The organism is Acinetobacter sp. 2JN-4 (assembly GCF_003687745.1).
In the GTDB taxonomy this organism is placed as follows: Bacteria; Pseudomonadota; Gammaproteobacteria; order Pseudomonadales; family Moraxellaceae; genus Acinetobacter; species Acinetobacter halotolerans.
Genome location: NZ_RDNY01000004.1, coordinates 57,672 through 115,342, shown reverse-complemented (window position 1 = coordinate 115,342; position 57,671 = coordinate 57,672). Strand labels below are relative to the sequence as shown.

At 40.1% G+C, this 57,671-nt stretch carries 48 protein-coding genes and 1 pseudogene (2 of these 49 cut by a window edge); 25 read left to right on the top strand and 24 right to left on the bottom strand.

What is annotated here, in order from left to right; translation table 11 throughout:
• Nucleotides 1-423, bottom strand: partial view of a hotdog fold domain-containing protein gene (locus EAH57_RS07530; RefSeq protein WP_004670418.1) — the 5' portion only. The gene continues 87 nt to the left of window position 1, outside the view; 423 of the gene's 510 nt are visible here — the first part of the coding sequence; it begins with the start codon at nucleotides 421-423; its stop codon lies off the left edge, out of view.
• A gap of 161 nt (nucleotides 424-584) precedes the next feature.
• Nucleotides 585-1,841 (bottom strand): NADP-dependent isocitrate dehydrogenase, encoded by a 1,257-nt coding sequence (gene icd, locus EAH57_RS07525; protein ID WP_004670417.1) that lies wholly within the window; start codon nucleotides 1,839-1,841, stop codon nucleotides 585-587.
• A gap of 192 nt (nucleotides 1,842-2,033) precedes the next feature.
• Here icd and EAH57_RS07520 point away from each other — a divergent pair, with 192 nt between their 5' ends.
• A complete protein-coding gene (locus tag EAH57_RS07520) occupies nucleotides 2,034-2,846 on the top strand; it encodes an rRNA large subunit pseudouridine synthase E (protein WP_121929522.1) in 813 nt (270 codons plus the stop codon).
• Between the two features lie 90 nt (nucleotides 2,847-2,936).
• On the opposite strand, the gene EAH57_RS07515 is transcribed toward EAH57_RS07520, so the two are convergent.
• Nucleotides 2,937-5,168: an NADP-dependent isocitrate dehydrogenase gene (locus EAH57_RS07515; RefSeq protein ID WP_121929521.1), complete on the bottom strand. Its 2,232-nt coding sequence runs from the start codon at nucleotides 5,166-5,168 to the stop codon at nucleotides 2,937-2,939.
• Between the two features lie 436 nt (nucleotides 5,169-5,604).
• On the opposite strand from EAH57_RS07515, the gene uraH reads away from it, so the two are divergent.
• The gene (uraH, locus tag EAH57_RS07510; protein ID WP_004670413.1) at nucleotides 5,605-6,003 is read left to right on the top strand and encodes a hydroxyisourate hydrolase; all 399 of its coding nucleotides are present in this window, start codon (nucleotides 5,605-5,607) and stop codon (nucleotides 6,001-6,003) included.
• 95 nt (nucleotides 6,004-6,098) lie between these two features.
• On the opposite strand, the gene EAH57_RS07505 is transcribed toward uraH, so the two are convergent.
• Nucleotides 6,099-7,802, bottom strand: coding sequence for a M61 family metallopeptidase (locus EAH57_RS07505; protein WP_121929520.1), 1,704 nt, complete (start codon nucleotides 7,800-7,802; stop codon nucleotides 6,099-6,101).
• Nucleotides 7,803-7,969: 167 nt separating this feature from the next.
• Here EAH57_RS07505 and EAH57_RS07500 point away from each other — a divergent pair, with 167 nt between their 5' ends.
• The 9 genes from EAH57_RS07500 (at nucleotide 7,970) to EAH57_RS07460 (ending at nucleotide 18,570) form a co-directional block, all read left to right on the top strand.
• Nucleotides 7,970-9,289 carry a D-alanyl-D-alanine carboxypeptidase PBP6B gene (locus EAH57_RS07500; RefSeq protein WP_147440121.1) on the top strand — a complete coding sequence of 440 codons (1,320 nt, stop codon included), beginning with the start codon at nucleotides 7,970-7,972 and terminating at the stop codon, nucleotides 9,287-9,289.
• A 93-nt stretch (nucleotides 9,290-9,382) separates the two neighbouring features.
• Nucleotides 9,383-10,669: an NAD(P)/FAD-dependent oxidoreductase gene (locus tag EAH57_RS07495; protein WP_121929518.1), complete on the top strand. Its 1,287-nt coding sequence runs from the start codon at nucleotides 9,383-9,385 to the stop codon at nucleotides 10,667-10,669.
• 121 nt (nucleotides 10,670-10,790) lie between these two features.
• The gene (locus tag EAH57_RS07490; protein ID WP_004670404.1) at nucleotides 10,791-11,273 is read left to right on the top strand and encodes an FKBP-type peptidyl-prolyl cis-trans isomerase; all 483 of its coding nucleotides are present in this window, start codon (nucleotides 10,791-10,793) and stop codon (nucleotides 11,271-11,273) included.
• Between the two features lie 120 nt (nucleotides 11,274-11,393).
• Nucleotides 11,394-12,839: a cryptochrome/photolyase family protein gene (locus EAH57_RS07485; RefSeq protein WP_121929517.1), complete on the top strand. Its 1,446-nt coding sequence runs from the start codon at nucleotides 11,394-11,396 to the stop codon at nucleotides 12,837-12,839.
• 104 nt (nucleotides 12,840-12,943) lie between these two features.
• Nucleotides 12,944-13,696, top strand: a complete 753-nt coding sequence (locus tag EAH57_RS07480) for a hypothetical protein (protein WP_034595601.1) — start codon at nucleotides 12,944-12,946, stop codon at nucleotides 13,694-13,696.
• Nucleotides 13,696-14,601: a hypothetical protein gene (locus EAH57_RS07475; RefSeq protein WP_121929516.1), complete on the top strand. Its 906-nt coding sequence runs from the start codon at nucleotides 13,696-13,698 to the stop codon at nucleotides 14,599-14,601. Before EAH57_RS07480 ends, EAH57_RS07475 begins: the two co-directional genes overlap by 1 nt.
• Entirely contained in the window at nucleotides 14,588-15,838 is a 1,251-nt protein-coding gene (locus EAH57_RS07470; protein WP_121929515.1) for a glycosyltransferase family 2 protein, read from the top strand. The genes EAH57_RS07475 and EAH57_RS07470 overlap by 14 nt, the downstream gene beginning before the upstream one ends.
• 1 nt (nucleotide 15,839) lies before the next feature.
• The gene (locus EAH57_RS07465; RefSeq protein WP_121929514.1) at nucleotides 15,840-17,687 is read left to right on the top strand and encodes a hypothetical protein; all 1,848 of its coding nucleotides are present in this window, start codon (nucleotides 15,840-15,842) and stop codon (nucleotides 17,685-17,687) included.
• Nucleotides 17,665-18,570, top strand: a complete 906-nt coding sequence (locus tag EAH57_RS07460) for a hypothetical protein (protein WP_121929513.1) — start codon at nucleotides 17,665-17,667, stop codon at nucleotides 18,568-18,570. The genes EAH57_RS07465 and EAH57_RS07460 overlap by 23 nt, the downstream gene beginning before the upstream one ends.
• On the opposite strand, the gene wecB is transcribed toward EAH57_RS07460, so the two are convergent.
• Together wecB and EAH57_RS07450 are read right to left on the bottom strand one after the other, a co-directional pair.
• Nucleotides 18,567-19,694 (bottom strand): non-hydrolyzing UDP-N-acetylglucosamine 2-epimerase, encoded by a 1,128-nt coding sequence (gene wecB / locus EAH57_RS07455; RefSeq protein ID WP_121929512.1) that lies wholly within the window; start codon nucleotides 19,692-19,694, stop codon nucleotides 18,567-18,569. The genes EAH57_RS07460 and wecB overlap by 4 nt on opposite strands.
• A 2-nt stretch (nucleotides 19,695-19,696) precedes the next feature.
• Nucleotides 19,697-20,911: a tetratricopeptide repeat protein gene (locus EAH57_RS07450; RefSeq protein WP_121929511.1), complete on the bottom strand. Its 1,215-nt coding sequence runs from the start codon at nucleotides 20,909-20,911 to the stop codon at nucleotides 19,697-19,699.
• A 243-nt stretch (nucleotides 20,912-21,154) separates the two neighbouring features.
• Between EAH57_RS07450 and EAH57_RS07445 the strand changes: the two genes are divergently transcribed.
• The 5 genes from EAH57_RS07445 (at nucleotide 21,155) to EAH57_RS07425 (ending at nucleotide 26,387) form a co-directional block, all read left to right on the top strand.
• Entirely contained in the window at nucleotides 21,155-21,856 is a 702-nt protein-coding gene (locus EAH57_RS07445) for a VIT1/CCC1 transporter family protein (protein ID WP_121929510.1), read from the top strand.
• A gap of 175 nt (nucleotides 21,857-22,031) precedes the next feature.
• Nucleotides 22,032-22,481 (top strand): DUF2946 family protein, encoded by a 450-nt coding sequence (locus EAH57_RS07440; protein ID WP_171407410.1) that lies wholly within the window; start codon nucleotides 22,032-22,034, stop codon nucleotides 22,479-22,481.
• Between the two features lie 153 nt (nucleotides 22,482-22,634).
• Nucleotides 22,635-24,068: a cytochrome ubiquinol oxidase subunit I gene (locus EAH57_RS07435; protein WP_005197855.1), complete on the top strand. Its 1,434-nt coding sequence runs from the start codon at nucleotides 22,635-22,637 to the stop codon at nucleotides 24,066-24,068.
• A gap of 1 nt (nucleotide 24,069) precedes the next feature.
• Nucleotides 24,070-25,074: a cytochrome d ubiquinol oxidase subunit II gene (cydB, locus tag EAH57_RS07430; protein WP_121929508.1), complete on the top strand. Its 1,005-nt coding sequence runs from the start codon at nucleotides 24,070-24,072 to the stop codon at nucleotides 25,072-25,074.
• A 269-nt stretch (nucleotides 25,075-25,343) separates the two neighbouring features.
• Nucleotides 25,344-26,387, top strand: a complete 1,044-nt coding sequence (locus tag EAH57_RS07425) for an NAD(P)H-dependent flavin oxidoreductase (protein ID WP_121929507.1) — start codon at nucleotides 25,344-25,346, stop codon at nucleotides 26,385-26,387.
• Between the two features lie 48 nt (nucleotides 26,388-26,435).
• Here EAH57_RS07425 and ppk1 read toward each other — a convergent pair whose 3' ends face one another.
• Both ppk1 and mtgA read right to left on the bottom strand, forming a co-directional pair.
• A complete protein-coding gene (gene ppk1 / locus EAH57_RS07420; RefSeq protein WP_121929506.1) occupies nucleotides 26,436-28,514 on the bottom strand; it encodes a polyphosphate kinase 1 in 2,079 nt (692 codons plus the stop codon).
• A gap of 111 nt (nucleotides 28,515-28,625) precedes the next feature.
• Entirely contained in the window at nucleotides 28,626-29,300 is a 675-nt protein-coding gene (gene mtgA, locus EAH57_RS07415; RefSeq protein ID WP_121929505.1) for a monofunctional biosynthetic peptidoglycan transglycosylase, read from the bottom strand.
• 94 nt (nucleotides 29,301-29,394) lie between these two features.
• Between mtgA and EAH57_RS07410 the strand changes: the two genes are divergently transcribed.
• Nucleotides 29,395-30,198 (top strand): rhomboid family intramembrane serine protease, encoded by an 804-nt coding sequence (locus EAH57_RS07410; RefSeq protein WP_121929504.1) that lies wholly within the window; start codon nucleotides 29,395-29,397, stop codon nucleotides 30,196-30,198.
• A gap of 74 nt (nucleotides 30,199-30,272) precedes the next feature.
• Here the strand turns inward: EAH57_RS07410 and EAH57_RS07405 are convergent, their stop codons facing one another.
• Together EAH57_RS07405 and EAH57_RS07400 are read right to left on the bottom strand one after the other, a co-directional pair.
• On the bottom strand, nucleotides 30,273-32,759 hold the full coding sequence (locus EAH57_RS07405) for an ABC transporter permease (RefSeq protein ID WP_121929503.1): 2,487 nt from the start codon (nucleotides 32,757-32,759) through the stop codon (nucleotides 30,273-30,275).
• Nucleotides 32,756-33,475 carry an ABC transporter ATP-binding protein gene (locus tag EAH57_RS07400; protein WP_121929502.1) on the bottom strand — a complete coding sequence of 240 codons (720 nt, stop codon included), beginning with the start codon at nucleotides 33,473-33,475 and terminating at the stop codon, nucleotides 32,756-32,758. Before EAH57_RS07400 ends, EAH57_RS07405 begins: the two co-directional genes overlap by 4 nt.
• 37 nt (nucleotides 33,476-33,512) lie before the next feature.
• On the opposite strand from EAH57_RS07400, the gene EAH57_RS07395 reads away from it, so the two are divergent.
• Complete coding sequence (locus EAH57_RS07395) at nucleotides 33,513-34,142, top strand: arylesterase (RefSeq protein ID WP_004670363.1); 630 nt, start codon at nucleotides 33,513-33,515, stop codon at nucleotides 34,140-34,142.
• A gap of 21 nt (nucleotides 34,143-34,163) precedes the next feature.
• Here the strand turns inward: EAH57_RS07395 and aac(6')-I are convergent, their stop codons facing one another.
• The gene (gene aac(6')-I, locus EAH57_RS07390) at nucleotides 34,164-34,601 is read right to left on the bottom strand and encodes an AAC(6')-Ighjkrstuvwx family aminoglycoside N-acetyltransferase (protein WP_121929501.1); all 438 of its coding nucleotides are present in this window, start codon (nucleotides 34,599-34,601) and stop codon (nucleotides 34,164-34,166) included.
• A gap of 88 nt (nucleotides 34,602-34,689) precedes the next feature.
• Nucleotides 34,690-35,304, bottom strand: coding sequence for a carbonic anhydrase (locus EAH57_RS07385; protein WP_121929500.1), 615 nt, complete (start codon nucleotides 35,302-35,304; stop codon nucleotides 34,690-34,692).
• Nucleotides 35,305-35,541: 237 nt separating this feature from the next.
• On the opposite strand from EAH57_RS07385, the gene EAH57_RS07380 reads away from it, so the two are divergent.
• On the top strand, nucleotides 35,542-36,552 hold the full coding sequence (locus EAH57_RS07380; protein WP_004670358.1) for an alpha/beta fold hydrolase: 1,011 nt from the start codon (nucleotides 35,542-35,544) through the stop codon (nucleotides 36,550-36,552).
• A gap of 25 nt (nucleotides 36,553-36,577) precedes the next feature.
• Entirely contained in the window at nucleotides 36,578-37,588 is a 1,011-nt protein-coding gene (locus tag EAH57_RS07375) for a hypothetical protein (protein ID WP_121929499.1), read from the top strand.
• A gap of 26 nt (nucleotides 37,589-37,614) precedes the next feature.
• Here the strand turns inward: EAH57_RS07375 and EAH57_RS07370 are convergent, their stop codons facing one another.
• Both EAH57_RS07370 and nfuA read right to left on the bottom strand, forming a co-directional pair.
• Entirely contained in the window at nucleotides 37,615-39,627 is a 2,013-nt protein-coding gene (locus tag EAH57_RS07370) for a ligand-gated channel protein (protein WP_121929498.1), read from the bottom strand.
• 226 nt (nucleotides 39,628-39,853) lie between these two features.
• Nucleotides 39,854-40,492, bottom strand: coding sequence for a Fe-S biogenesis protein NfuA (nfuA, locus tag EAH57_RS07365; RefSeq protein ID WP_004670351.1), 639 nt, complete (start codon nucleotides 40,490-40,492; stop codon nucleotides 39,854-39,856).
• A gap of 154 nt (nucleotides 40,493-40,646) precedes the next feature.
• Here nfuA and EAH57_RS07360 point away from each other — a divergent pair, with 154 nt between their 5' ends.
• Complete coding sequence (locus EAH57_RS07360; protein ID WP_121929497.1) at nucleotides 40,647-41,264, top strand: rhomboid family intramembrane serine protease; 618 nt, start codon at nucleotides 40,647-40,649, stop codon at nucleotides 41,262-41,264.
• Nucleotides 41,265-41,480: 216 nt separating this feature from the next.
• A complete protein-coding gene (locus EAH57_RS16125; protein ID WP_121929496.1) occupies nucleotides 41,481-41,660 on the top strand; it encodes a hypothetical protein in 180 nt (59 codons plus the stop codon).
• 20 nt (nucleotides 41,661-41,680) lie between these two features.
• Here the strand turns inward: EAH57_RS16125 and epmA are convergent, their stop codons facing one another.
• Nucleotides 41,681-42,664 (bottom strand): EF-P lysine aminoacylase EpmA, encoded by a 984-nt coding sequence (epmA, locus tag EAH57_RS07350; protein ID WP_121929495.1) that lies wholly within the window; start codon nucleotides 42,662-42,664, stop codon nucleotides 41,681-41,683.
• Nucleotides 42,661-43,728 carry a 4-phosphoerythronate dehydrogenase gene (locus EAH57_RS07345; RefSeq protein ID WP_121929494.1) on the bottom strand — a complete coding sequence of 356 codons (1,068 nt, stop codon included), beginning with the start codon at nucleotides 43,726-43,728 and terminating at the stop codon, nucleotides 42,661-42,663. The genes epmA and EAH57_RS07345 overlap by 4 nt, the downstream gene beginning before the upstream one ends.
• A gap of 166 nt (nucleotides 43,729-43,894) precedes the next feature.
• Between EAH57_RS07345 and EAH57_RS07340 the strand changes: the two are divergent.
• A pseudogene (locus EAH57_RS07340) lies at nucleotides 43,895-44,065 on the top strand (diacylglycerol kinase); the annotation flags it as partial.
• Nucleotides 44,066-44,327: 262 nt separating this feature from the next.
• On the opposite strand, the gene EAH57_RS07335 reads toward EAH57_RS07340, so the two are convergent.
• A complete protein-coding gene (locus EAH57_RS07335; RefSeq protein ID WP_121929493.1) occupies nucleotides 44,328-46,373 on the bottom strand; it encodes a hypothetical protein in 2,046 nt (681 codons plus the stop codon).
• Nucleotides 46,374-46,581: 208 nt separating this feature from the next.
• Nucleotides 46,582-48,393 carry a YadA-like family protein gene (locus tag EAH57_RS16235; RefSeq protein WP_121929492.1) on the bottom strand — a complete coding sequence of 604 codons (1,812 nt, stop codon included), beginning with the start codon at nucleotides 48,391-48,393 and terminating at the stop codon, nucleotides 46,582-46,584.
• 410 nt (nucleotides 48,394-48,803) lie between these two features.
• On the opposite strand from EAH57_RS16235, the gene EAH57_RS07325 reads away from it, so the two are divergent.
• Complete coding sequence (locus tag EAH57_RS07325; protein ID WP_228200041.1) at nucleotides 48,804-49,994, top strand: helix-turn-helix transcriptional regulator; 1,191 nt, start codon at nucleotides 48,804-48,806, stop codon at nucleotides 49,992-49,994.
• 90 nt (nucleotides 49,995-50,084) lie between these two features.
• Here EAH57_RS07325 and groL read toward each other — a convergent pair whose 3' ends face one another.
• The 4 genes from groL to EAH57_RS07305 form a co-directional block, all read right to left on the bottom strand.
• Nucleotides 50,085-51,719: a chaperonin GroEL gene (gene groL, locus EAH57_RS07320; protein ID WP_121929491.1), complete on the bottom strand. Its 1,635-nt coding sequence runs from the start codon at nucleotides 51,717-51,719 to the stop codon at nucleotides 50,085-50,087.
• A 58-nt stretch (nucleotides 51,720-51,777) separates the two neighbouring features.
• Nucleotides 51,778-52,068 carry a co-chaperone GroES gene (locus tag EAH57_RS07315; RefSeq protein ID WP_121929490.1) on the bottom strand — a complete coding sequence of 97 codons (291 nt, stop codon included), beginning with the start codon at nucleotides 52,066-52,068 and terminating at the stop codon, nucleotides 51,778-51,780.
• A 148-nt stretch (nucleotides 52,069-52,216) separates the two neighbouring features.
• On the bottom strand, nucleotides 52,217-53,011 hold the full coding sequence (locus EAH57_RS07310; protein ID WP_121929489.1) for a metallophosphoesterase family protein: 795 nt from the start codon (nucleotides 53,009-53,011) through the stop codon (nucleotides 52,217-52,219).
• Nucleotides 52,992-53,930, bottom strand: coding sequence for a diacylglycerol/lipid kinase family protein (locus EAH57_RS07305; protein WP_121929488.1), 939 nt, complete (start codon nucleotides 53,928-53,930; stop codon nucleotides 52,992-52,994). The genes EAH57_RS07310 and EAH57_RS07305 overlap by 20 nt, the downstream gene beginning before the upstream one ends.
• 396 nt (nucleotides 53,931-54,326) lie before the next feature.
• Here EAH57_RS07305 and EAH57_RS07300 point away from each other — a divergent pair, with 396 nt between their 5' ends.
• The gene (locus tag EAH57_RS07300) at nucleotides 54,327-56,156 is read left to right on the top strand and encodes a phosphoenolpyruvate carboxykinase (GTP) (protein WP_121929487.1); all 1,830 of its coding nucleotides are present in this window, start codon (nucleotides 54,327-54,329) and stop codon (nucleotides 56,154-56,156) included.
• Between the two features lie 292 nt (nucleotides 56,157-56,448).
• Here the strand turns inward: EAH57_RS07300 and EAH57_RS07295 are convergent, their stop codons facing one another.
• A complete protein-coding gene (locus EAH57_RS07295; RefSeq protein ID WP_121929486.1) occupies nucleotides 56,449-56,931 on the bottom strand; it encodes a hypothetical protein in 483 nt (160 codons plus the stop codon).
• 11 nt (nucleotides 56,932-56,942) lie between these two features.
• On the bottom strand, nucleotides 56,943-57,671 hold the final stretch of the coding sequence (locus tag EAH57_RS07290; protein ID WP_121929485.1) for a DUF637 domain-containing protein. Its footprint extends 6,402 nt past the window's final position; 729 of the gene's 7,131 nt are visible here — the last part of the coding sequence; its start codon lies off the right edge, out of view; the stop codon is at nucleotides 56,943-56,945.

The window sequence follows — 57,671 nt, the reverse complement described above, 5'->3', positions numbered from 1 at the left end:
ATCTCCCGTTTTCCAATCTTGTTCAACGATGGCTGTAAGTCGAATATCAGAATCAGCTTTCGCCAAATAATCAACCTGCATTCCTTTTGGCAACCATCTTAGATGAGCTGGCACAGAAGCTTCTGCCAGAACACCCATGACATATTCTAATCCGTTGCAAATCGCAATCACGTGAACTGTACCAATATGATTTTCGACAGTTTTGTTTTTTGACATACTTGCTTCACAATAATTGCGCTCAAGTTTGCTAATAACTGGGTCAACCGTTTGAAAATAAGGTGCTTTTCGACTCACAATTTTTGAAAGTAAAGTTAATCCACCGGGAATATTCTTCAATCCATTATAAGCGTTGAGTACATAATTGCCTTGAGGGCGTATATTTTTTTTGAGTTTTTGAATTGCGGTATTAAATAGATTAGCCATTTTTAAATTGATTTAAATGAATTTCAAATAAGTTAACACATTGAAATCTATATCTCGAACCTTCCCATAGCATTTGTCTGAACCTCTAGGTCACACATTTTCCATGTAGGTAATATAAAAAAGAGCGGTCATCGCCGCTCTTTGAAGATCATTAAATAGCTTTAATCGCCCATATGCGAAATTATTGCTTGACCAAATTCCGAACAACGCAACAAGGTTGCATTTGGCATTAAACGCTCAAAGTCATAGGTGACAGTTTTTGCTTCAATCGCACCAGAAACGCCTTTGATAATCAGATCCGCAGCTTCCGTCCAGCCCATATCACGTAGCATCATTTCCGCAGAAAGAATGATCGAACCGGGATTGACTTTATCTTGACCAGCATACTTCGGCGCTGTTCCATGTGTCGCTTCATACACTGCGATCGCACCGCCAATGTTGGCACCCGGTGCAATCCCAATACCACCGACTTCGGCAGCAAGTGCATCAGAGATATAGTCACCATTTAAGTTCAGCGTCGCAATCACTGAATAGTCGGCTGGGCGCATTAAAATTTGTTGCAAGAACGCATCTGCAATCACATCTTTAATGATGATGTCTTTGCCTGTTTTAGGATTTTTGATCTTGACCCAAGGACCACCATCAAGCAGTTCGCCACCAAAGCGTTCCATCGCAAGCTCATAGCCCCACTCTTTGAACGCGCCTTCGGTGTACTTCATAATGTTACCTTTGTGAACCAATGTCACTGAAGGTTTATCATTATCAATGGCAAATTGAATGGCTTTACGTACTAAACGCTGCGTGCCTTCTTTTGATACTGGTTTAATCCCGATACCACAGCCTTCTGAGAAACGGATTTTGGTCACACCCATTTCTTCTTTTAAGAATTTAATGACTTTCTTGGCTTCTTCAGAATCAGCTTTCCATTCAATCCCTGCATAGATATCTTCCGAGTTTTCACGGAAAATCACCATGTCGGTTAATTCAGGATGTTGCACTGGCGATGGTACGCCTTCGAACCAGCGTACTGGTCGTACGCACACGTATAAATCTAATTCTTGGCGTAAAGCCACGTTCAATGAACGAATACCACCACCTACAGGGGTGGTTAAAGGCCCTTTAATTGATATAATGAATTCACGTAAAGCGTCAAAAGTTTCTTCTGGCATATATGTGCCGTAAATTTTGTCTGCTTTTTCACCGCAGTAGACTTCCATCCATTCAATCGAACGCTTACCGCAATAAGCTTTTTGAATCGCAGCATCTACTACTGCTTGCATTGCTGGTGTAATATCCACACCAATACCATCGCCTTCAATAAAAGGAATGATTGGATGATTTGGAACATTCAGTGACAGATCTGCATTCACTGTGATTTTGTCACCATCTGCAGGAACCACGATCTTCTGATAACCCATTGTATAGGCTCTCCCTCATGTTGCTGGCGAGTAAATATATGCCTTCTTTGGCATACTTTAATTTTTTATTTGCGTAAAATAGTCTAATCCAATCTAGTTTGTTTTGAGATTTATATGAGAAATAACAACATTTCTCATATAAATAAAAGCATAAGTTTACCAACCCCCATAATCTAGAAGTAGTATTTATTTATGAGAATAGTGGTCTTCAATAAACCCTATGATGTGCTTTCACAGTTCCGAGAAGATACGGCACACTTAACGGTTTCAAATTTTATCAGCGATCCTGAGCTTCGTATTGCAGGTCGTTTAGATTTAGACTCTGAAGGTCTGATGTTTCTGACCGATCATGGGGGTTTAAATCAGTTCATTACCCACCCAAGCAATAAGAAGTATAAAACCTACCTTGCTCAAGTCGATGGTGATGTCACCGAAGAAGCCTTAGAGCAACTACGTCAAGGTATCGAACTTGCGGATGGTCTAACCTTACCTGCGAAAGCAAGTAAAGTTGATGAGCCAGATTGGTTATGGGAACGTACCCCACCAGTACGCTATCGTGCCAATATTCCAACAACTTGGATTGAGCTACAAATCTGTGAAGGGCGTAACCGCCAAGTACGCCGCATGACTGCTGCGGTTGGTTTTCCAACTTTACGTTTGATTCGTACTCAAATTGGCTCAATCAATTTGGTTAAACTTGGTTTAAAACCGGGTGAAAAAGTCGAAATCGAACCGTTGCTTTATTCTGACTTTAAGGATGTGCCAGCGGATAAACCGTATGAAGGCCGTTCTTTTGCGAAAAAATCGACCAATAAACCACATTTTTCTCGCTCAAAAGATAAAGCGCGTGAAGAAAAAGGCGAAGCACCGTTTAAGGGTAAGAAAAAAGCCAGTGGTGGTACCACACGCATTTGGCAAATGGATGAAAGTGAAAAACCACGTCGCAAGACCAATGGTACGACACGTCCAAACACTAAAGCGCCACGTGGTCGTCGTCCACGTTAATGTTGCCACAAAAAAAAACCAGCGCATACGCGCTGGTTTTTTTGTTTGAGAGCAAGACGAGCGATCTCATCTTAGCTCACATCAATAACATTAAACGGCTGCAAGAACTGCATTGAAAGTTGCACTTGGACGCATCACTTTACTGATTTTATCCAAATCAACTAAGTAGTAACCACCAATATCAGCAGGCTTACCTTGAACTTCAGCAAGTTCAGCACCAATTTTCTGCTCATTTTCAGCCAAGCTCTTCGCTAGTGGAGCGAATGTGGCTTTCAACTCAGCATCTTCGTCTTGTGCAGCAAGCGCTTCTGCCCAATATAACGATAGATAGAAATGGCTACCACGGTTGTCAAGCTCACCAGTACGACGTGACGGAGACTTACCACTATCCAGTAATCTATCGGTTGCTTGATCAAGTGTTTTAGCTAATAACTTGGCACGGGAATTGTCTTCTTTAATCCCCATCTCTTCCAATGACGCTGCTAAAGCAAGGAATTCACCAAGTGAGTCCCAGCGTAAGTGGTTCTCTTCGACCAATTGCTGCACGTGTTTCGGTGCCGAACCGCCTGCGCCAGTTTCATACATACCACCACCCGCCATTAACGGAACGATCGACAGCATTTTCGCAGAAGTACCCAATTCCATGATCGGGAACAAGTCAGTGAGGTAATCACGTAAGATGTTACCTGTCACGGAAATCGTATCTAAACCACGTGCTACACGCTCAAGTGTATAACGCATCGCACGGACTTGAGACATGATTTGAATATCAAGTCCTTCTGTATCGTGCTCTTTTAGATACTCTTCGACTTTCTTGATCAATTCATTTTCATGCGGACGGTACGGGTCAAGCCAGAAGATTGCTGGCATGCCTGAATTACGTGCGCGCGTAACCGCAAGTTTCACCCAATCACGAATCGGCGCATCTTTCACCTGACACATACGCCAGATGTCGCCTTCCTCAACATTTTGTGACATCAACACTTCGCCAGTTTCAAGATCAGTGATGTTGGCAACACCAGCTTCAGTAATCTCGAAAGTTTTGTCGTGCGAGCCGTATTCTTCAGCCTTTTGCGCCATTAAACCAACGTTTGGCACAGTCCCCATCGTTCTTGGATCAAAGTTACCGTTCCATTTACAGAAATTGATCATTTCTTGGTAGATACGAGCAAATGTAGACTCTGGCATAACTGCTTTACAGTCATACTGTTTGCCATCGGCACCCCACATTTTACCGCCACCACGAATCATCGCAGGCATAGACGCATCGACAATGATGTCGTTTGGCGAATGGAAGTTGGTGATCCCTTTTGCTGAATCAACCATTGCCAGCGCAGGACGATGTTCCTGACAAGCATGTAAATCTTCAATGATTTCTTCACGTAGTGATGTTGGTAGTGTCTCGATCTTCTCGTAAAGTCCAGCCATACCATTATTGACGTTGATACCTAACTCATCGAATAATTTGCCATGTTTCTCAAAGGCATCTTTATAGTAAATTTTGACGCAGTGACCGAATACGATTGGGTGAGAAACTTTCATCATGGTCGCTTTAACGTGCAATGAGAATAAGATCCCTGCTTCACGACAATCTTCGAGTTCTTGCTCATAGAATTCGCATAGCGCTTTCTTGCTCATGAACATCGAATCAATGATCTCACCATCCTGCAATGCCACTTTTGGCTTGAGGACAATACTATTACCGCTCTTAGTAATCAGTTCCATTTTCACGTTACGAGCACGATCAAGTGTCATCGATTTTTCGCCGTGATAGAAATCACCATGTTCCATATGCGAAACGTGGGTTTGTGACCACTGTTTCCACTCGCTCATTGAATGCGGATGCTTCTTAGCATAATTCTTCACCGCAGTAGGCGCACGACGGTCAGAGTTACCTTCACGCAATACTGGGTTCACAGCAGAGCCGAGACACTTACCATAACGCGCTTTGATCGCATTTTCTTCCTCAGTTGTCGGATTTCCTGGATAGTCAGGAATTGCATAGCCCTTCGATTGTAGCTCTTTAATGCATGACACCAACTGAGAAACTGAAGCACTGATATTCGGAAGTTTGATAATATTAGTATCTGGATTCTGCGTGAGACGACCAAGCTCAGCAAGGTTGTTCGTCACCTTTTGCTCGTCGCTTAAATAGTCTGAGAATTCTGAGAGCACGCGTGAGGCTACTGAGATATCACTTTTGACTATCTCGATGCCCGCTGGCTTAGTAAAGGTCTCAATGATCGGCAGCAGCGAGTAGGTCGCCAATAGCGGCGCCTCGTCAGTCAGTGTGTAAATGATTGTTGACTTTCCACTAGCCATATATAGCCCCTTGTGTTGGATTGAGTTTTTTAGAGCCGAGCTTTTGGCCTAGCCCCTGCGAACCGGTTTACTTAAGTAAACTAGAGAATATCTGTTCTGCTCATATCTCAGTCAACGCAATATCCTGTAATAACGACATTTCGCTGAGAAATAACAGGCGCAAGTTTAAGACTCGCCCCATGCGAACCGGTTAGCTTAATTAAAACATGAGAGTATCAGTCCTCTGGGCATCCTAGTCAACGCAATATCTAGTGATAACGACATTTCGCTACGAAATACCTACTAAGGTCTATGATTGAACCCCTTTTCCTTGGTCATTTACTGTACATCAACCTGTGACATCACAGTTTTTCCGACCTTGTATTTACACTTTTTAAACTACTTTTTTTAACAAATGATTAAAATTGGAAACTTTTATAATTTTTGGATCAATCAAATGATTAAAACTTTTATCGTACTTATCGGTATTGTTTTTACTTCTATGTGTTATGCACAAAATCCTTTAAGTGTACATGTACTCAATTTAGAAAACGGTCTTCCCTCCGCCAACGTAAAAGTCACTCTGGAAACTCAAGAAAAAAACAAGTGGAAGGAAATAAGTTCTGGCGTAACCAATCAACAAGGTCGGATTAGTGAACTTTATCCCAAAAATACAGCATTAAAAAAAGGAGTTTATAAAGTAACTTTTAAGACAGGCGAATGGTTTAAAGACAATAATCAGAATTCATTTTTTCCAGAAGTACCCGTCATTTTTATGATCGATGGAAAACTTGAACACTATCATATTCCCCTTTTAATCAGTCCTTATGGTTATTCGACCTATCGTGGAAACTAATCGTTTACAACCAATAAAACTAGATTGATCATCTTATTCGATCATCAATCTCCGCATTTGAATAAAAGAGAGGGTTGCCCCTCTCTCTTTATATCTTATACCTTCAACCAAGCATCTACTTTGCTTTGATCTTCAACTTTCAATTCAACCGTGGTGAGTGGATTTTCTCCGCCCTGAAGCTCAAATTGCAAGAACTCATCTCGACGGAAAGCAAACACGGTAAATGAAGCTTGCTGCTTCGAATATTGGGCGAGCAGTTTCTCTGATGCTTTTAAACCATCAATGGCAATAATCACATCATTGGCAGATAATCCCGCCTGAGCCGCAGTACTGTCACGGCGAACCTGCTGTATGACTACGCCCTCAGCTTTATCTACCGTTTTCAAACCAAACGGAAGTGCTTTTTCATTTTTGATCGTATAATTTAAACCAAATTCTGGCAATAATTGGTCCAGTGGCAGTTCGTCAGTGGTATTGATCAAATGATTAATTTGCTCAACCCAATCATCCCCCGTCAGTTCATGACACAACTCAAAAATTGTTCGATCATTGACCTGAATTCCCTGTTGCGTATTTTCATATAAACGACGCATCAAAGCATCTAGACTTGAACCTCTTAAACGCAAACCCATGTCTAGGCAAAGCGCCACTAAGCTGCCTTTGTTATAGTAACTTGTGCCTGCGTTAATAGAGTTCTCATCCTGACGATAGAACTTAATCCAAGCATCAAAACTCGACTCAGAAACAGACTGAATAAAACGTCCAGGGTTTTGTAAATAACGATCAATTTGCGCTTTTAATAAATCTAAATACGATGCTTGTGAAATGACACCACTACGTAACAAAATCAGATCGTCATAATAAGAGGTAAAGCCTTCAAATATCCAAAGTAAGCTGGTATAGCCCTCTTTGTGCAAATCATAATTGGCAAAGTTTTCTGGGCGAATAAATTTCACTAACCATGAATGGAAATATTCATGACTACATAAACCTAAGAAACGTTGATAATCCTTAGATGGCTCTTCTGCTTCATCTACTTTCGGTAGATCATCACGCGGGGTAATCAAACTGGTGCTATTGCAATGTTCCAAACCACCATAGCTATTGCCTGTCGCCATGGTCATAAAGCTATAGTTTTGAAATGGTGCTGAGCCAAACATATCGATTTCAGTACGACATATTTTTTCGATATCAGCTTGTAAACGTTGCAGATTGGTACTGTGTTTACCTGAAATCACAAACTCGTGTGGAATACCATTTGCTTCAAAACTAAACCGACTTTGATCAGCGAGTTCAAATGGACTATCAATCAGCTGATCATAATTTTCAGCTTTTAAAGTAAAACGTCCTTTGACTAAACTTTTCGCAGGCAAACCTGTAGCAATCTGAAAATGCTTCAATTCATTCGGTAGGAACAGTTCCACTTCACATGGTGATTGTTCTTGATCCTGAAGCCCTAAACAAACACAAGCTGGATTCACATACACACGAGTTTGATCTACGTAAGCACCACGCACCGATAAATCGTATGCATAGACATCATATTCAACCGTAATCAGTTCATGGTCGGTATTGAATAACCGCCAGCGATTTTTCTCGGTTTTCTTAATACTGAGTAAACGTCCTGCTTCATCCGATGCTTTAACCGACTCGATATGCTTTGAAAACTCACGAATCAGATAACTCCCCGGAATCCAAGTTGGCAACCAAAGTTCTTGATTTGGGTTGGCAAGAAAACGAAGCGTGACGTGAATGAGGTGTTGGCGATAATCATCGAACTCAATTTGATAGTGCAGCATAGTTCAAAATAGCAAATAGAAAGATTTCTCACAGCTTATCATTTTTTTTACAAAGTCTTGCGCAGTTGTCGAAATTGTCTGCAAAAGTTGCTGGATTCTATGGCAGAAAAGTCATAGCATGCTTTTCTTGCGTTCATGCCACTGGATCGGCTGTAAAAGGTATTTAAGTGAAATTTTATCTCTCCCTCTGTTTATTTCTTAGCATGCTTTTGGCTCAGCTAACACATGCAAATTTACTCAATATTATGCCCGAAACAGTCGAAGCTCAGGCGTGGTCGATCATCGATATACAATCAGGACAAATTATTGCTGAACACAATAGTCATGTGCAGCGTGCGCCAGCATCGTTGACCAAAATGATGGTGGCTTATATTGCTTTAAAAGAAATCGAAGCAGGCAAATTACGTAAAGAAGATGTGCTTACCGCCACACCTGTTGTCAATTCAGTGATGTGGGATGAGTCGCAAATGTATTTGAAAGCAGGCGAACAAATTTCAGTGGATCAATTGTTGGCAGGTCTGATCATCATGTCTGCCAATGATGCCGCCTTAACTCTGGCTGAAAAAATTTCAGGGAGCGTGCCGCAATTTTTGGCTCGAATGAATCAAGAAGCGCAAGCTTTAGGGATGAAAGATACTCGTTTTAGTAATCCCTCAGGCATCACCATGACCGATCATTATTCGACTGCTGCCGATCTCAGTTTGCTTGCGCAAGCCATTGTCACCAAAACACCGAACTATTTGATTTATTCAAAAATGCCAAGTTTTAGCTACAATCAACGTTTCCATCGTGCAACTAACCTTGCCCTCAAAATGGATCCGACCTCTGACGGCTTAAAAACGGGTTATACCAAAGCAGCAGGCTACAATTTAGCTTTAACCGCAGAGCGTCCTACGTTCAATTCACATGTAGATAGCCGACGTTTAATTGTGGTTGTACTGGGCACGCCAAACGCCATAAAACGCGCTGAGGTAGCACACAAGTTAATGAACTTGGCTTATACTTATACGCGTGATGAGGAAGTCATTCCAAAGCATAGACTGATTGCTGAACTTCCAGTGATTAAATCAACTTTGAAAATGTTTAAAGTTGAAACACAACAGCCAACCATTGTGACTACGTCTTTATATGCTCAACTCGCACCGATTGATTTAAATACTTTTGATTTAGCCACTCAACGGATTCAGGTGCTTGATACAAATCAACAAATCACTCCAGTCGAGCCGCTACAAACGACCAATACGCATATCAATATTGAACTTAATCAACAACATTTAACTGCACCATTGACCCAAGCCATGAACCTCGCCACGGTTTCAATTTATCAAAATAATCAGTTACTTCGCAGCTTACAAATTGAAAATGATGTGCAAATTGAAGAAGCCAATCTTTTTCAAAGAATCATGACTTGGTTTTCCAACTTGTTCTCGTTTTTCTCAACAAATGATAATCAAGCTGCCAAACTTCATCCTTTAAATCAAGGATAGAAACTCGACTAATTTTATCAAGATTAACCATACACAAATAAAAAAAGGATGGCATAATCCCCCCATCCTTTCACAAAAATAATCAGGTTAATCATGAGCAAAACCTTACATCATATCGTGATTGTGGGCGGTGGCGCAGGTGGTTTAGAGCTTGCAACACAACTCGGTGAACGTTTTGGTCGACGTAACAAAGCTAAAATTACTTTAGTCGATCAGAACCTGACCCATATCTGGAAACCGCTCCTTCACGAAATCGCCGCTGGCTCAATCAACCCTCACGAAGAACAAACCAATTATTTTGCTCACGCAGAAAAGCATCACTTTGAATTTGTGCTTGGTACTTTAATTGAGGTTAATAAAGATCAAAAACAAATTACCCTCGCTCCCCCTCAGCTTTCCAAAGAACATACCCCACAAATTCAAAGCTTAAGTTATGACACTTTGGTACTGGCTGTAGGTTCGGTCTCCAATGATTTTGGTACTGAAGGCGTTCGTGAATATTGTCATTTCCTAGACAGTCGTCAACAAGCAGACATTTTCCAACAAGATTTATTCCACCTTTATATCGAAGCGCAAAATCAACCCAATGACCGCGCCTTGAATATTGGAATCGTTGGTGCAGGCGCGACTGGTGTTGAATTGGCAGCAGAGCTGATTGAAACCACCAAGAACTTTTATCGCTATGGATTAAAGAAAATTAATCCGAAGCAAGTCAAAATCACCTTAATCGAAGCATCTGATCGCATCTTACCTGCACTCAATGAGAAAACAGCAGCGCATAGCGCCAAGCAACTCAAGAAAATGGGCATCGAGGTTCTGACGGAGCACAAAGTACAAAAAGTAGATCAGTCTAATGTCTACTTTAGTAATGGGCATGTTTTGCATTCGGATATTACGGTATGGGCGGCTGGCGTGAAAGCACCTAAAATTCTAGAGTCATTTACTGATTTTAAACGTGACAAAATTAACCGTTTAATGGTCTATGCGACCTTACAGACGTATTCTGATCCAAACGTGTTCGCATTTGGTGATTGTGCACATTGTCAGTTAGATGCGCGTCAACCACCTTTGGGACCACGTGCGCAAGTGGCAAGCCAACAAGCGACTTTCTTGGTCGATGCATTAGCAGCACGGTTATCAGGCTCGCCTCAACCAATGTTTATCTTTAACGACAAAGGATCGCTGGTTTCTTTAAGCCGCAATCAAGCTGTTGGAGAATTGTTGGGTGATGTCAGTGTGCAAGGTTTTATTGCCAAAACCATGTATGTTTCTTTGTATCGACTACACCAAGCCAATATTCATGGTTATACCCAAGCAGGGATGCTCACCATGAAAGATTTGCTCACGAGACGTGTCCGTCCAAAAATTAAACTATATTGAGTTGAAATTTTTAATTTCGTGCATATTTATAACGAAATCGTTTCAAAAAGTGGAAAATGGTCTACAAAAACGATTTTTCACTTTATGATATATACCTAAATTAATGACATGGATTAAAAACATGACTGCTATTGCAAATAACCACGTGGTTTTATTCCACTACACTTTAACAAACGCTGAGGGTGAAACACTTGATAAATCTCAAGGTGAACCACTTGCATATTTGCACGGCGCAGGCAATATCATTCCTGGTTTAGAAAATGCACTTACAGGTAAAACTGTTGGCGAAAAATTCACAGTAAACGTTCCAGCTGCGGAAGGTTACGGTGAATACAACCCTGACCTCGTGCAAGAAGTTCCAGCTCAAATGTTCCAAGGTGTAGACAACATCCAACCGGGTATGCAATTCCAAGCTCAAACTGATGACGGCGTACAGATCGTAACAGTTAAAGCGATTGAAGGTGACAACATTTTAGTTGATGCAAACTTCCCGCTTGCAGGTCAAGACCTTACTTTTGAAGTTGAAATCGTAGAAATTCGTGATGCTTCTCAAGAAGAATTAGATCACGGTCACGTACACGGTGCAGGTGGTCATCACCACTAATTCATTTATGAATTAGCACTACAAAAAGCAAAGCCTCGGCTTTGCTTTTTTTTCACATTCACTTTTATAAAATAAGAAAAACACCTTACCTCTTCTAATAAATTGAGTGGTTCTTACTTTATGCAAAGCGATTATCAACTGATTTGGTTTCGCCAAGATCTCAGAATTCATGATCATGCTGCCCTTTGGCATGCTACACAAACAGGACCTACGATTGCTCTGGTGATCTTGTCACCTGAACAATGGCAACTGCATGATGATGCCCCGATTAAAATTGAGTTTTACTTACGCCAACTCAAACAGCTAAAACAAGCGCTTACTGCGTTAAATATTCCACTGATCACAGTTACAGTGCCACACTGGCAAGATATCCCTAAATTCTTCGAAAATTTATCTCAGCATCTTCATTTTCAACATATATATACCAATATTGAACTCGGCGTAAATGAGTTAAAACGTGATCATGACACTCAAGCCTTGTTAAATCGGCATAAAAAAGATCTTATTCTACTCAATGACCGCACGCTTTTCCCTGTCGCTTCGATACGTAATCAATCAAATTTACCTTATCAAGTCTTTGGTGCATTCAAAAAAACCTGCTATCAGCGTTTACAACATGGGTTACCCCAATGTTATCCGTTGCCTGAGACTCAACCCCAAATTAGCTGTGATCTTTCGTCACTGCAAGAAACAGATATTGAAGCATTACAACAACACTACGCGGCAAAAATTCCTCAGCCATGCATAGAAAATTGGAAAATCGGTGAAGCATACGCACTGCATTTACTCGATCAATTTATGGATGAAAAATTGATCAACTATAAAAATGAACGTGACTTACCTGCCCAAGCAGGAACCAGTCAACTCTCGGCGTATATGAATATCGGCATCATCTCAATCCGCCAATGTATTCAGGCCTTATTTCGCCAACAACAAGGTGATTTTATTATCCAATCAGAAGGTCAACAAACATGGCTGGATGAGTTGTTATGGCGCGAGTTTTATCAACATATTCTGTTTGATTTCCCCAAAGTTTCGAAACATTTGCCGTTTAAATCCTCCACCCAAAATATTGGCTGGCGTGATGATCCAATTGGACTGGAAAAATGGCAACAAGGACAAACAGGCATTCCAATTGTTGATGCAGGTATGCGTCAATTACTCGCCACAGGTTGGATGCACAATCGAGTCCGCATGATTTGTGCCATGTTCTTAAGCAAGAATTTACTGATTGATTGGCGTAAGGGCGAACAATGGTTTATGCAACATCTGATTGATGGCGATTTGGCTGCCAATAATGGTGGATGGCAATGGTGTGCATCCACAGGTACAGATGCGGTGCCCTATTTCCGTATCTTCAATCCAGTCAGCCAATCGCAAAAATTTGATCCACAAGGAGATTATATTCGCAAATGGCTGCCTGAGCTTGCTGATTTAGATGACAAATCCATCCATGAACCTTATGCTAAAAATGCAGTTAAAAGCTTAAATTATCCAGCGCCAATCGTCGATTTAAAAACCAGTCGTGTCCGTGCAATCGAAACATTCAAAGCATATCTGCATTAGGCGAAGGAAATGACAACAAGCCCTAATAACAGAAAAACTATCGTAATAACCAAAAATTAATGATAATTTGATCACAAAACATGCTGAATAAAACTAAAATTACTATGCAGAAGAATCCCGCCCCAGCACTGCTCTTATGGATTATCTCCGCTCAAGTTTTTATGGGTATAGTCGCTTACGAGTGGTTGCCAGCAAGTTATCGTGGCAGTTGGATCTTCCTGTTGATCCTTGTTATCGCGGGTGCATACTTAACTGTTGGAAAAGCGCTGATACTGGGCTTGGTCATGTTTGTTTCGATTGCGGTCTATTTCTTTTTAGATCTGGCCAATCAAACCTATATTGAACGTCAACTTTTACTCTTATTTGTAGCACCGATCGCCCCCATTTTTTTAAGTGCCATACGTCATAATATTAAAAATGCATTGGCTAGCTATCGTGCAATCCAAAGTTATGACCGAAATTATCAACATGACATTTTACCACTCACTGCACTGAAGCACTTTCAAGATCAGCTTAAAAAGTTATTGCAACTGACTCATAAAAACCATTATGAAGTGATCAGTATCAAAATTACCAATACCATACTGATTCGAGAAATGTTGGGTGAAGATATCTGGAAAGAAACTCAAAATAAGATCATGGCGATATTATCGACTGAACGAGACAGTGTGATTTATCATTTTATTAATGAAGAACTCAGCGAAATTAAAAGTATTGTTATCCATGAAGAAAACAATATGGATAATTCTCATCCCCTTTTTATTCAACAACTACAAGAACTCACCGTCTTAAAACTGAAAATTGAACAACACACTGAGTACCTTTCTCAATTCAAACCAGCCAGAGAGGTACCCTGATGTCCGTACTTCTTAATATTTGTGGTTTGCTTATTGCAACCGAACATGTTCCAGACACAACCTTACAACAGTTTTATCAGCAGTATTACCATTGCGCCATCCAATCGGCAAAAACTGAATTAAATTCACAAGTTCAAGCTCCTGAAGCGGTTACACAACTATTTCCCCACCCAGAAACGTGGTGGCCAATTTTTACCGCTGATCAATTACAGTCTGAGAGTTTCAAACAATTAATTGATAAAGGCGTCAAACCCGGTGTCATTCTGCCAGATGATTATTTTAGTATCATTGAATATTATAAAATTAAAAAAGCAGTCAATGAAGGTGCTATTCCGATTGCACTCTTTCAAATGCGGCATGCAAAATATTTTGCCTCAAAAGCAACATTTTCAACTGCACTCGGACTCAGACCTTTAGCAGCACTGATCGAAACAGGTTGGGATGAAAACCTGATTGCTCAACCCGCAGGTAATTATATTATTCAATCAGACGATCCGAATAAATTGTCTATTCCTGCACGTAAAGTTCAGCACCATCAACATTTTTTTTATCAAGCCACGACCAACACATCACAAACCACTGGCTATCAAATTCTTATTAACCCGCCGGCAGACATACCTATAACCAATATCGAATATCCTCAATTAGGCATATCATGGAACTTTAATAAGATTAAATATACCAGTACACCCACAGGTGTCGAAACTAACATCTTCGGCTATTTCATGATTGCGGTAAGTACCGTCGTAATTCCACTGGACTATTTATTGTCACTCCACTTTCCTAGCCTACTCAGTAGCTTTGGAAGTTCGATCTCATGGGCTTCGGTGTTGCTAGGTGGCACACTACTGCTCATTTTGAGCATTGCCATGATTCGAAGGAGGAGAATACATGCTCGCAATTGATATTCTGTTCTTATTCGGCTTTCTTGGGATCTGGATTCCACAGGCGTTTTGGGCATGGTTGAGTTACCAAGCGTGGAAATACTCAAAAAATGCAGCCAAAGAGCTAGAAAACTTACCCATTCCAGCCGAATGGCCGATGTTGAGTGTGCTTATTCCAGCTTATAACGAAGGTGTGGTGATTGAAGACACCCTACATGCTATTGCGCAGCAAGACTATCCCGCACATGCTTATGAAGTTTTATTGATCAATGATGGCTCTAAAGACGATACGCTTGAAATTGCTGAACGCATGGCAGCCATTTATCCGTGTATTAAGATTGTCAATGTACCAAAAGGTATGGGTGGAAAAGGCAAATCTCGAACACTGAACAATGGTTTACCACATGCCAAAGGTGAACTTATCATTGTTTATGATGCAGACAGTACGCCTGAACCAGACTGTGTACGCCTACTCGCCCAAACCTTACTTGCTGATAAAAAACTAGTTGCGGTAAATGGCAAAGTACGTACCCGTAATTGGCGCGATAGTATTTTAACTCGCTTTATTGCGATTGAATTTATTTTCTTTCAATGGATCTTCCAAGGAGGTCGTTGGCAACGCTTTGAACTTTCAACCCTCATGGGAACCAACTATGTAATTTGGCGTGATGCCTTAGAAACCCTTGGTGGTTTTGATGAAAAATCATTGGTTGATGATACCGAGATGAGTTTCCGAATCTTTCTCGGTCAAAGACGAATTAAATGGGTACCCTATGCTGTAGGTTGGCAACAAGATCCACCTTCTTTGAGCGTTTTCATCAAACAACGATCACGCTGGACTCAAGGCAACTTCTATGTCACCAGTAAATATTTACCAATCGCTTTAAGAAAGCCTTTTCCGATTGGCATCGAAATTTTTAACAACATCATGTGCTATGTGTTATTCGTTCCCGCACTGATTTGGAGTCACATCACCCTGACCTTAGGCTTACTCGGTATTGCAGGTATTACTTTACCTGGACCCTTTACCTTGTTATGGGCGTTATCGTTTTGCTTGTATGTGGCACAGATGTGGTTCACCTTATCTTTAGAACGAGCAAAACCTCAACTATATTTCTTCGCAGTTTTATCTTACGTGACCTATTCACAAATATTCTTATTTATCGTATTTAAAGCGGCTTATGACATGCTGAAAAATAAGATACAAGGCAATTCACTACAGTGGTATAAAACTGAACGTAGCAAGGAGAGAAAATAAAATGAAAAAAAACCGATTAAATCATCCCATTTTCAAAACATTATTAGCAAGTGCAGCCCTCTCTTTGCCTGTATTTACTTTTGCAGATACATTGAATACGTGGACATTTGACAATATTAACACGTCCAACAAATACACCATTGAGCCACATTTCTTTTATGTCGGTAAGGGTTCTGAATGGCAAAGTATTCGTTTTAGCAGTGACTATTCAACAGAACATTACACCACTTTATTAGTGAAATATGATGATAAGCTCATATATAACACTCAACTCAACGGATCGGGCGAAATCAGCTTTGATATCCCCGCAGCACCAAGTGGCTTTCATCGTTTAGATTTTATTATACAACAGTATTCTCCCCGAACATCCCCAGCAGCAGATCGAACCACCTTTTGTAGTGAGGATGTTGACCAAGTCACCTATTTGAGCAATTCAAGAATTGATTACACCCGACATCGCCCACTTTATCATTTAAAAGAATTACCTGATGCCTTATTTAACCCACAAGTGGTGCGTCCAATGCCGTTTATCGGTGTGCTCAAATACAATCCAGCCAATTTAAACGAAGCTTCAATGCTCGGGCGTTTAATGAGTGCATGGGGTTCTGTTACACCAGTCAAATGGTATGAGCAAAACCCACCCGATGGTGAAAATGCAGATTTTTTGATTGAGATTTCTAAATCAGCAACGCCATTGCCAAATGGCAGCTTAGTACAACTCAGCGCTCAAAATGACGTTCCTATTTTAAGTATCCAATATGATCAAGCTAAAAAGTTAGAGTCCGCAATTAATGGATTATTAAATCCTCACTATTTGCAACAACTGAATACTTCATCCACCTTTCTAACTGATAAACTTGCTGCTCCAACTTGGGCCAAAATTAAACAAATTAAAACGCTGGCTGATCTTGGTATTAGTGATTTTCGTTTAAATCAAGCTGAAAAAAATCTTTTCCTTACATTCCCTGCTGTTTGGCAACCCACTGATATTTTACAAGGTCAGATTGCGCTTCGGGTTCAAAGTGGTTTATTAGAAGGTTCAAATATTACCACGTGGATCGATGGCGGACTGGCTGGAAGTCTAAAAACGGCTGACTTAGATTCAGACCCAGTCAATCGACAATTTAACTATTTTGCAAAGACAATTTCCAATAACACAACCTTTAGTATGAAGTTGGAAAACTCTGTGATCGTCAATTCACAATGTTTACCGACAGCAAAAGGTTCTTTATGGATTGATACAAAGAAATCGACGGTTAAATTACCGCATAAACTGAAAAATGGGGTTGCATCACTATCCATGACCTTCGCAACACACCCAACAATTGCGATTGATGGTCAGCCCGGAAGTTTGGAAATCGCAATGATCGTAAGCCAAGTCGCCAAAAAAATGCTGATGACCAATGATCCAGTTCCATTAAATTTTGTTAAATTCGACCCTGCGAAACCAGAACTGATTAATGTCCACGTCAACCCGAATATCTATCGCCAACAAATCTTAATGCATAAAGATATGGTTTATCTTCCTGCCGCAACGCATGGATTTTTAGTCAGTGTCAATGATCAACGTTTTGATATCCTGACTGATTCAATTAATGGCGCTCAGAATTTCACTCAACATTGGGAAAAGATTCAACGAGATATTCCAAACAATGCCAGTAAAATATTGGTGACTGAAAATGGTCAAGTGTTTACCTTACAGAAAATTATTGTAGGAAATCAGAAAGTACCTTTGGTTCAACAATCCTCTTTCTTTATTTTGGTTTCTATTATCTCTGCTATTATGATTCTCATCATCTTGCTCTGGTACTGGCGAAAAAAACCAAATGCTAAAAATAAGAGTGAATAATTTAAAACGTATCATTGCTTTAACCATATCAGTACTCATACTTTTGGGAGGTTGCATGCATCTGATTCAATCAGAAACGCAGCCTCCACACATTGAAGGAATGTTTTGGCAGCCTGATTTAAAAACAACGCCCCCTACAGGAAATTGGGATTTATTGGGTGTATCAACCTTTGTTCCCCAATGGTCTGTTGTACAAACCAAATCTTGGTTCGATCATGATATCGGTTTCACCAAATGGGAAAAAAACATCAACCTTAAACAGCTCAATCAAAATCCATGGGCAGAAAATATTATATTGGGCTTGGCTGGCGAATATGAAGAAAAACTAGCGCGCTCTAAAGTGGTTCAACTTGCAGCAAACTCTCAACAAATTATTGATAAAACCCAAACAATTCCTTTGAAAGGATATTACTTTCCAGTCGAAGCTGATCCAACTTGGCTCGGTGTAGGGATTTTAGGACAAGCTTTGAGCACCCTCCCCAAACCACTTTGGGTCAGCATCTATAGTGCTGAAGCTATGCCAGAACACTTGGATGTATGGCTGAAAAGTTGGTTACCTGAGCAAACTCACGTATTCTTTCAAGACGGTGTTGGTGTGGGCACGCGCTCACCCCAACAAGCTAGAATAATACTAGATGGCTTACAACAAGAATTCGGACAAGAAAAAGTAATTATTGTTTTAGAAGCCTTTCGCGCCACCAAAAACGGAAAGTTTCGTTCAGCCTATCCTTGGGAAATCATTGAGCAGTTGAAAGCCTACGAAGGACAAAAAGTTTATATCTTTGACGGCCCACATTATATGAACCGTATGACCGTCTATGTCGTGGCATGGTGGTATAAACTCAAATACGGTTCAAGTGCAAAAGCGAAATCACCGCATTAACCCTGAGCAATTTGATCCAAAATTCGCTGTGATGCTTTCCCATCACCAAACGGATTCGGCACATTCGCCATACTTGCATAATGTGCTTGATCTGAAAGTAATTTTTCAGCTTCTGCGATGATTTTCGCTTGATCTGTGCCGACTAAAATGCCTGCCCCCACTTGAACCACTTCAGGACGCTCGGTAGTTTCTCGCAAAATAAGCACTGGCTTGTTAAACGAAGGGCTTTCTTCTTGTAAGCCACCTGAATCTGTCAAAATAAACGCGGCACGATCAATCACCGCAAGTAGACTTGGATAGTCTAATGGTTTGACGAGATGAACCTGTGCATGGTGAGAAAATTTACCATGGACTACATCATGTACTGCCGGATTTAAATGCACTGGCCAAACAAAATGAACATCAGGATAGTGTTGTGCTAAATATTCAACCGCATGACAAATATTTTCAATGCCTTCGCCAAAATTTTCACGACGATGCGCTGTGATCAATACAATCCGCGCATTTTCTGGAAAGACCAAACCGTGCTGCTGTAAGTGATCTTGTTGCGTGACTTGTTGATGAATCAACGCACGCCCCAGATAAACTGCATCAACAACGGTATTGCCTGTTACGGTTATGCTCTCTGCTGAAATATGTTCCTGTAACAGGTTTTGTTTGGACTGTTCCGTTGGCGCGAAATGCCATTTGGTGATTCTTGAGACCAATTGGCGATTTCCTTCCTCAGGAAATGGATGATCTAAATCATAAGAACGTAACCCAGCTTCCACATGTGCCACAGGTATTTTCATAGAAAATGCGACCAATCCAGCCGATAAAACTGTAGTGGTATCGCCTTGAATCACAATTGCATCACGATGTTGCCCGTCATTAAAAATCCCTTCTAATTGACTCAAACCTTGAATCAATAATTGGTTTAGACTTTGTCCAGCATTCATCATTTTTAATCGGTGATCTATTTTAATTTGAAAGAACTCAATCGCATCACGTACCAATTCATCATGCTGTCCCGTAAAAATCACTTCGACTTGAAAACGCTCATCTTGTTGAGCCAGCAAAATGACGGGGGCAAGTTTGATCAGTTCAGGACGAGTACCAAATACAATCGAAATCAGTTTTTTCATGATTAGAAATCCTTATAAAATACAAGTTCGGTACGTGTGTTGTTATAGCGATCTTGACCATTGGCTAAGGCATCTTTGAGATAATGCCCATATAGCCGTTCTACTCGTAATTTTACTGGCACATAATTAAAGGGTTGCCAAGCCACTCCCGCACCATACTCAAATAAATTATTATAATTTTCACCCTTGGAGTCGGCTAATGCATGCAGTTTGGCATAAGTCTGTACTGTACCTGTGTCACCACGATAAACATTAAAGCCCGAACGCAATCTCAAATCAGCGATCACGTTATAATCCTCACGCGAGTAACTTGCGACATTGCCATACAGATCGGTAAAATAATCATTCCAAATACTGCGTTGCGCTAGGCTTTGATCGGAATACCATTCCTGATAACCAGTTACACCACCAACCACACTTTCGCGAAACCTATCCCGATTGCGGTCAATCAAATCATAACTACCGCCAACTTCTAAATAAGCTCGAATCGGTACTGATACCCAAGGCTGATAATTGGCACCGATACCAACAGTCGCTGCATTTTCATCAATGATTTCTGGGCGGACACCACCTTTAGATTTTGTGTCACGGTTAAGATTCACAAAACCATAGACTTGTGCACGACCATTATCCAAGTTACGCCCATAACGCATTTTTAGAGGAAAAATGAAGTCGTCATAGCGGGACTCATAAGATGGTGCAAAATAAATATCTTTGAATACAGGTTTGACTGCCCCACCACTTAAGTTTTGTACCGCTTGCTGTGCTTTAGTCGCGATATCGGCATCACTGGATGTGGTTAAACTTTTGAAAATTGACAACGCTTCCTTATTATTTTTTTGTTGATTGAGTAAATAAGCCTGTTGTAATTTGAGTTGGTCATCTTGCGGTGCAAGCTGTGATGCTTGACGTACACTTTGTAAAGCTTCATCTTGCTTATTCAAACGAATTTGTAAATAGGTCAGACTTTTCCACACTTTGATATCTTGTGACGTCAGTTGTGCAAGCTCCAGTAAGATTTTTTCTGCCTGCTCAGGCTGACTTTGTTCAATTTTATAAAAACTGTCCCAACGGTCATAGATTGGATTGCCTGGCTTATAAGCAGCATCCCCCTCTTTGACAAAATCAGACTCGGCACTCATCACCTGCTGTATCGGGAATAAAAGACCCAACATAAACAAGGTATGACTCAGCAGCTTAATTTTTGATTTTTTCATCGCAGATCTCAACTCAGAATACCGATATAGAATGTTAGGAAAGGTCAATTCAACTCAATTTATAATGTTATGTTATTCACATATTATAACTAAATCATCGTTATCGAATGGTTAAAATAAGTTATTTTATAAGCAAGTTAAGTGGATGAATCATTGATAAAAATCAATATCTATAACTCAAAAATGAGCCGATGCTCTATTTTTTTGTATTCAAAATTAAATGAAATGTAAATAGAGAACATTATGACTTTTTCACACCATGCTGAACCTCATGCGATACAACGTTCTGGCTGGCTTCGTGCGGCAGTACTTGGTGCAAATGACGGGATTATTTCTGTTACCAGTTTAGTCATGGGCATGGCAGCCAGTGGCGCGCATTCTCAGACGCTCTTAGTTACATGTATCGCTGGACTGATTGCGGGTGCAACCTCAATGGCAGCAGGTGAATATGTGTCGGTTAAATCTCAAGAAGATATTGAAAAAGCGGACTTAAAATTTGAAGCAAAAGAATTAAAAAAGAACCCTGAAGCCGAATTAAATGAGTTAACACAAATATATATAATGCGAGGATTAGAGCCTGAACTGGCGCACCAAGTCGCAACACAACTGACTGCACATGACGCCTTAGGCGCACATGCCAGAGATGAAATCGGCATCCATGAAAATACAGCAGCCAATCCGATTCAAGCAGCGCTCTCATCTGCTGCCGCTTTTTCTTGTGGCGCAGCACTTCCAATGTTCGCGATATTGCTCAGTGCTGAAGCTTATATTTCACAGACAGTCATGCTCACGGGGATTTTATCTCTCGCGTTATTGGGTGCAATGTCAGGATATATAGCCAACACCTCAATACTCAAGAGTAGCCTACGCATTACACTGTGGGGAATTCTCGCTATGTTATTTTCTAGTTGGGTCGGTTCTCTATTCAATGTGCAGACCCTTTAGAGATGCTTGCTTTTTGAAATCCGAGTGGATGTATAAGAATTAATTTACGGCGGAATAAAGCTTTTTCTATCGTTTGGTAGTATGATCAGAGATTACTGAATGATCCATAATTAGTGTGAACATTCCACTAAATTCGATCCTTGCAGTTCTGAACTGACCAATGTAGAGAAGTGTTTTGATACATCGACTTGGGATATTGTTTGCATTTGCAACAATTGCATTACAGATTGCTGTTTTTCTACAGCCACTATTGCCAGAGAAATATCAAATTTCTCCTGCATGTGAGACTGTGTTGCATTTGTCATCCCAATTTAGACCTCAGCAAGATCTGCATGCGCACCACTCACACACTGAGCATAATCATCATAGCGTTGCCTCTGATCAGGTCGTTTCAAACTCAGCTAATCACGTACATCAACATGATTTCAATCATCAATGTCCATTTTGTTTTTTCTACGGACAATTGGTTGTTCCTCCAACATTAGGTATTCAAGAAGTCTTCGTTCGCTTACTGGTGCGTTATTTGCACCTACAACAAGTGTTCATCAGCTTCTTCTTTTCTTTACAACGCCTATTTCTTATTCCCCAAGGCCGTGCCCCACCGCTTGCTTTTTCAGCTATTTAGTTTGTCAAAAATTACTTATTGAGAAAGTGAGTTATATATGCTTTATCGAATTTCTTTTGCTATCTTTCAGCAAGAGCCAGCGATATACATCGCTAAAAAAATACAGTGTTTAGATGATATTCAACAGACTCCCTCTGTACTGGAGAATTCGCTATGGACTTAGGTTTAACTGCATTAGAACTGGCACGTATCCAGTTCGCTTTTACTGTTTCATTTCATATTATTTTTCCTGCCACCTCTATTGGACTGGCTTGTTTTCTAGCGGTTTTAGAATGGAAATGGCTAAAAAGCCACGATCCAATTTACAAAGATTTATATAAGTACTGGCTTAAAATCTTCGCCGTCACTTTTGGTATGGGCGTGGTTTCAGGTGTGGTGATGAGCTATCAGTTCGGCACCAACTGGAGTGAGTTCTCCCGTATTTCAGGAAGTATCACAGGGCCATTACTGACCTATGAAGTGCTTTCGGCTTTTTTCCTCGAAGCTGGATTCCTCGGCATCATGTTATTTGGCTGGGGGCGAGTCAGTGAAAAAGCGCATTTCTTTGCGACGCTAATGGTAGCCATCGGTACATGTATCTCAATGTTCTGGATATTATCCTCCAATAGCTGGATGCAAACACCACAAGGCTTTGCGATTGAAAATGGCATCATCGTTCCTACAGATTGGTTTGCGATTGTCTTTAATCCGTCATTCCCATACCGTTTTGCACACATGGCAGTGGCTGCATTTCTTGTTTCTGCATTAGTTGTGGCTGCTACGGCTGCTTGGCACTTACTTCGTGGTCGCCGTGATGCATTGGTCAAAAAATCGTTTTCAATGGCGATGTGGATGATCTTATTTGCTGCACCAGCACAAGTGGTGATTGGTGATCATCACGGTTTAAATACTTTGAAATATCAACCTGCAAAACTCGCTGCGATGGAAGGACACTGGGAAACCAATGTCAATGAACCTATGCCGCTTTACCTTTTTGGTATCCCTGATATGCAAGCAGAGACCACCAAATATGCGGTGGGTATCCCCTATTTGGGTAGCTTGATTCTTACACATAGTCTCGATGGCGAAGTCAAAGGTTTAAAAGAATTTGCTCCTGAAGATCGACCAAACTCAACGTTGGTGTTTTGGAGTTTCCGTATCATGGTGGGTCTAGGCACACTGATGGTTTTATTGGCGCTTGTGGGGTTAATCCTACGTAGAAAAGATCAAATTTATGAGAAAAAATGGTTTCATAAATTTGCTCTGATCATGGGACCAACGGGCTATATCGCTTTATTGGCAGGCTGGTTTACCACTGAATTAGGTCGTCAACCATGGGTGGTTTATGGTGTTTTACGGACTAAAGATGCCTTATCCAGTGTTTCTGCTGAACAAGTTGGACTCACGCTGATTATCTTTGTAGTGGTCTATACCATCGTCTTTGGTACAGGTATTTACTACATCCTCAAGCTAATGCACAAAGGTCCTCAGTTTATCGATACACCAATACCAGAGACAGGAGGCGTTGGACATTTTAAAACTCCAATGCGCCCTTTAAGCGCTGTTGATGACAGTCTTGAAAACAAAGATCAAGGCAAAGGAGAATAACATGTTGGATATTTCTCTCATTTGGGCAATGATCATTGCCTTTGGTGTATTGATCTATGTGGTGCTCGATGGTTTTGATCTCGGTATCGGCATTTTGTTCCCTTTTATAAAAGGAAAACAAGAACGAGACGTAATGATGAATACCGTTGCACCTGTTTGGGATGGCAATGAAACATGGATGGTGTTAGGCGGTGCAGGTTTGTTCGCTGCGTTTCCAATCGTTTACGCCACTGTTTTATCCGCACTATATATGCCAATTACCTTAATGGTGATTGCCTTAATCTTTAGAGGTGTTGCATTTGAGTTTCGTTTCAAAGCCAATCGTTCTAAAGCACTTTGGGATATGGCCTTTATCTGGGGTTCAACCTTGGCAAGTTTCTTCCAAGGTGTCATTTTAGGTGCTTATATTCAGGGCTTAAAAACTGAGAATGGTATATACGTCGGTGGCGGTTTAGACTGGCTGACTCCTTTTGCACTGTTTACGGGTTTCGGTGTGGTAGTGATGTATGCAGCTTTAGGTTGTGGCTGGCTCATCCTGAAAACAGATCAGGAATTGCAAAACAAAATGTACAACCTGATGCCAAAACTGATCTTCACCCTATTGGCTATTTTCGTTGCCGTCAGCTTGTACACGCCTTATAGTCAGCCAGCAATCGCTGAAAAATGGTTTGCTTTACCGCAATTGCTTTATTTTAGTCCTGTTCCAATTTTAGTAATCGCCTTTACGTTCCTAGCATGGCGTGCCTGTGTAAAACGAAGTGAATATAAACCTTTTGTTTATACCCTCATGCTGATGTTTCTTGCTTACTCAGGTTTTGTCATCAGTCTTTGGCCATACATCATCCCGCCGTCGGTCACGATATGGGAAGCTGCTGCGCCAAGAAATAGTCAGCTATTTTCCTTAGTTGGTGCAGGCATTATGATTCCAATCATCTTGGTCTACACCTTTTGGGGTTACTGGATTTTTAGAGACAAAGTTCGTATTGGTGACGACGGCTATCATTGAGGTGAAGTCAAATGAAAAAATCACAAATCAAATGGTTCATTGGCTTGTGGCTGGTTGGCTTTTTAGGGTTAGCGATCATCGCTGGACTCTTTAAAGGCTTATTGATGCTTGCTTACCAATAATCTCTTTTCTGGGTGTTTGACCGATCATTGGTCAAACACCTGTGTATTTTCCTATAAGCTTTGCATTCCTCAACTAAATAACCATTATTATTTGCTATTTTTTTAAAATCTAAGCTATGTTGATTTAAAAGCAATTAGGAAAATGACATGTCAATTTTAGAATTATTAGAAATAAAACATCCTATTTTTCTAGCTCCTATGGCTGGTGTTTCTACACCAACACTCGCGGCAGAAGTTTCCAATCAGGGTGCTCTCGGTTCATTAGGCCTCGGTGCAAATACCCCTGAATCAGCCAAAGCGCAAATTTTAAAAACGCAAGAACTGACGGACCTCCCATTTCAAGTCAACTTTTTTTGCCATCAACCAGAACCACTCAATGCTGAAATTGCGAAGCAATGGATTGAATATTTACAGCCTGAATTTGCTAAATTTGATGCAACGCCTCCCACACAATTGAATTGCATCTATCCGAGTTTTTTAGAAAATGATGATTTCCTCAATGTCGTTTTAGAAACCAAACCCAAAGCCGTCAGTTTTCATTTCGGAATTCCTCATCCGCATCAAATTCAAGCACTCAAACAGGCTGGAATTATCACTATGGTTTCAGCCACTAACCTGATTGAGGCACAGGAAATCGAAGCCGCAGGCATTGATATTATTATTGCACAAGGCATTGAGGCAGGTGGACATCGCGGTATTTTCAATCAATATGTTGATGCTGCAATCAAAACCAGTGATCTTGTTCAACTGCTCACCCAACATTGTACCTGCCCTGTGGTCGCAGCAGGTGGCATCATGAATGGAGATCAAGCAAAAACCATGTTTAAACTGGGTGCCTCGGCTGTACAACTCGGTACCGCATTTGTGCAATGTAAAAGCTCCAGTGCCAACGCAGCTTATCGCAAAGCATTATTTAGTCAAAAAATCACCCAAATCAGTGCCAGTTTATCAGGACGACCTGCGCGTGGTTTGCTCGGAACATGGCATACCCAAATTGATAGCCCGCATCGTCCCACTGTACCGGCATACCCATATAGCTATGATTTAGCCAAACAACTGATGGGGATTGCTAACCAACACGATGATTTTAGCTATGGTGCATTTTGGGCGGGAAGCAATGTGGCTCAAATTCGAGAATTAGAAGCTGCCGATTTAGTCAATCAACTGATTGTAGAAATCACAACACGGTAAAAAATTAATAAAAAAATCGACCTATACAGGTCGATTTTTTATTGCTGTCTACTTAAACAGTTCTAATAACGTTCTTTGCGCGTTATAAGGTGCTTCGCCCTCTGCTGGAGTCGCACGTTGCCACGTCCCATCCGCTTGCAATAACCACGCTTGTTGATTGTCTTTGAGATAATTCAATAAGCCTTGCTGATAAATCCGTTTTTTCAAAGCAGGCTCCTCAATAGGGAAACAAGCTTCTACACGATTAAATAAGTTGCGATCCATCCAGTCGGCACTCGAACAATAAATTCGTGGATTACCATTATTGCTAAAATAATAGACACGAGTATGTTCCAAAAAGCGTCCTACGATCGAGCGCACACGAATATTTTCGGATAAATTTGGCAAACCTGGGCGCAAACAGCAAATTGAACGGATGATTAAATCAATTTGTACGCCAGCCTGCGAGGCTTCATACAATTTATTAATGAGATGCACTTCAGTTAAGGCGTTCACTTTAATAATAATTTGTGCAGGTTTACCCGCTTTCACATTGGCAATTTCATCATCGATAAAGTTAATCAAATGTGCATGTAAGGTAAATGGCGCGTGCAATAACTTTTTCAGTTTTGCCATCTTGCCCATACCGGTCAACTCTTGGAACACGCGATGTACGTCTTCGCAGAGTTCTTTGTCGGTAGTCATGAGCCCATAATCGGTATAGATTCGAGCATTACCTGCATGATAGTTACCTGTGCCCAAATGCACATAACGAACCAATTTGTTATTTTCTCGGCGTACCACCAAGATCATCTTGGCATGGGTTTTATAACCCACGATACCATACACCACCACAGCGCCCGCTTCTTGCAGCACATTGGCGACTTCGATATTGGATTCTTCATCAAAGCGCGCACGTAATTCAATGACCGCAGTCACTTCTTTGCCATTACGGGCAGCTTCGGCAAGTACCTGTACAATTTCCGAGTCTGCACCACTGCGATACAAGGTTTGCTTAATCGCTAACACCTGTGGATCACGCGCCGCTTCACGTAATAACTGAATCACAGGCGCAAACGACTCAAACGGATGGTGTAATAAAATCTCTTGTTTTTGCATCGCCGCAAAGATGCTTTCTGACTTCTTAAATACTCTTGGTAAAACTGGCGTATGCGAGTCATAGCGCAAATGCGGACGTTTAAAGTTTGACAATAAACGCGCCAAATTGACTGGGCCATCAACTTTATACAGTTGCTCCTCTCCCAACTCAAACTCAGCCAACAAATAGTCATAAATATGCTTTGGACAATTCTGTGTAACTTCCAAACGTACCGCACGCCCAAAACGACGCGAACTCAACTCACCTTTCAAGGCTTTGGCCAAATCTTCAACATCTTCATTCAAAGCCAAGTCGGCGTTACGCGTGACTCGAAATTGATAACATCCTGTTGCCGTCATGCCTGGGAACAAGTCGGATACATGCTCATGGATAATGGCAGACAGCATCACATGATGCTCTTTCCCATCGGTGAGATCATCAGGTAAACGTACGACACGCGGTAAAGAGCGTGGTGCTGGAACAACAGCCAAATCAATTTGACGACCAAAGGCATCTTTACCTTCTAATGTCACAACAAAGTTGAGGCTTTTGTTCACCAAACGTGGAAATGGATGTGCTGGATCAAGACTAATCGGTGTTAAAACAGGTGCAACTTGTTCTTGGAAATATTTTTTAATCCAAGCAGATTGCGCAGGTGTTAATTCACCACGACGTAAGAAGCAAATATCTTCTTCACGTAACTTCGGCAAAATTTCCTCATTGAGAATACGATATTGATGTTCAATCGCGGCATGTGCTGTGATGGAGATTTGCTCCAAAACCTGCTTAGGGGTAAAACCATCAGGCGTACGGCTTTCATTGCCTAGAGTCAATTGCTCCATCACGCCTGCTACGCGAATTTCAAAAAACTCATCTAAGTTACGTGAAAAAATCAGCAGGAAATTCATCCGTTCCAATAAAGGATGAAGTGGATCAACCGCCTGTTCAAGCACACGTAAATGGAAATCAAGAATGGAAAGTTCTCGATTAATATAACGATCGTTGTAGCTGTATTCTATTGGCGCTGTTGTCGTCACTGCAGTATTCATACTGAACCTTGTGCATTATCATTCATCAAGTGATAATTTAAGTATGCTGCAAAATTATGTCAATTTGGTAAAAAAGCCCAAAAATATTGGGCTTTTTCGCATTTAAATTATTTACTGTGGTTTTTGTGTGCCATTCATATATTTCAAAATCACACGTTTACGGTATTGCAGCTTTCGATCATTGCGATTGTCTTGGTAATATTTAGGATTAGGTAGCAATGCAGCGAGAAAGGCCGCTTGCTCACGGGTTAAGCTTTTTGAACTTTTACCATAATAAAATTGCGCTGCAGCCTCTACGCCATAAATGTTCTGTCCGAATTCAACTGAGTTCATATACACTTCTAAAATTCGACGTTTTGACCATACCCGTTCCATCATCCATGTCGCGACTGCTTCTTGCCCCTTACGAATAAATGAGCGTTTGTTATACAGAAATAAGTTTTTCGCTAATTGTTGTGAAATAGTCGAACCACCAGCCACCACCTCACCCTTTTTATTATTTCGTTCTAAGGCATGTTGAATACCTGCCCAGTCAAAACCATGATGATGAATAAATTTTGCATCTTCCCCAGCTAAAACAGCATGTTTGAAGTTATCACTAATCTGATCATAATCACGCCAGTCGTGCTGAATCGGTTTCAAGTCAGACCAATAGTCTAAACGCATGAACATGGTTGTGTTGACAGGCTGGGTTCGCCACCACACCAAACTACTAAAAATCCAAAGCTGAATGAGTAAAATCACGCCGATGATCAGCATCACAATACGGGCTAAAAAAGCTTTCATTAAAGTGCATCACTCCTTCTGCATTTGTCTGTGAAATATCAACAGACATTGATTCATGCTAAGCTATTTTTTATTTCAATGACTCGCCAAGCATATGACTGAAACAACTCCACCACAAATCAATCAAAAATTACAGATGCAAACATGGTGGTTTACCGCGCTATTGATCGCCGTCAATGTCGGATTATTTAGTTGGCAAATTCTCACAGGTGTGAATATTACCGACCCTTCACCTGTTGATGCAATTGCTTGGGGTGCGGATTTCACACCTCTTACGTTTTTGGGTCAGCCCGAACGACTACTCAGCAGCATGTTTTTTCATTTCGGTATGATTCACTTGATGCTGAATATGTGGGCATTATACATTTTTGGTAGTATTGCCGAACAACTGTTTGGTCGGACTTATTATATTGCTCTGTATTTTCTAGCAGGGTTAATGGGCAGTGTGCTTTCCAGCTATCTGAGTATTTTAGATGCCTATCAATTATTACAACACTTTGATGTAAAGCTATTACCGAAAATCAGTGCAGGTGCATCAGGCGCAGTCATGGGCTTAGGTGCTGCACTGACGGTTATCTCGCTATTTCCAACTTTGCCACGACAACGTTTTTTGTTAGATAAAAAATCCCTACTCTTGATTATGGGCATCAACCTCGTATTTGGTTTTACCGTTTCAGGCATCAATAATGCTGCACATATTGGCGGTATGATCATGGGGGCTTTACTCGCAGGCGCTTGGTATTTCAGTCAAAAAGTTGTGAAAACCAATTTCATCCAAATCACAGCGATCTTCATTGCGACGTTATTACTCGCAGCATTCTATTTTTACTGTACCCAGTTAAGCACTGAACTTCATCCATTGTGGTATGAGATTTTGATGCAGAATCAATTGAAGTAATTAACCTTTTAGTTTCGGGCGGCATCCATGTCGCCCCACGTTAACAAATGATGATTAGACTCATATTTAAAAGATCAAGACTGATTCATTTCCCTCAAGCTCTGCAATGGTGGAATATCACATAAATAGCTGAGACGATAACGACCAATCAAAGTACAAATCAACATCATCGTTAACGGTAAAATCAACCAGATTTCTGGATGCCATTGCACGGCCATTTGCATCTTGTGACTGGCAATCGCACTGATCACCTCAGCAAACAGACATGCCACTATCCCTGCCAATAATCCAATAAAACCGATTTCCAAACTTAGCATCCGTTTTAATTTATTTTTGGCGATACCAAAAGAACGTAATAATGCCACCTCTTTACGGCGCTCATCCATCAACACATTCAAACAGGCGATCAACACCAAAATGCCTGATAACCCGACCAGCATTGCCAGTACAGTCACGATCTGAACTAACACATTCATTAAACGCTTCACTTCATCCAAAATCCGCCCTACATCAATAAATACCGTATTGGAGAATTGTTGAATCAGTTGCACCATTTTTGCTTGTTCAGCAGGCGGCACATAAAAGCTTCCCAAGTAACTGCCTGCATTTTCATCCATCGTTTCTGGAGAAAAAATAAAGAAGAAGTTTGGACTAAAGCTTTCCCATTCCACTGCACGTAAATTAATCACCGTCGCTTGTAAAGCTCCCTCCGGCAGACTAAAACTGAGTTGATCACCGATATGAATATCAAGCTCATTGGCTAACTTTTCTTCCACCGAAACTTGAGCAACTTGACTAAATTCTTTCGCCCCTTTTGTAATGACATTGTCAGTCGGAAAATGTGTTGATTGAGTCAAGTTTAGTTCACGGCGCAACGAATTATTTTGCTGAATCAATTCAGGTGCAAATGCTTCACCATTCTTCGCAATCAAGCGACCTCGAATATTCGGATAGAGCGGCGTTGATTGCCACTGATTTTGTTCAAGTTGTTGCTTGAGCTCTGGCATATCAAAAGGAGGCAACCCATAGACAAATTGGTTAGGTGTTCCCTCTGGTAGCTGTTGCTGCCAACGTTCAAGTAGATCGGTTCTTAAAACACTCAGTACCGTAATCAAACTCAAACCTAAAGCCAAGGCCGTAATCTGTAATGCAGTTTGATGCGGGATGCGAACATAAGCTGATAATGGGTGTTTCAGTTGTTTAATCGCTTTTAGTAACAGCCAAATCACGGCATAGAGTACAGCACAAAGTACTAAAATCGCGCTCAACACCAACAAACTTAACTGGATGTTGTCACTCAATACCAAACTAAAAACGACTAGACTGGCAACCCCAACAGCAAACATCGCAATATGAGATTTTCGCGAGCGCACTTGTTGGCGTATGACTCGAATGGGTGGTGTATTTAGTAACTCCCAAATACTCGGCAAGATAAAACCAATCAACACCATGACACTGGTAAAAATCGCAATCGGCAATGCCATGAGTAAATCACTCATTGCAAAGCTCAGTTGTAATTGGGGAATCAGCTGTAACATCAATTGCAATAGACCATAGCCCAAAGCGATCCCCATCAAACTTCCAATCACGATCGACAACGCACTGACGATACCAAGCAATAGCATATACCCAACTAGAATTTGGCTTTTACTTGCGCCCAAACAGCGCATCAAAGCAATGTGATCTTGGTTTTGTTGTACATAACGTTGACTGGTCAGAGCAATTGCAATACCACAAAGTAGAATCGTCAATAAATTGGCGAGCTGTAGAAAAGTATCCAGATTTTCAATTGGTTTCATCAGTCGAGTATTGGATTGGCTGGCATCGCGTAGTTTTAACGTTGTTTGTTCAGTATTTTCAATCTGTTGATCAACTGCCTGATCTAGAGGCTGTTCATGACTGGTGTCTTGTTTAAATATCTGTTGAAAGGCATTCACTTGTTCAGGCAAACCTGCCATTAACAACCGATATTCAATACGGCTGCCAATTTGAACGGCATTGGTTTTTGCAATATCTGCACGATGAATAATCACCGTGGGCGAAAAACCAGAAAAACCAAGTTCTTGATTTGAATCATGCTCAATCACGCCTGTAACCGTAAATTCACCATCCGCAATGGCAACCTGATCACCCAACTCGACATGCAATAAATCCATTGCTCTTGGACTTAACCAGACTTGCCCAGGTTGAATGGATTTAGCTTGAGGTGAAATCTCTAGTTTCCCACGTAAGGGAAAGCTGTCATCTACGGCTTTGACATTGACCATCACAAACTGATCTTGGGTATGTGCCATTGATCCAAATATGGTCACAAAGGCCTGTTGCAAGTTGAGTTTTTCGGCGTGTTGCAGCCAGTTAGACTGAATCGGTTCTTGATCTGATAGAACTAGATCTGCACCGAGCATTTCCGCTGCTTGCAAGGTCACGGCATTTTGGACTTGAGTATTGCTAAATTTTAAAGCTGTGGTTGCGCTAATCGCGAGGGAGAGTGCAATAATCAATAAATACAATCCACCTGTACGAAAACTTTGTAGCAGTAAGGGTTTTACAATCGAATTCATACCCTTTCCTCGGCGCTCTCATCTTCAACTTTGATGATTTCTTGAATTTGACCATCCACAAGTCTGACATGACGTTGACATAATGCAGCTAAATTTTGATCATGTGTCACCAGCACTAGAGTCGTGCCTAGCTCTTTATTTAAATCAAATAAAAGTTGCTCAATCTCTTCTGCCGTTTGCCCATCCAAATTTCCTGTCGGTTCATCTGCGAAAATAATTTTGGGTTCAGCAATCAATGCACGGGCGATGGCCACGCGTTGTTGTTCACCACCAGACAAAACTTTGGGCGTTTGCTGTGCCTGACGAATCAAGCCCACACGCTCTAACCAAGCCAATGCTTTTTGTTCTGCGTGTTTAAAATTAAAATCTGGTTGTAAACGTAATGGCAGCATGACATTTTCTAAAGCACTGAGCTGGGGTAGAAGCTGAAAAGACTGAAAAACAAAACCAATATTTTCTAATCGAACCTGCGCACGTTGCTCTTCAGTTAAAGCATGTACCGCTTGTTCACAGACCCATAACTCTCCCAAACTTGGTCGATCTAACGTGGCTAAAATCCCCAAGAGCGTGGATTTTCCTGAACCTGACCGACCTGTAATCGCAATTTGCTCTCCCTGATAAATATCTAAATCAATCTCTTTTAAAATGGTTAGAGTTTGCTGATTAATTTGAATATTTTGTGTAACTTTTCGGGCAGAAATAATCGGTTGTGGCATGATGTTAGGTATCCTGTAGAACAAATTTTTAACGGTTATGCAAACACCTAAAGTGATCTTATCTATGTCTAAACTGCTTGCCACACTACTGATATGTTTATTACCAACACTGGTTTCGGCAAAGACGATTTTGATATTGGGTGATAGCCTGAGTGCAGGTTATGGTATTGATGCCAAACAAGGTTGGGTTCACTTATTACAACAACGTTTAGACCAACAGTATCCGAAACAGCACAAGGTGGTCAATGCAAGTGTCAGTGGAGAAACCACCAGTGGCGCGCTGGCAAGATTACCGAAACTATTGCAGACCTATAAACCTGAAGTTGTGGTCATTGAACTAGGCGGAAATGATGGATTACGTGGGCAACCACCACAAATGATTCAAAAAAATTTAGCTCAGTTGGTACAACTCAGTCAGAAACAAAAAGCCAATGTTTTACTGTTTGGTATGAAAATACCACCAAATTATGGAACGGCATATAGCACCGCTTTTGAAAATAATTATAAAGTTGTAAGCCAGCAATATCGCATTAAGTTACTGCCCTTCTTTTTAGAAGGTGTCGCAGGTAATAAAAGTTTAATGCAAAATGATCAGGTTCACCCAAATGCCAAAGCACAATCGATTATGCTTAACTTAGCTTATCCGTATATTCGAGGGGCGCTGTAAAACGTTGTGCCCCAAGTTGGATTAATCTATTTTTTTACTAAAATAAACAACTCTTTCAGTTTCTTGAAAACCCAATGCACGATGCATTGCATGACTGATGACATTGTCCGATGCCGCATCAGATGCAAACTCAGTACAAGAAAATTGTTTTGCCCACGCCTCAACCTGACGAACAAGTAAAGTTGCTACACCTAAGCGACGATATTCTGGAAGTACATAAATGCCTTCTAGAAATGCTACGGGAGAAGTCTCTGTCCCGTTTACATATTCATACCGAATAGATGCTTCTAGCATCGCAACCGCGTGATCATCCGAATAGGCTAATAATTGTAATGCATGCTTTTCAGCCAATAACTGATGCATCTCTTGCAAATGTGATTCTTCAAGATCATTCCAAAGCTTTATTCTTAGTTTTAACCAATCTTTGAGTGAAGCTTCTGATGCTGGTTTAATATTCATAACATCACCACCACTGCTTTGATGAACAGCGTGAAAAACGACCTAAATAGAAAAATGGCTAACTTGATAGTTAGCCATTTATATTATTTTAAAAATCAAAGAACGTCACTTCACCCGTTTCAAGCGAATACTCTGCCCCAACAACGATCATCTTGCCTTTCTCAATTAAACTTTCCAGCACACTTGAACCATGACGCAACTGATTCACTGATGCGAAAACATTAGAACGAACTGCATGGGCAGATAACTTTTTCAAATCATCTTTTAATTCAGTTTGCATCAAAATTTCTACCGAAGGACGTACACGATTCACAATCGACATCAGATTTGATGATGGCGGTTGATCTGGATTCTTTAGCGTATCAATTGTTGCTTGGATCGCACCACAATGACTATGCCCTAAAACAACAACCACTGCACAATCATATCGTTCAGCAGCAAACTCGACGCTGCCCACTTGCGAGGGTGCAACAATATTGCCTGCTACACGTATTACAAATAAATCACCTAAGCCCTGATCAAACACCATTTCAGCAGGTACACGCGAATCTGAACAACCTAAAATAATCGCAAAGGGGTTTTGTTCCCCAGCCAATGCGGCGCGTTCTTGGTGAGTCAGATGATTTTGTGAGGTGGCTTCTCCTTTCACAAAGCGAGCATTACCAACTTTTAAACGTTCTAAAGCTTCTTTCGCGGTGAGCATGCGTACAATCCATCTATGATTAACATGAGCAAAGAGTTTAATCTGCGCAAGGTTGAAAGTCACTGACCAAAATAGAAACTCATCGAACAAAGGACACGCCTTTGATCATAAAAATGACCGATAAATGATGATTTCATTGGCAAGAATTTCCATACATCTGTAGATTATGCAAATGACTCTCCGAGTAACATCCTCAATAATCAATTGATTTAAGAATAGATCAAGGACTGAGCAAAGATGAATACCCTATTTTCGGTGCCATTGCGTAAGACATTCACTGCCGCCTTACTGGCTTGCAGCCTATCAGCAGTTGCAATAAGCACAACACAAGCTGCTGAAATTGAGATGAGTTTTCAAAATTTATTACAACAAGAACGAGCATGGGCTGGCCTACAAAGCAAAACATTAAAAGTAGGCGATATCACATGGTCTTATAGCGAAGGTGGTCAAGCTGGGAAACCAATCATCGTTTTAATTCATGGTTTAGCAGGCAGTCGAGACAACTGGAATCGAGTTGCACAGGCGTTGACCGCAAACTATCACGTCATTATTCCAGACCTACCTGCCAGTGGTGAAACCCAAGTTCCGAAAGAATTTGATTATTCAGTTCCGAATGTCACCGAAAAATTACGCCGTTTTATTGAAGCAGCGAACCTCACAGGTCCAGCACATATCGCTGGTCATTCATTGGGTGGTTCTGTCGCTATGCTCTACGCAGGTCAATATTCATTTGAGACCAAGAGCTTATTCTTAGTCAATGCAGCTGGTGTATATCGCACAGCAACAACACCTTATTTAAAAGATCCAAATCAAATTAGAAATATGGTGGTGAGTAAAAAAGGTGATTTTAACTTCCTCATGCAACAAGCCATGTATGCTCCGCCTTTTATTCCAAAAGAAATTGCGCAAGCCCAAGAGCAAATGATGATTGGGCAAGTCGAGCAAACCAAGAAAATGATTGAACAGGTAATTGCGCTGAATAAATTGTATACGCCTGATTCATTTGCTTTGTTAACCAGAGCGATCGATGCACCCACCCTAATTTTGTGGGGAAAACAAGACAAGATTATCAATGTAGAAGTTGCATCTGAACTCAAATCACTATTGAAAAATGCCCAACCTCCTGTGATTTTGGATAAAGTCGGTCACATGCCGATATTAGAAGCAGATCAATTGGTGGTGCAGCAATATTTGCCTTTCTTGAACAAGATTCAAACAGCAAAACCTGCAACTGCCCCGTCGCCATAAATTTAAATAAGTGATTTGAAATTTTATGTCTAAACATCCAATGATAGAACAACTGATCGATGCGCAACTTGATTTCCTTGATCAGGAGTTTGCACAAATAGAAACGATTCAACATGAGTTTAAACAGTTCTATCATTGGTTAGGTTTACAACAACTCCAGCATATTTGGTCCTTTCCGCAGATTTTTGAACTGCTTGAAAAACAAATTTTAGCAACTCCTGCAAGCTCATTTTTAGTTGAGCAAATTACTGAGCACATCCGTTTCGCGCTCATCCATCCACTCAATAATCAAACAACCATCGAAGAAGTTATTCCTGTATTAACCATCGATTCGATTGCACAATACGTTGCTAGTAAAAGTGGTCATCGCCAACGTCTGATTAGAACCATAGTCAATAATCCTGCTTTTTCTGCACTGATTACGCAACTGATCCAACACTCGATTCAAGACTATTTAGATAATTCAGTGATGTCTAAACGTGTTCCAGGTGTCGGGCATTTTATGAAAATGGGCAAGTCGGTTTTGGAAACAGTGACGGACTCTAATCTCAATGAAACCATTGCTCACTATTTGCAGAAAAATATTTTAAAAATCAGCCAAATGAGCGAGCGCGTTTTAAATCAACATTTTAACGATGATAAGCTCTATCACTTTCAGGCCAATCTTTGGCATAAAATTAAAGTCATGCCTTTATCGGTATTGCGGAACTATGTCGAAGTACAGGATTTACCTAAAACGGTCGGCATGGGACATGATATTTGGGAGCATATTCGTCAAACAGATTATTTAAAACAACAAGTTCATGATGGTGTTTATGCATGGTATGCACGAAACCAAGAACGGACTTTTGATCTATTATTACGTGATCTAAATATTGACGAAAATTTAATTGAAAATGAATTAAGCAACTTATTAGCGCCTATCTTAGGACAAGTCATTCAAACGGGTTATTTGAGACAACGTGCTCGTGCTTATTTAGAAAAATTTTATTATTCAGAACATGTGACTGAAATATTCAAAAAACAAGGCGCTTAATGCGCCTTATTTGCGCCATATCGAACTTAGAAGCTATACGTCACACCAAGATTGTAACGGCGACCATCGAGTACATAATTATAAGTCTCTGTATCAATCTCTTTATCAAACAGATTGTAAACACCCGCCGCAAAGGCGATATTTTGTGTTGGTTTATAGTTCAATCCAACATCAACCATCGTATAGGCAGGTTTACCCTTTGCCATCTCAGTGCGACTTAAATAATCAGAGGTTTTGCTGCGGTAGTTGACTCGCCCCCAACTTGAGAACTGATCATTGATCTCCCAATCTGCGGTGGTATTGAACATATGTTTTGGCATTTCATTTAGCGGTTTGCCTTTATTTATCCCGCTTTTTTGTTCTGTATCGGTAAAGGTATAATTGGCACGTAAGTTCACATTCGGCAAAACTTGCCAACCAAAAGTCACTTCAGCACCACGCATATTGGCTTTATCCACATTTTCACGCAGACTGACAAAATCGAACTTCTCGCCCAACCAATCACAGCCACGTGACCCCGCATCTCCCTGACAGGTTCTTACTTCAGTAATTTTATCTTTAAATTCGCTGTTAAAAATTGTTAAACCTGCATTTAGATTATCGAGATTGTCCCAGTTAAATGAAACTTCATAGTTCACACTTTTCTCAGGTTTTAAATCAGGATTTCCGACAATAACGCCATTACTTTGGCCTCCACCTGTAGCTTGTCCCCATTCTGCAACAGTTGCACGCAGTGCTGGGGTTTTATAGCCCGTCGACACACCACCTTTAATCACCCAATTATCATTCAAGCCCCAAACCCCATAAACCTTTGGACTCCAATGATCACCAAACTTTTCGTCTTTATCCAAACGAATTGAACTGGTTAAAGTAAAATCATCAACTATATTCCATGCATTTTCAGCAAATAATGCCCAGCTATAACGATCAAGATGTGAAATAGGTTTTGCACCACCCACACTCAACTGGTTGCCTTTGTCATCTAATTCTTCTTTTAAATACATTCCACCAAAACTGAGGCTGTGACGATCAAAATTCACCTTATTGATTGTATTAAATGTGGTGTTGGTCGCTTCCATATTGCGTGATGGATTATCATTTTCTTCGCGCTGAATATAGGAATTTGTTTCTACAGCACCAATATGACCGCGATGCGTTAAGCTATATTCTGTACGGTAATAATTAGTGAGTGAATCAGTAGGATACTCACCACGTTTATTCGGCTTATTTTCAATCGTTTTACCCACAGTTGCATTACGCGCTTGAATAGAGCGTTGATATTCCAAATCAATAGTGTGATCATCATTCGGTGTTAAGCTAAATACCGCACCGCCTGCGCGCATTTTTTGTTTCTTATAACCACCATAAATATCATCTTCATCACGTTGGGAAAATAAACCATTGGCTTTAAATGATAAAAGATTGGCAATCAACGGCCCTGAAATATATGCATTTGACTGATATAAGTTACCTGAGTTTGAGTTCTCTTGTAGTGTGGTATCAAGTTTGATTGATCCCGTCCATTCCGTGGCATTTTTTTTGGTAATGATGTTAATTACACCCCCCATTGCATCTGAACCATACAATCCAGACATCGGACCACGAATCACTTCAATGCGTTCGATTGCACCAATATTCGGTAACCAACCTTGTTCAATCCCTGAGTTATCGCTATTTGGTCGAACTGAACGGGTATTTATTTTTTTCCCATCGACCATAATCACCGTATAAGCACTGCCCATACCACGAATACTAATATCGCTTGAGCTACCACCGCCAGTTACAACAACGCCTGGCACATCTTTTAGTGCATCTGTCACATCACGATATGCTTTTTTATTGATTTCTTCTTGTGTGAGAACGGAAATTGACGCGGCAGCCTTTTTAATGTCCTGCTCGAACCCGCTCGCAGTGACGACAATTGTGTCTAATTGCATCGCATCTTTCTTTGTTTGAGTTTCTGCTGCATATGCAAACGTCAACATACTACTTAAAACAGAGACTGCGAGTACCGACTGACGAGCTATTTTCTTGGACATATTCCCACCTAATTAAGATAAAACTTAAGTCTTGTTTAAAAATTCATGAAGAGTCTAACAAAAATTAAATAAAACTCAATACAAATGATAATTATTACTATTTATTAATTCATATTCTATAGTTATATGTGCAAGTTAAATAAAGAAAAAATAGTTTATTTTCACTAGAAATAAAAAAAAGCCCTTAAAAGGGCTTTCTTCATATACAGTAATTTTCAAGTTTTTATTATTTAAAATAAGCACCTTCTGCTTGCGTATGGTCGGTCTGATCCACCACACGTTTTAATTCGGGGATATGCTGTTGTAAAGTGGTTTCAACCCCCTGTTTCAAGGTCACATCAATCGCTGAACAACCTTGACAGCCACCACCAAATTTCAAGACAGCTGTAAGGCCGTGTTCAGGATCATCTTTAACCTCAACCAAACTACAATTACCGCCATGCCCTTCCAATCCTGGGTTAATTTCAGATTGTAAGATGTAGGTAATACGTTCCTCAATAGATGCATCTGGTCCTACACGCGGCACTTTTGAATTTGGTGCGCGGAAAGTCAATTGACCACCAAAACGATCTTTGTTGTAGTCAATCACCGCATCGACTAAATACGGAATTGATGGCGCATCTACATAAGCAGGAAAATCTGGATAATCCTGTTTGTAATCGGTTGGTGCAACTTCATCTGGTGCGCTGTAAGCCATACAGCACTCAGCACGTGGCGTACCCGGATGCTCTACAAAAACACGAACGCCAATTCCTGGAGTATTTTGCTTTTCTAATAAATCGCTCAAATACTCTTGTGCAGAGGGAGTAATTAAAAGGTTTGGAATTTGTTCTGCTGCGGCAGTGTTGGTGTTCTCAGTCGACATAACATTAATCCTCAAGCTGATGTCGTTATATTAACCGAAGATGGAGGGTAATTAAAAAAAATCAACCATTTTTGTAGGAATTCTATGCAAGATCATTGTTAATTCGCTTTTTAATGGCATTATTGCCTAGACACTGATCAAATTCGAAACGTTTATGTTACATCTACCCTTTAATCATACTGTGACGCTGATTATTATCACAGTGGCAATTTCTTTACTGGCATTCTCCAACTCACGTGTGATGAACCGTTTGATCTTTTGGCCTCCGGCAATGCAACGCGGACAATATGATCGTTTCATCTCTCATGGCTTCATTCATGCAGATGGTACACATTTACTTTTCAACATGATCACGCTGTTTTTCTTCGGCAATATCATTGAAAGTTTTTACCGTCAGTTTTTCTATGACATGGGCTTTGTGCTGTTTTATTTAGGTGGATTAATTTTTGCGATTTTACCGAGCTATTTGAAACATAAAAATGACACACATTGGGCCAGCCTTGGCGCATCTGGTGCTGTTTCTGCGGTCTTATTTGCCTATATTTTATTCCAGCCTTGGAACCTAATTTTTGTGTTCTTTATTCCTGTTCCAGCTATAATCTTTGCCATTTTATACGTGGCTTATAGCGTCTGGTCAGGCAAACGAGGTAACAGTAATATCAACCATAGTGCCCACTTATGGGGAGCAGCATACGGGATTGTGGTTACGATTATCTTAGAACCAAGAGTGGTTCCTCATTTCCTCAACCAGCTGACCAAATTACCCTTTTAAAAACATAAAAAACAAGCCTCTAACTGAGGCTTGTTTTTTTCAAATATAACAATTAAATCCGATCTGACTATATTATTATCATTTCTCTGATCAACTTCATTCGTGTCATCATCAGCTTGCTTTAATCAAACTATATGGCTGTATAAAAAATCAACTAGCAAAAAAGATGAGATAGCTTTAAAGTTTAAGAATACAAAATACACAGGACGTGCGGATATGAAAACAATGCTATTCAGCTTAAGCATTTTATTTTGCCTTAACCTCTCTGGATGTGCAGTTCATACCCCTCAGGGTAGCGTGGTGATTGACCCTGAAGGTTATGACTATGATCGCAGGTATCCTCATGGTAAAGGAAACTTCTGTCCCCCTGGCCAAGCTAAAAAAGGACGTTGTTAACGTTATCTATTGTTGTGCATCTAAGCGATTTCTGCTGGAAAGGCGATGACTTGATCAATTTTAACCTGATTCATCGCCACCATCAGTAAGCGGTCTATTCCCAAAGCAATCCCTGAACATTCAGGCATTTTTGGCAGTGCGGCTAATAAATACTGATCTGTAGGAATTACAGGCAAACCTTGTTCAGCACGTTGCTTATTATCTGCTTCAAAACGTGAAGCTAACACATCCGCATCCAACAATTCATCATAAGCATTTGCCAGCTCTAAGCCCTCTATATAGACCTCAAAACGTGCAGTAACCAGTTCACCATCTTGATCTGTTTTGACTTTTGCCAACGATGCCATTTCAGGTGGAAAATCTGTTAAAAATACAGGTGCATCAAAACCTAAGCTTGGCTCTACAAAATGCGAAAATAATAAATCCATATAGCCAAGACGATCATCGCCCAAATCAAGATTCAGTCCGACTCTGTTGGCAGTATCTTTCAATTGCTTTAACGTGGCTTGTAATGGATTGATCTCTAAACGATCCTGAAATGCATGTTTATAACTGAGAATAATAGGACGTATTTCCCCAAAACGATGTACCAAACAGCTTTCTAACAGGTCGGCTGTTTCATGCATTAAACCTTTTAAATCCAATGCAGGACGATACCATTCCAACATGGTAAATTCGCTGTTGTGCTTACGTCCATGTTCATCATCACGAAAAACTTTACAGATTTGATAAATCGGTCCACTACCACTCGCCAACAAACGTTTCATGGGAAATTCAGGAGAAGTTTGTAAGTATTGGGTGCTTAATTTTCCATGAATATGCCGCTGCACCTGAACCGATGCCAAATGTACATCAGTCACCCCCGCTTGGGACAAAATCGGGGTTTCGACTTCCATGACATCACGCTCAGCAAAGAACTGGCGAATCTTCTGATACATTGCAGCACGCGCTTTTAGTGCTTCAATGGAACAGGTCGGTTGATAAGTTTTCATATTATGACTCATGCTTTTGGTCCTCCGTGTGCGGCCCACTCGCGGCGCAATGGATAGTTTTTACGGAGTAAATCAAATGCTGACTGCTGTACCTTTCCATCTTGGACACACGCTCTGATTTGCGCATCATCTTCAGCAATATTATAAATTTGTGTGAGGTGCTGTTTGAGTACCGCTTTTAAATCCTGATGATCAAAGTATTGCTCAACGCTCGGTAACTGACTTTCAAATCGCTTCGATGCGGTGTAGCCGAATTTCTGGCAAAAAGCATCATAAATCATCTGTGTGCCTCTCGCCTTACCTTCCAGACTATAACCCGCAATATGTGGTGTCGCCAAAGCCAATAGATCCAATAAATCTTGAGGAATCTCAGGCTCAAATTCAAATACATCGAGCACCACTTGACGTTTGGTTTTCTCGATATCTGTCGTGAGTGCGGACTGATTAATCACGGGACCACGTGCACTGTTGATTAAGATCGCTGATGCTTTCATCGCAGAAAAGGCAGCGTCATCAAATAAATGCTGGGTTGGATATTCACCTGACTTTGTTAAAGGCACATGAAGTGAAATCGCATCTGCACGTTTCAAAAGTTCATTGAAAGAGACATTTTCAATACCATCAAGTTGTACATACGGATCGTAGCCGATCACTTGCCAACCCAGCAGTTGTGCCATCACTGCAAGTCTACTCCCGACGTTGCCTAAGCCCACAATCGCTAAAGTAAATTGATTGTCTTTTTCTAATAATTCGATGTTTAAATGTAATAAAGCAGTAATCACATATTCAGCAACTGCTTGGGCATTACAGCCTGCGGCGTTACTCCAACCAATATTGTGATGTTCTAAAGCTTTGATATCGAGATGATCCGTTCCAATGGTTGCACTACCAACAAATTGAATCTTAGTTTGATCAATCAAAGCCTGATCGACTTTAGTAACCGATCGTACCAATAATGCATCTGCATCTTGTACATCCTGATGCTTCAATGTACGCCCTGCTTTATGCTGTATTTCTGCAAATTCCGCAAAGAAATAATCGGTAAATGCCAAGTTTTCATCTGCGATAATTTTCATGCAGTGCGTCCCATAAATTAATCTGCATGTATTATCCTTAGCGCCAAGCAAATTGACAAATCAAATCTGAATGTTCGAGTAAAAATGGCGATAAAGACACCGGTTTGAAATGCCCATGCAACTTATTGCCAATTCTAGATCGTTTTTTTAATTTTGATTCCTGCCAGCTTTTTTTATCCATGTATCTGCCTTGGAGCAGGCACTCATGGTTGCTGTCTGTTTGTTGGCAATTATTATCGAATTATTTAATTTAGCCATTGAAGCTATTGTTGACCGCATTTCACTCGAACAACATGAATTTTCTACAAATACAAAAGATATGGGCAGCGCTGCTTAATTTGTTTCTTTAGCTATTATTTTTTTGATATGGATGATTATTTTGTTCCGATAAAAAAAGGTTACTACTCTGGAGATTAGTAACCCTGTAAAAAAGAATACTCATTGAATTTCAATGGTTATTCTTTATCATAATCATTCATAGAAATGAGAGTAAAAAAGCGCTCTCTGCCTCTGATCAGTGAAATATCAATCAGCCACTGTTTTCGGTTATTTTTAGTTATTGATCCTAACACCATATGAATAGTCAGGATCAATAAAAATTATTGTTTTTTTAAATCAATACAATGACCTTTAAATCTTTCTGGGCAACTATAAATTCTTGCGGCTCTTTTAAAAGTCTGAGCATCAATATCAATCCATCTTGGTATGTCATGATATATTGAACGCCCTCCAAAACCGCAAAAATGCAATGTCCGTTTAGCATTAGGGTAATTTGGTTCCCTTGATAAGTTTAATACAGCACCTTTACTTGTAGCACCACACTCCTTCAATGCTGCTTCCAAACTTGTTTCATGTTTTCCAGCAGTCCCTCTACACTGATATGTAATTCTTGGTAGATCCGATTTTACTCGATTACTCCGCCCGGTATTCACATATCCATCCCAATCAGGGCCTCGATCATGGGTATAACAATCGACATAAGCTTCATACAGATCTATCATTTTAACTGGTGGGGCTTCATCTGGTTTCTTCAATGTAAGCATTAACTGTTTTGTCGATTTCGTACTATTAGTTGAATTAGACTTATTTTGAAGCGATTTTTGATCCGTTGTTGATTTGCGATTTGTACTTGATAAAGATAACTTCTCATTATGATTTTTTTCATCGGCTTTATTATCTAACTTAGTAGTACTTTTATTAGATAAAGTTATATTACTTGAAGTTAAACGAGTTTTACGATTAAATTCCTGAGCTTGTTGGATCGCCTGTTGATGTTGTTTCAGCATTCTTAATGCTGGGTCATCTTTGTTTGTGAACGTTTTAAAATTTTCAGGTGCCCAAATTTTGGCTTTCAAAGCTGCATTTTCCCTATCTCGCTGTTTTTTTCTTGCTTCAATTTGATTAATGTCTTTTAATGCTCGATCACCGCTTTTGAGGCAGTAATTTAAACCAATATAAAATGCTTTTTCATAGTCAAAATATGTTTTGAATAATAAATCAAATCCTTTTTCATCAATATCTTCTGGATTTTTTTGTATTTTTTTTGCGAGGTGGTCTACTTTCGCTTTTAACCTTTTTAAATCATGTTCGCGCTCTTCAAATTCAAATGCTGCATCTTCGTATGCGTTTCGAGCTGCATATGTACTTTCATGAAGATGTGCCCAACTGTTTTTCTGTCGCAGTCGGCCCACAGCTTTATAACAAGCCTGTAATTCTTTATCAAAACTCTTATCAAAATCACCAACCTCCTCTAGAAAAGCATGTATCTCTTTTCTTAATGGATAAATAGACTCCAACTTCTTATCTTGGGTGAAGTCGCGATCATAAATATAATAACAATCTTGTTTTTCACCAACTTGATTGACACAAACACCTGATCCATGTTTCCCCCAATATCCTGTTAACTTCCCATATACTTTTCCACTAAAAGATGAACCATTTTCATAATATAAAGTACCTTCAATGGGTGTAAAATCTTCGGTCAAATGTCCTTTAAAAGTAGTTGTTTTAGATAAGTAAACCGTTGCTTCACCTTTTATTACTCCATCAATAAAATCCCCCTCCACAATTGTTGAAAGATCAATACGAATACGTCCCTTTCCATCCAACATGCCATTTGAGTTACCATACCCTTCAATTTCAATACTATCCATACTTTTCCATGGAGGGTTTCTGATTGTCAAATTTTTAATTGTCGGTATGTTATTTTTAGAATCTCGACCCACCACATAACGTTTGTTCAATTCCAACTGTGCTGTTTGAGGATCAATAAACTCATATTTCAACTGTCCATTTGAGCCATCTGCGACTTGTATATAAATGGCTTTACCAATAAGCTTTGGATCTAAATATAGCGTTTCTTTTGCCCAGTACCCTCGACGCTCTAAACCAAATACAACCTTCCCTGATGCAACATTTACAGCAGCATAATGCTTATCATTTGCGTAACCTAACTTCTTATCATGAACAAAATATTTCCAATCTTTACCGCCAAAGAGTTTAGATTTTTTTAATAAAAAAACCTGAACCTGCCCTTCTTTCATTGCAAATTTTGGCTCTCCAATAGCATTAGGGTCAGGAGTTGCAGAAAAAGCCTGCTGTAATGAACATCCACAAATTATTAATATCGAAAAAACCTTATACATTACTTACTCACCCCAAATGTAACCACTTAATTTTATAGACACTCTCAACCTAATTCAGCAATCAGTTATAAGCCATTTTGATAGCACAAATGACTGTGACGGAATTGATTGAAATAACAGACCAAAATAAAAAAGCTTAGGTAATACTATTTTTCATTAGTATTAAAACTAAGCTTTTTTATTGTTATTGAATTGCAGAGTCTAAATTTTATTTCCAAGAATAAGATACGCCGACACCAACGCTCGTGCTTTGATCTTGAAATCCGCTAGAGAAAGCGCCTTTCACAGCATAGCCACCTTCAAAATAATGGCTTGCACCAATCGCAATTGCACTTTCGTTATCATAGTAACCCATTCCAACACCAACACTACTAATCCCTTGAATTGCAGGCATTGGTATATTGCTCATTGCAGCAATACCAGCAATCCCCTGTGCTGCAATTTCACGATTCTTACGTATGCTTCTATTATTTTGATCAATGCGCTGTGAAAGATTCGTAAAACTACTTTCTAGGTTCTTAACGCGTGTATCCGTATAACTTTTAGCACTTGTTAATGTTGCAACATCACCATCTGAAATAGCTTTATTGACACGCTTGCTTTCTGTTATGGCTTCACCACGCAAAGTCGTTGCAGTTATATCTGTATAATTTTTAGCACTTGTTAATGCTACAGCATCAGCATCTTTCATTTGTTTGAGATTCACTGCATCTGTATCAGCAGTTGCCGCTGCAACATGAATGATCTGACGCTCACTTCCCGCAGAACCGACTGAAACAGTATTATTCCGATCAGATGCCGAAGCATTTCCAAGTACGACAGCATTCGTTGCGCTGGTATTTACATCATTACCTAGCACAAAAGTATTATCGCCACTTACTGTATTGTTATTCCCTACAGCATAACTGCCATTACCACTCACGATGTTTGGATCACCAATTGCACCTGAGTTATTTCCAGTAACCTGATTGCCAACACCAATCGCGATCGATTGTTCACCTTGAGCAACAGCACGAACGCCAATTGCGATTGATTGTGAACCTTCTGCTTTAGCTAACTCATCACCTTCATTGCTTTGCAGTGCCACAAATGGCGAACCATTTGCATTTGCATCGGTATACGCTTTCGCTTGTTCTAAAACAGTTGCACCAGTTTGATCTGTATATTGTTTTGCTGTATTTAAGGTATTTGTCGCGGTTTGATTGGTATGTGCTTTAGCATCAAACAAAGTTTTTGCATCAGCATCTTTGACTTCATTACGAATGGCTGTCGCTATATCTGCCGTCGTTTTATTCGCTGATGCTAATGTTGACGCATTACCATCCACAATCGCTTTATCTAACCGTGCGGATTCAGTTGCAGCTTCAACACGTAATGCAGTTGCCGTGCTATCGGTATGTGTTTTTGCTGACGCTAGCGTTGCTGTATCACCATCAGCAATAGCTTTGTCCAAACGAGTAGATTCTGTCGCTGCCTCTGAACGTAATGTCGTTGCTGTATCATCAACATATGTTTTTGCATCGGCTCTGATTTGAGTATTATTTTCAGTTAGTTGTTTTAAATTTACAGCTTGGTGATCTTCGGTTGCATCAGCGACATGACTAATTGTAGTATCTTGAACATCAAGATTTTTTGCACTCAATCCTTCACTAATGTTTAGCTGCCCGTTGACCGTCAAATTCTTCGTAGTTATCTTATCAGTGACATTTAACAGATTAGTTCTAGTTGTACCATCAACAAATAATTGTCCTGTACCCGTTTGTTGATTGTAGTACATTAAAATTGCATCTCGACCAATAAAATTAGTAATTTTTAAGTTACTTGTATTAATGTTAGGTGCTTGTACAGAATTTGGAGCATTTACATCTTCTTCGACCAATGCAAATGCACTATTGCCAATCATGACAGCCGTTAGAACAACAGCCAATGTCGTGAGCTTAGGCACATTGAATTTATTACATTCTTTTTTTCTATCGTCACATACTTTTTGATGCAAACATGTATTCCATAATTGATTCATATAACCACCCCTACTCTCACTAGATCATCTGAACCGCCCCGACTTTAATCAATATTTATGTACTAAAGAATGAGGAGGCTAATTGTTAAGTATTTCTGTATAGAAGAAGTTACATGAACTTTTTTTTATAAAATATTCCCTAAATGGGGTATGACAATATTTGTCAAATACATCACATTATTTCTCAATTTGATAAAAAACATCAAAAAAATGATGATTAAGTAAATAAACATATTTTGTTAAGATATAATTCTTAGGTGTTTCAAGACGATAAGATAATCATGCATTTTGAGTTTATGGTTAGTACATCTTATGCTTCCTACATAGGCCATATGTATCGCCTCGCCATCTTAAGCACACAATCTATAATTTGAGATCATCCATTTAATATTGTGTTAGGACAATCGCCTTTGAGAAACGATAAAGAAAATATATCTCAGCTCTATTTGAATCAATACTATGATGAGTTAATCGACCTAATTTATAAAATTCTTGATACAACAGAAAATTGGTGTACTTTTGGTCAACGTTTAACTCAAGTGTTAGATGCTACTTATATCCAAGTACAAGCCTTAGATATTCAGAATCAAGCCATTTCATTTAGTGCTGGGGGAGGTCGTCTAGATGAAACTAATCGCGTTACCTCGGATCTGGCCTATTTACACTATCCAGTTGACTCTGATCCACGTTGGCAATATTTTCTGCAATTAAGCTTAAATGATCAACAAAAGTGGTATCAATGCCATACACATATTGATGATAACTTTGTTAAAAACTCTGAGTTATATCAGGAAGTCTTACTTCCATTTGATTTACGGTATGTTGCAGTAAAAGCACTTATATTAGATGAAGAGTTGTGTATCGCCTTTATTATTCATACATCAGAAAAACAGGAACCACTTCAAGAAGAGAAAATAGAATTCCTAAATCGTATAATACCTCATTTAGAACGTGTCATTCGCACCAAACGGCAGCTATATACATTTTCGGCGAATAGTATTGTTGGATATTCTCTTATTGATAAACTTCCACAACCAATTTTGCTATTGAACTTATCTGGTGGGATTGTTCATAAAAATCCTGCTACAGATAAACTTTTAGAAACAACTACGCTCCTGAATATTCATGAGCAACAAATTCATTTAGATCACCCCTATCAACAGCAACTTAAAGATAATCTTCGTAATATTGAAACACTCTTTAGACAAAAAAACCTCGCTGAACACCAACTACAAGATGGGGGTATAAAGATTCAATCAAAAGATGGAGAAACACTTTATATTTTTGCAACCCTCCTTGTTACTGAGCAAGAAATCAAAGCTTTTGGTATTCGCCCATTAGTCATGCTTACACTTTTTCATCCAAAACATTCTATCCCTATAGATATGCAGCTTCTATGCACGATTTTTCATCTTTCACCCGCTGAATGTAAAGTTTGTTTAACTCTATTAGATGGTTTTTCTATTAAAGAAATCGCGCAGAAACACAAAGTCCAACCAGATACAATAAAAAAACAGATTCAATCTATTTATGAAAAAACATCTACACACAAACAAGCTGAATTAGTAAAATTACTGTTGAACTTCCCTCGAATAAATTAGTTTCTCTTCCATAAAACAAAAAAATCATAAATTTTAGACATAAAAAATCCCTGCAAATGCAGGGATTTTTTGATCTAGACGAAGATGTAATTACATCATGCCGCCCATACCACCCATACCACCCATATCAGGAGCAGCTGGTTTATCTTCAGGAAGGTCAGTAATCATACATTCTGTTGTTAACATCAAACCAGCAACAGAAGCTGCATGCTCAAGTGCAGAACGAGTAACTTTAGCAGGGTCAAGAATACCCATTTCTAACATATCGCCATATTCGCCAGTTGCAGCGTTATAACCGAAGTTACCTTCACCCGCTTTAACCGCATTAATCACGACTGATGGCTCATCACCTGAGTTCGCAACGATTTGACGAAGTGGCGCTTCAATCGCACGACGTAAGATATTAATCCCCGCTGTTTGATCGTCATTTGCACCTTTCAGATTTTCAAGCGCATTAACAGCACGTACTAGCGCAACACCACCGCCCGCAACAACACCTTCTTCAACAGCAGCACGTGTTGCATGAAGTGCATCATCTACGCGGTCTTTTTTCTCTTTCATTGCAACTTCAGTCGCAGCACCGATTTTAATTACGGCAACACCGCCTGCTAATTTAGCAACGCGTTCTTGAAGTTTTTCTTTATCGTATTCAGAGCTAGACTCTTCGATTTGACCACGGATTTGTTGAACACGCTCAGCGATTTGTTCAGCATTACCAGCACCATCAACAATCACAGTATTTTCTTTAGATACAGTGATTTTGTGCGCAGTACCTAAATCTTGAAGAGAAGCTTGCTCTAAAGACATACCTACTTCTTCAGAAATCACAGTCGCGCCCGTTAAGATCGCGATGTCTTGAAGCATTGCTTTACGACGGTCACCAAAACCAGGCGCTTTAACCGCACAGACTTTAATGATACCGCGCATGTTGTTTACAACAAGTGTAGCAAGCGCTTCGCCTTCAACATCTTCAGCAATGATTAAAAGTGGCTTGCCTGTTTTAGCAACCGCTTCTAATACAGTGATCAATTCACGGATGTTGCTGATTTTTTTATCAACAAGAAGAATGAACGGGTTTTCAAGTTCTGCCGTCAAAGTTTCTTGTTTGTTCGCGAAATATGGAGAGATATAACCACGATCAAACTGCATACCTTCTACAACGTCTAAAGCGTCTTCGAAGCCAGAACCTTCTTCAACAGTGATTACGCCTTCTTTACCCACTTTTTCCATGGCTTGCGCAATCAACTTACCAACAGTTGTATCAGAGTTCGCAGAGATTGAACCCACTTGTTCAATCGCTTTGAAATCATCAGCTGGTTTTGCATTGGCACGGATATTTTCAACCACAGTTTTCACTGCGATGTCGATACCACGTTTCAAATCCATTGGGTTCATACCTGCAGTTACAGATTTGATCCCTTCATTTAAAATTGCTTGAGCAAGTACAGTTGCAGTCGTGGTACCGTCACCAGCGATGTCGTTAGTTTTGCTTGAAACTTCACGAACAAGTTGAGCACCCATGTTTTCAAACTTGTCTTTGAGTGAGATTTCTTTCGCAACAGTCACACCATCTTTAGTGATGTGCGGCGCACCGAAAGAACGGTCGATTACAACGTTACGACCTTTAGGACCTAACGTTACTTTTACTGCGTCTGCAAGAATATTTACGCCTGCAATCATTTTTGAGCGAGCTGAATCACCAAATTTTACGTCTTTAGCTGACATATTAAACTCCGAATCTTTTTAAATACTTAATCTGATAATAAAATGAGTTATGTGTCGATTAGCCTTCTAGCACAGCTAAGATATCTGACTCTTTCATAATCAAGAGTTCTTCACCACTCACTTTAACTGTGGTACCTGCATATGCACCAAACAATACTTTGTCACCAACTTTGACATCCAAAGCACGTACGCCGTTATCTGTGATTTGACCGTTACCAACTGCAATCACTTCACCTTGTAATGGTTTTTCAGCAGCAGAACCTGGCAGTAAAATACCACCAGCAGTTTTGGTTTCTTCTTCTACGCGACGAATCACAACACGATCATGTAATGGACGAATGTTGCTCATAATTAACTCCATCAGACTTAGTCTTTTTGATTAATTTGTATTGCTACTCCAGTAGCAATAAACAAAATTTTGATATGCCACTTTTGTGGGGTTAAAAAAAAAGGCTTCAAGGGGAAAAATAAAAAAAAATCTACTTTTTGGTGCTTTTTCAGACATCATCGTCATTGTGATTTAAATTCATCGCTTTTTCATGCTTTTCGAACCGTTTTTTTTGTTCATCAAACCAATAATGTTCAATCACACCGTTGTCTAAAATTACATTGAAACTATTGGTGGCATCATGATGCAAACGATTGGAAATCGCGGTACCTGCATGAATATCGTAAACCGGATGCTCAATATTCAATTGATAGATTTGGGTGAGATCATAAACCGCTGCTTGGTGTAAATGTCCATGTAATAGCCCAAACAACCCAGTATGCCCCCATTGCTCCAAAGCAATCTGTCCAAGTACAGGGCAATCTTTATCATGATGTTCATCAGGCGCAATGTAAAAAGGTTGATGAAACACCACCAATTTAATTTTATTCGCTGGCGCTTGTTTGAGTTTATCGTATGTTTCGTGAATTTGCTGCGCGGAAATATGCCCGCGCGTATGGTAACGTCTACGAATACTATTCAAGCCAACAATATAGAAATGCTCCGTTTCTAAAGCCGTTTCCAGATCACCAAAAAACATTTGATAGCGCAGAAAAGGTGAGAAAAAGCGATTCCATACATGGTACAAAGGAATGTCATGATTACCCGGCACTACCAAATAAGGAATCGACAAGCTTTCTAGGAACTGACGACACGCATAAAACTGCTTAAAACGGGCACGTTGAGTTAAATCACCACTCACCACAATTGCTTCAGGATGATGTTGCTCACAAAACAGCTGGATTGCGTGCATACATACTTCACGTTCAGTACCAAAATGCAGATCAGACAGATGTAACAACATTTGGAACCATCACTTTTAGGGCCGATTTTTTAACAGCGAAGTTTAATGGCGTTTGCATTTCCCTTAACTCTCCATCCACTGCTACCGTTAACTTTGTCTTTTTACAATCTACCTGTATCTGTTCAGCACAGAAGGTATAGACATCAGAAGCTTGATCAATTTTTCCTTGAATTAACTTCCACAACATTTTTAACAAGCTATAGCGATCACTTTTCGCAACCACGACGCCAGCCAGTTTTCCATTGGCAGCACATTCCGCAATTCTGAGCTTCAAGTCACTGAGTTGTAGCTGATTATTTCCAAAGAAAATCAGCGGCGTGCTCACTGGGTGTTTTTTTCCATCAACCGTCACAGCCAACTTTAAAGATCTATGTTCGCGTAGCAACACATCCAAGCCTGAGGTATATGCATGCAATGGAAACCGCCCAAACCGTTGATTATATAATTCACGCTTCTTAATAAATAACGGATATAAACCTAGACTGGCATTATTCAAATAAATTTGGTCATTGAGGGTTGCGACATGCACCTCATGGATTGTCCCAGTCGCAATCACTTCTGCCGCTTTATGTACATCAATCGGGATATTTAAGGCTCGAGCAACATAATTAAAAGTACCTAGCGGTATGATCCCCATTGGGATATCGGTATGCATCAAATGCTTTGCAACTGCGTTTAAAGTCCCGTCTCCACCTGCTGCAATCACCACTCCCCGCTTATCAGCCTGTTGATGTCTCACTAAAATAGCTGCCATCATTTCATCAAAATCAATTGTTTGATTTAACTCAAAAACCTGAATTTCAAAACCATATTGTGTCCAAAATGTCATGAGACGTTCATATTCTTCATCTTGTTGCGCCGCATGAAATCCTGATTTTTGATTATATATAATAGAAAGTGGGCGTAAATCTGGACTCATAAAGATCAAACATAAGGCTGTTAATAGCTGTATTTTTGGGTACAAAAGCAACAAATGAAAGCTTGTTTATGTAAATTTTGAATGAGCATAATTCATTTTATCAATAATAATTCTCAAGAAATGCATAAACAGTAAACTATTGTTATTTAATTGTATTTTTAATAAAAATAACACCTATAAGTAAAACATATACTGCATTTAAAAAACATTCAATCGATCAAAAACAACTACTTAGATAGCATTAAACGGGTTTTCATTAACAGGAGATAACATTCTTAGCTCTTATTTTTTTTTCGATTTTATGCTTTAATACAGCCACTTTTTTTACTTCATCTATTTTCATTGTATCCCAATGAATAGAATTGTACGTCGTACACACTTTAAAAAGGCATCACCATGACCCAAGTGAACGCACCAGAATTCGTTCGTCACCCTAAGCTTATTGCATGGGTGGAAGAAATTGCAAAATTAACCAAACCAGCAAAAATTGAATGGTGTGACGGAAGCGAAGAAGAATATCAACGTCTGATCGACTTGATGATCGCTAACGGCACCATGCAAAAACTTAACCAAGAAAAGCATCCTGGTTCATATCTTGCAAATTCTGATCCTTCTGATGTTGCTCGTGTTGAAGACCGCACTTATATTTGCTCTGCAAACCAAGAAGATGCTGGCGCGACTAATAACTGGGTTGCACCTGCGGAAATGCGCGAAAAATTAAATGGATTATTTGATGGTGCAATGGAAGGCCGTACCATGTATGTGGTTCCTTTCTCAATGGGTCCGTTAGGTAGCCACATTGCACACATTGGTATCGAACTTACAGATTCACCTTACGTTGCTGTTTCGATGAAGAAAATGGCACGTATGGGCAAAGCGGTTTATGACGTGCTTGGTACAGACGGTGAATATGTACCTTGCGTACACACTGTTGCAGCCCCTCTTGCCGCTGGTGCAAAAGATGTTGCATGGCCATGCAACAACGAAAAATATATCGTGCACTACCCAGAAACGCGTGAAATCTGGTCTTACGGTTCTGGTTATGGTGGTAATGCATTACTTGGTAAAAAATGCTTAGCATTACGTATTGCTTCTGCAATGGGTCGTGAACAAGGTTGGTTAGCTGAGCACATGCTAATTTTAGGCGTAACCAATCCACAAGGTGAAAAACATTACATCGCAGCGGCATTCCCTTCTGCATGTGGTAAAACTAACTTTGCGATGTTGATTCCACCAGCAGGTTATGAAGGTTGGAAGATTGAAACTGTAGGTGACGATATCGCTTGGATCAAACCAGGTGAAGATGGTCGTTTATATGCAATCAACCCAGAAGCTGGTTTCTTCGGTGTTGCACCTGGTACAAATACCAAAACCAACCCGAACTGCATGGCAACTATGCATAAAGATGTCATTTATACCAACGTTGCTGTAACTGATAACGGTGAAGTATGGTGGGAAGGTCTTTCTAAAGAAATTCCAGCGAACCTGACCAACTGGAAAGGTCAACCGCATACTGGCGAAGACAAAGCTGCTCATCCAAATGCACGTTTCACTGTTTCTGCTGGTCAATGCCCTTCGATTGACGCTGACTGGGAAAATCCAGCAGGTGTTCCAATCTCAGCATTCATCTTCGGTGGTCGCCGTGCGGACACAGTGCCTTTAGTATCAGAAGCTTTTGATTGGGTTGATGGCGTGTATAAAGCTGCAACTATGGGTTCTGAAACAACTGCTGCTGCTGTTGGTCAACAAGGTATCGTTCGTCGTGATCCATTTGCGATGCTTCCTTTCGCTGGTTATAACATGGCTGATTACTTCGGTCATTGGTTACAACTTGGTCAAGAAGTTGGTGCTAAAGCAGAAGCTGCTGGTAATAAATTACCAAAAATCTTCAATGTAAACTGGTTCCGTCGTGATGCTGAAGGCAACTTCGTATGGCCTGGTTTCGGTCAAAACATGCGTGTTCTTGAGTGGATCATTGATCGTTGTGAAGGTCGTGCTGAAGCGACTCAAACACCAATCGGTCTAGTTCCAACTTATGAGCAATTGAACTGGGAAGGTATTGATTTCTCTAAAGAGCAATTCGAAACTGTTACAGCGCAAGACAAAGATCAATGGATCAAAGAGCTTGAGAGCCACACTGAGTTATTTACTAAACTTGGTGATCGCTTACCTCAAGCACTTAAAGATCGTCAAAATGAATTATTAAATGCGGTTAAATCTGCTTAATAATTAAATGACATAAAAAGGTCGCTTCGGCGACCTTTTTTGTTGTCTGGTGATTTGGCTTTTTTATTATAAAAAAACCTATCTCATAAGAAGAATAGGTTTTAAGAAATAGTGTATCAACTATCAATAAAATTCTTAAGAATATCTGATATGTAATGCCCTGTTCGACGATCTGTACGTAGCTACCAAGGTAAAGAATAGCCTCTAAATTTTTTGCATCTAATTATCACAATTTACCCCCTCTAGAAAATCAAACTACGCACATCAAACCAAATAGTACCGTAGACTATCATCACAAAAAATGCAGATCCAGCCTTTTAGCCTCAGCTTCATCGCCATACCACCATACTGCTTTGTCTTTAACTTTAGCTGACATTTCTTCGTTTACCCCATAATCTTCGCTATCCAATAAAGGATCATCCCCATTTTGATATCTAGGTATAACGATATTATTAATAAACAAATTATAAGCCTGTTGATGGCAATGCGGACATGCAGGCAATGACCGTAAAAAGCGTTTTAAGTTATCTTGAATATATTCACGATAAACAGGACCACCATGAACAGCGTAATCTGGTAATTCTTCATTTAAAATAGGATCACTGCGCCCTGTGATCCATACAATGGTATGGCAATTTGCACATTGTGCGCCTAAAGCTTCAGACCTCTCATACTCATTCGGTGGAGTAAATAAAATCCCCTTTTGCTCATATCCTTTTTGATACCAGACACCGATCCCCAATTGGCTCGCCGCCACTTGATGTAAAGCCCTCATTCCGCTGCTCCTTATTTTGTTAAAATTGGTTTATCCAATACAGGCTTGATTTTCGCTGGATCATAGCGATCACCGAATAGCACCACGGCACGGTTATTATTTGAACCTGTATTACGACTACTATTATAAATAATACCCGAGTAACCCTTATCATAGGCTTGGTTGGCAATACTGTTTGTATAGGCGTATATGGCATCTTTTCTGGCTAATTCAGATTTTGTCATACCGTCTGGTGCAATTTCAGTTAGTTTCTTCTGATCAATACCCATCTGTTTTAATATCTTCGGATCGGTTAAATCCAATACATTTTTAACTTCCACCTGACCGACAAATAAAGACTTACCATTGACTGCTTGTCTTACCTCAAAATATGAGGTGACGATGTTTTCTCCAAAATAAACATCTCCGCCTGTAGGTCTATGATTAAAATCTGAAAACCTATATTGTGCTTTTGGATTGGTACTTAATGGCGCAAAATTAGGATCATATATTTTATGACCATCCAGACTGACGGGAACACCCTTGTCAGATATAATCACAGGATCTTTTAGAACTTTGTAGCTGACTTTCGCTGCTACTTTTTCCGTTAATATCGCCCCACCTTTGACTGCACCAGCCCCGCCAGCAAATATACTCACTACATCAGTCACGAGTTTTCCTGTTTCCAGACCCGCATTATATGAACCCGATGGACCAGCCTTCTGATATTCTGCTTCGGCTTTGTTAATCTTGTTTGTTAA

Excerpts from the sequence above, each read along its gene's own strand:
- icd (WP_004670417.1), bottom strand. The coding sequence starts at position 1,841 with ATGGGTTATCAGAAGATCGTGGTTCCTGCAGATGGTGACAAAATCACA.
- EAH57_RS07520 (WP_121929522.1), top strand. The coding sequence starts at position 2,034 with ATGAGAATAGTGGTCTTCAATAAACCCTATGATGTGCTTTCACAGTTC.
- EAH57_RS07515 (WP_121929521.1), bottom strand. The coding sequence starts at position 5,168 with ATGGCTAGTGGAAAGTCAACAATCATTTACACACTGACTGACGAGGCG.
- uraH (WP_004670413.1), top strand. The coding sequence starts at position 5,605 with ATGATTAAAACTTTTATCGTACTTATCGGTATTGTTTTTACTTCTATG.
- EAH57_RS07505 (WP_121929520.1), bottom strand. The coding sequence starts at position 7,802 with ATGCTGCACTATCAAATTGAGTTCGATGATTATCGCCAACACCTCATT.
- EAH57_RS07495 (WP_121929518.1), top strand. The coding sequence starts at position 9,383 with ATGAGCAAAACCTTACATCATATCGTGATTGTGGGCGGTGGCGCAGGT.
- EAH57_RS07490 (WP_004670404.1), top strand. The coding sequence starts at position 10,791 with ATGACTGCTATTGCAAATAACCACGTGGTTTTATTCCACTACACTTTA.
- EAH57_RS07485 (WP_121929517.1), top strand. The coding sequence starts at position 11,394 with ATGCAAAGCGATTATCAACTGATTTGGTTTCGCCAAGATCTCAGAATT.
- EAH57_RS07480 (WP_034595601.1), top strand. The coding sequence starts at position 12,944 with ATGCAGAAGAATCCCGCCCCAGCACTGCTCTTATGGATTATCTCCGCT.
- EAH57_RS07475 (WP_121929516.1), top strand. The coding sequence starts at position 13,696 with ATGTCCGTACTTCTTAATATTTGTGGTTTGCTTATTGCAACCGAACAT.
- EAH57_RS07470 (WP_121929515.1), top strand. The coding sequence starts at position 14,588 with ATGCTCGCAATTGATATTCTGTTCTTATTCGGCTTTCTTGGGATCTGG.
- EAH57_RS07465 (WP_121929514.1), top strand. The coding sequence starts at position 15,840 with ATGAAAAAAAACCGATTAAATCATCCCATTTTCAAAACATTATTAGCA.
- EAH57_RS07460 (WP_121929513.1), top strand. The coding sequence starts at position 17,665 with ATGCTAAAAATAAGAGTGAATAATTTAAAACGTATCATTGCTTTAACC.
- wecB (WP_121929512.1), bottom strand. The coding sequence starts at position 19,694 with ATGAAAAAACTGATTTCGATTGTATTTGGTACTCGTCCTGAACTGATC.
- EAH57_RS07450 (WP_121929511.1), bottom strand. The coding sequence starts at position 20,911 with ATGAAAAAATCAAAAATTAAGCTGCTGAGTCATACCTTGTTTATGTTG.
- EAH57_RS07445 (WP_121929510.1), top strand. The coding sequence starts at position 21,155 with ATGACTTTTTCACACCATGCTGAACCTCATGCGATACAACGTTCTGGC.
- EAH57_RS07435 (WP_005197855.1), top strand. The coding sequence starts at position 22,635 with ATGGACTTAGGTTTAACTGCATTAGAACTGGCACGTATCCAGTTCGCT.
- cydB (WP_121929508.1), top strand. The coding sequence starts at position 24,070 with ATGTTGGATATTTCTCTCATTTGGGCAATGATCATTGCCTTTGGTGTA.
- EAH57_RS07425 (WP_121929507.1), top strand. The coding sequence starts at position 25,344 with ATGTCAATTTTAGAATTATTAGAAATAAAACATCCTATTTTTCTAGCT.
- ppk1 (WP_121929506.1), bottom strand. The coding sequence starts at position 28,514 with ATGAATACTGCAGTGACGACAACAGCGCCAATAGAATACAGCTACAAC.
- mtgA (WP_121929505.1), bottom strand. The coding sequence starts at position 29,300 with ATGAAAGCTTTTTTAGCCCGTATTGTGATGCTGATCATCGGCGTGATT.
- EAH57_RS07410 (WP_121929504.1), top strand. The coding sequence starts at position 29,395 with ATGACTGAAACAACTCCACCACAAATCAATCAAAAATTACAGATGCAA.
- EAH57_RS07405 (WP_121929503.1), bottom strand. The coding sequence starts at position 32,759 with ATGAATTCGATTGTAAAACCCTTACTGCTACAAAGTTTTCGTACAGGT.
- EAH57_RS07400 (WP_121929502.1), bottom strand. The coding sequence starts at position 33,475 with ATGCCACAACCGATTATTTCTGCCCGAAAAGTTACACAAAATATTCAA.
- EAH57_RS07395 (WP_004670363.1), top strand. The coding sequence starts at position 33,513 with ATGCAAACACCTAAAGTGATCTTATCTATGTCTAAACTGCTTGCCACA.
- EAH57_RS07385 (WP_121929500.1), bottom strand. The coding sequence starts at position 35,304 with ATGCTCACCGCGAAAGAAGCTTTAGAACGTTTAAAAGTTGGTAATGCT.
- EAH57_RS07380 (WP_004670358.1), top strand. The coding sequence starts at position 35,542 with ATGAATACCCTATTTTCGGTGCCATTGCGTAAGACATTCACTGCCGCC.
- EAH57_RS07375 (WP_121929499.1), top strand. The coding sequence starts at position 36,578 with ATGTCTAAACATCCAATGATAGAACAACTGATCGATGCGCAACTTGAT.
- EAH57_RS07370 (WP_121929498.1), bottom strand. The coding sequence starts at position 39,627 with ATGTCCAAGAAAATAGCTCGTCAGTCGGTACTCGCAGTCTCTGTTTTA.
- nfuA (WP_004670351.1), bottom strand. The coding sequence starts at position 40,492 with ATGTCGACTGAGAACACCAACACTGCCGCAGCAGAACAAATTCCAAAC.
- EAH57_RS07360 (WP_121929497.1), top strand. The coding sequence starts at position 40,647 with ATGTTACATCTACCCTTTAATCATACTGTGACGCTGATTATTATCACA.
- EAH57_RS16125 (WP_121929496.1), top strand. The coding sequence starts at position 41,481 with ATGAAAACAATGCTATTCAGCTTAAGCATTTTATTTTGCCTTAACCTC.
- epmA (WP_121929495.1), bottom strand. The coding sequence starts at position 42,664 with ATGAGTCATAATATGAAAACTTATCAACCGACCTGTTCCATTGAAGCA.
- EAH57_RS07345 (WP_121929494.1), bottom strand. The coding sequence starts at position 43,728 with ATGAAAATTATCGCAGATGAAAACTTGGCATTTACCGATTATTTCTTT.
- EAH57_RS07335 (WP_121929493.1), bottom strand. The coding sequence starts at position 46,373 with ATGTATAAGGTTTTTTCGATATTAATAATTTGTGGATGTTCATTACAG.
- EAH57_RS16235 (WP_121929492.1), bottom strand. The coding sequence starts at position 48,393 with ATGAATCAATTATGGAATACATGTTTGCATCAAAAAGTATGTGACGAT.
- groL (WP_121929491.1), bottom strand. The coding sequence starts at position 51,719 with ATGTCAGCTAAAGACGTAAAATTTGGTGATTCAGCTCGCTCAAAAATG.
- EAH57_RS07315 (WP_121929490.1), bottom strand. The coding sequence starts at position 52,068 with ATGAGCAACATTCGTCCATTACATGATCGTGTTGTGATTCGTCGCGTA.
- EAH57_RS07310 (WP_121929489.1), bottom strand. The coding sequence starts at position 53,011 with ATGTTGTTACATCTGTCTGATCTGCATTTTGGTACTGAACGTGAAGTA.
- EAH57_RS07305 (WP_121929488.1), bottom strand. The coding sequence starts at position 53,930 with ATGAGTCCAGATTTACGCCCACTTTCTATTATATATAATCAAAAATCA.
- EAH57_RS07300 (WP_121929487.1), top strand. The coding sequence starts at position 54,327 with ATGACCCAAGTGAACGCACCAGAATTCGTTCGTCACCCTAAGCTTATT.
- EAH57_RS07295 (WP_121929486.1), bottom strand. The coding sequence starts at position 56,931 with ATGAGGGCTTTACATCAAGTGGCGGCGAGCCAATTGGGGATCGGTGTC.